The organism is Chryseobacterium luteum (genome assembly GCF_000737785.1).
Classification (GTDB): Bacteria; Bacteroidota; Bacteroidia; order Flavobacteriales; family Weeksellaceae; genus Chryseobacterium; species Chryseobacterium luteum.
The window spans coordinates 1-57,671 of sequence record NZ_JPRO01000016.1; the positions used below are offsets into that span (position 1 = coordinate 1).

Annotated in this window: 58 protein-coding genes and 1 pseudogene (1 of these 59 running past the window's edge); 46 read left to right on the top strand and 13 right to left on the bottom strand. The window is 37.6% G+C overall.

Features of this window, described 5'->3' with window-relative positions:
• From IX38_RS16130 to apaG, 3 genes and pseudogenes are all read left to right on the top strand, one after another.
• Positions 1 to 1,396, top strand: a pseudogene (locus IX38_RS16130) (2-oxoglutarate dehydrogenase E1 component); the annotation flags it as partial.
• Between the two features lie 41 nt (positions 1,397 to 1,437).
• Positions 1,438 to 2,697, top strand: coding sequence for a 2-oxoglutarate dehydrogenase complex dihydrolipoyllysine-residue succinyltransferase (odhB, locus tag IX38_RS16135; protein ID WP_034706716.1), 1,260 nt, complete (start codon positions 1,438 to 1,440; stop codon positions 2,695 to 2,697).
• 80 nt (positions 2,698 to 2,777) lie between these two features.
• The gene (gene apaG / locus IX38_RS16140) at positions 2,778 to 3,167 is read left to right on the top strand and encodes a Co2+/Mg2+ efflux protein ApaG (protein ID WP_034706718.1); all 390 of its coding nucleotides are present in this window, start codon (positions 2,778 to 2,780) and stop codon (positions 3,165 to 3,167) included.
• A gap of 65 nt (positions 3,168 to 3,232) precedes the next feature.
• Here apaG and IX38_RS16145 read toward each other — a convergent pair whose 3' ends face one another.
• From IX38_RS16145 to IX38_RS16155, 3 genes are all read right to left on the bottom strand, one after another.
• Entirely contained in the window at positions 3,233 to 3,790 is a 558-nt protein-coding gene (locus IX38_RS16145; RefSeq protein ID WP_034706720.1) for a 3'-5' exonuclease, read from the bottom strand.
• A 220-nt stretch (positions 3,791 to 4,010) separates the two neighbouring features.
• Positions 4,011 to 4,988, bottom strand: coding sequence for a glycosyltransferase family 2 protein (locus tag IX38_RS16150; protein ID WP_034706721.1), 978 nt, complete (start codon positions 4,986 to 4,988; stop codon positions 4,011 to 4,013).
• A 5-nt stretch (positions 4,989 to 4,993) separates the two neighbouring features.
• Positions 4,994 to 5,878: a lysophospholipid acyltransferase family protein gene (locus tag IX38_RS16155; RefSeq protein ID WP_034706722.1), complete on the bottom strand. Its 885-nt coding sequence runs from the start codon at positions 5,876 to 5,878 to the stop codon at positions 4,994 to 4,996.
• An 80-nt stretch (positions 5,879 to 5,958) separates the two neighbouring features.
• Here IX38_RS16155 and IX38_RS16160 point away from each other — a divergent pair, with 80 nt between their 5' ends.
• The gene (locus IX38_RS16160) at positions 5,959 to 6,531 is read left to right on the top strand and encodes a thioredoxin family protein (protein ID WP_034706723.1); all 573 of its coding nucleotides are present in this window, start codon (positions 5,959 to 5,961) and stop codon (positions 6,529 to 6,531) included.
• Between the two features lie 38 nt (positions 6,532 to 6,569).
• Here the strand turns inward: IX38_RS16160 and IX38_RS16165 are convergent, their stop codons facing one another.
• From IX38_RS16165 to IX38_RS16200, 8 genes are all read right to left on the bottom strand, one after another.
• Positions 6,570 to 7,958, bottom strand: a complete 1,389-nt coding sequence (locus tag IX38_RS16165; protein WP_228377983.1) for an aldehyde dehydrogenase — start codon at positions 7,956 to 7,958, stop codon at positions 6,570 to 6,572.
• A gap of 244 nt (positions 7,959 to 8,202) precedes the next feature.
• On the bottom strand, positions 8,203 to 8,721 hold the full coding sequence (gene rplI, locus IX38_RS16170; RefSeq protein ID WP_034706726.1) for a 50S ribosomal protein L9: 519 nt from the start codon (positions 8,719 to 8,721) through the stop codon (positions 8,203 to 8,205).
• A 166-nt stretch (positions 8,722 to 8,887) separates the two neighbouring features.
• Positions 8,888 to 9,190, bottom strand: coding sequence for a 30S ribosomal protein S18 (rpsR, locus tag IX38_RS16175; RefSeq protein ID WP_034706728.1), 303 nt, complete (start codon positions 9,188 to 9,190; stop codon positions 8,888 to 8,890).
• 31 nt (positions 9,191 to 9,221) lie between these two features.
• Positions 9,222 to 9,563 (bottom strand): 30S ribosomal protein S6, encoded by a 342-nt coding sequence (rpsF, locus tag IX38_RS16180; protein WP_034706729.1) that lies wholly within the window; start codon positions 9,561 to 9,563, stop codon positions 9,222 to 9,224.
• 237 nt (positions 9,564 to 9,800) lie between these two features.
• Entirely contained in the window at positions 9,801 to 11,153 is a 1,353-nt protein-coding gene (locus IX38_RS16185; protein ID WP_034706730.1) for a chloride channel protein, read from the bottom strand.
• A 153-nt stretch (positions 11,154 to 11,306) separates the two neighbouring features.
• The gene (locus IX38_RS16190) at positions 11,307 to 11,660 is read right to left on the bottom strand and encodes a hypothetical protein (protein WP_034706731.1); all 354 of its coding nucleotides are present in this window, start codon (positions 11,658 to 11,660) and stop codon (positions 11,307 to 11,309) included.
• A gap of 380 nt (positions 11,661 to 12,040) precedes the next feature.
• Positions 12,041 to 13,357 carry a dihydrolipoamide acetyltransferase family protein gene (locus IX38_RS16195; RefSeq protein ID WP_034706733.1) on the bottom strand — a complete coding sequence of 439 codons (1,317 nt, stop codon included), beginning with the start codon at positions 13,355 to 13,357 and terminating at the stop codon, positions 12,041 to 12,043.
• A 63-nt stretch (positions 13,358 to 13,420) separates the two neighbouring features.
• Positions 13,421 to 14,248, bottom strand: coding sequence for an SAM hydrolase/SAM-dependent halogenase family protein (locus tag IX38_RS16200; RefSeq protein ID WP_034706734.1), 828 nt, complete (start codon positions 14,246 to 14,248; stop codon positions 13,421 to 13,423).
• 139 nt (positions 14,249 to 14,387) lie between these two features.
• Here IX38_RS16200 and IX38_RS16205 point away from each other — a divergent pair, with 139 nt between their 5' ends.
• From IX38_RS16205 to IX38_RS16225, 5 genes are all read left to right on the top strand, one after another.
• Positions 14,388 to 15,344, top strand: coding sequence for a PhoH family protein (locus IX38_RS16205; RefSeq protein WP_034706736.1), 957 nt, complete (start codon positions 14,388 to 14,390; stop codon positions 15,342 to 15,344).
• Between the two features lie 177 nt (positions 15,345 to 15,521).
• Positions 15,522 to 16,184, top strand: coding sequence for a porin family protein (locus IX38_RS22050; RefSeq protein ID WP_051884827.1), 663 nt, complete (start codon positions 15,522 to 15,524; stop codon positions 16,182 to 16,184).
• Between the two features lie 147 nt (positions 16,185 to 16,331).
• Positions 16,332 to 16,829 (top strand): hypothetical protein, encoded by a 498-nt coding sequence (locus tag IX38_RS16215; protein WP_034706737.1) that lies wholly within the window; start codon positions 16,332 to 16,334, stop codon positions 16,827 to 16,829.
• A 451-nt stretch (positions 16,830 to 17,280) separates the two neighbouring features.
• A complete protein-coding gene (locus IX38_RS16220; protein WP_034706738.1) occupies positions 17,281 to 17,979 on the top strand; it encodes an outer membrane beta-barrel protein in 699 nt (232 codons plus the stop codon).
• A gap of 88 nt (positions 17,980 to 18,067) precedes the next feature.
• Positions 18,068 to 18,721, top strand: coding sequence for a porin family protein (locus tag IX38_RS16225; RefSeq protein WP_034706739.1), 654 nt, complete (start codon positions 18,068 to 18,070; stop codon positions 18,719 to 18,721).
• Between the two features lie 59 nt (positions 18,722 to 18,780).
• On the opposite strand, the gene ffh is transcribed toward IX38_RS16225, so the two are convergent.
• Entirely contained in the window at positions 18,781 to 20,142 is a 1,362-nt protein-coding gene (ffh, locus tag IX38_RS16230) for a signal recognition particle protein (protein ID WP_034706742.1), read from the bottom strand.
• 343 nt (positions 20,143 to 20,485) lie between these two features.
• On the opposite strand from ffh, the gene IX38_RS22770 reads away from it, so the two are divergent.
• From IX38_RS22770 to IX38_RS16405, 36 genes are all read left to right on the top strand, one after another.
• The gene (locus IX38_RS22770) at positions 20,486 to 20,704 is read left to right on the top strand and encodes a hypothetical protein (RefSeq protein ID WP_131368694.1); all 219 of its coding nucleotides are present in this window, start codon (positions 20,486 to 20,488) and stop codon (positions 20,702 to 20,704) included.
• A 59-nt stretch (positions 20,705 to 20,763) separates the two neighbouring features.
• Positions 20,764 to 21,864 (top strand): F0F1 ATP synthase subunit A, encoded by a 1,101-nt coding sequence (gene atpB, locus IX38_RS16240; protein ID WP_034706744.1) that lies wholly within the window; start codon positions 20,764 to 20,766, stop codon positions 21,862 to 21,864.
• Positions 21,865 to 21,911: 47 nt separating this feature from the next.
• A complete protein-coding gene (atpE, locus tag IX38_RS16245) occupies positions 21,912 to 22,106 on the top strand; it encodes an ATP synthase F0 subunit C (protein WP_002979108.1) in 195 nt (64 codons plus the stop codon).
• A gap of 86 nt (positions 22,107 to 22,192) precedes the next feature.
• A complete protein-coding gene (locus tag IX38_RS16250) occupies positions 22,193 to 22,690 on the top strand; it encodes a F0F1 ATP synthase subunit B (RefSeq protein WP_034706745.1) in 498 nt (165 codons plus the stop codon).
• 2 nt (positions 22,691 to 22,692) lie between these two features.
• Positions 22,693 to 23,232 carry an ATP synthase F1 subunit delta gene (gene atpH, locus IX38_RS16255; RefSeq protein WP_034706747.1) on the top strand — a complete coding sequence of 180 codons (540 nt, stop codon included), beginning with the start codon at positions 22,693 to 22,695 and terminating at the stop codon, positions 23,230 to 23,232.
• Positions 23,233 to 23,250: 18 nt separating this feature from the next.
• Positions 23,251 to 24,828, top strand: coding sequence for a F0F1 ATP synthase subunit alpha (gene atpA / locus IX38_RS16260; RefSeq protein ID WP_034706748.1), 1,578 nt, complete (start codon positions 23,251 to 23,253; stop codon positions 24,826 to 24,828).
• An 85-nt stretch (positions 24,829 to 24,913) separates the two neighbouring features.
• Positions 24,914 to 25,780 carry an ATP synthase F1 subunit gamma gene (gene atpG / locus IX38_RS16265; protein WP_034706749.1) on the top strand — a complete coding sequence of 289 codons (867 nt, stop codon included), beginning with the start codon at positions 24,914 to 24,916 and terminating at the stop codon, positions 25,778 to 25,780.
• Positions 25,781 to 26,060: 280 nt separating this feature from the next.
• Positions 26,061 to 27,419: a hemolysin family protein gene (locus tag IX38_RS16270; protein WP_034706751.1), complete on the top strand. Its 1,359-nt coding sequence runs from the start codon at positions 26,061 to 26,063 to the stop codon at positions 27,417 to 27,419.
• Between the two features lie 10 nt (positions 27,420 to 27,429).
• Positions 27,430 to 27,735 carry an ATP-dependent Clp protease adaptor ClpS gene (locus IX38_RS16275; RefSeq protein WP_034706753.1) on the top strand — a complete coding sequence of 102 codons (306 nt, stop codon included), beginning with the start codon at positions 27,430 to 27,432 and terminating at the stop codon, positions 27,733 to 27,735.
• A gap of 130 nt (positions 27,736 to 27,865) precedes the next feature.
• Positions 27,866 to 29,719, top strand: coding sequence for a T9SS type A sorting domain-containing protein (locus IX38_RS22055; protein ID WP_051884829.1), 1,854 nt, complete (start codon positions 27,866 to 27,868; stop codon positions 29,717 to 29,719).
• A 137-nt stretch (positions 29,720 to 29,856) separates the two neighbouring features.
• Entirely contained in the window at positions 29,857 to 30,471 is a 615-nt protein-coding gene (udk, locus tag IX38_RS16285; RefSeq protein WP_034706754.1) for a uridine kinase, read from the top strand.
• A gap of 1 nt (position 30,472) precedes the next feature.
• Entirely contained in the window at positions 30,473 to 30,829 is a 357-nt protein-coding gene (locus IX38_RS16290; RefSeq protein WP_034706755.1) for an FtsB family cell division protein, read from the top strand.
• A gap of 151 nt (positions 30,830 to 30,980) precedes the next feature.
• Positions 30,981 to 32,141 (top strand): methylmalonyl-CoA mutase family protein, encoded by a 1,161-nt coding sequence (locus IX38_RS16295; protein WP_034706757.1) that lies wholly within the window; start codon positions 30,981 to 30,983, stop codon positions 32,139 to 32,141.
• A gap of 118 nt (positions 32,142 to 32,259) precedes the next feature.
• Positions 32,260 to 32,700, top strand: coding sequence for a DinB family protein (locus tag IX38_RS16300; protein ID WP_034706759.1), 441 nt, complete (start codon positions 32,260 to 32,262; stop codon positions 32,698 to 32,700).
• 133 nt (positions 32,701 to 32,833) lie between these two features.
• Positions 32,834 to 32,902 carry a hypothetical protein gene (locus IX38_RS22425; protein ID WP_394331192.1) on the top strand — a complete coding sequence of 23 codons (69 nt, stop codon included), beginning with the start codon at positions 32,834 to 32,836 and terminating at the stop codon, positions 32,900 to 32,902.
• 98 nt (positions 32,903 to 33,000) lie between these two features.
• Entirely contained in the window at positions 33,001 to 34,152 is a 1,152-nt protein-coding gene (locus IX38_RS16305) for a class I SAM-dependent methyltransferase (protein ID WP_034706761.1), read from the top strand.
• 137 nt (positions 34,153 to 34,289) lie between these two features.
• Positions 34,290 to 34,583 (top strand): hypothetical protein, encoded by a 294-nt coding sequence (locus IX38_RS16310; RefSeq protein ID WP_034706764.1) that lies wholly within the window; start codon positions 34,290 to 34,292, stop codon positions 34,581 to 34,583.
• Positions 34,584 to 34,743: 160 nt separating this feature from the next.
• Positions 34,744 to 36,123 (top strand): dipeptidase, encoded by a 1,380-nt coding sequence (locus tag IX38_RS16315; protein WP_034706765.1) that lies wholly within the window; start codon positions 34,744 to 34,746, stop codon positions 36,121 to 36,123.
• Positions 36,124 to 36,261: 138 nt separating this feature from the next.
• Complete coding sequence (locus IX38_RS16320) at positions 36,262 to 37,179, top strand: T9SS type A sorting domain-containing protein (RefSeq protein WP_034706767.1); 918 nt, start codon at positions 36,262 to 36,264, stop codon at positions 37,177 to 37,179.
• Positions 37,180 to 37,342: 163 nt separating this feature from the next.
• On the top strand, positions 37,343 to 38,047 hold the full coding sequence (locus tag IX38_RS16325; RefSeq protein ID WP_034706769.1) for an SDR family oxidoreductase: 705 nt from the start codon (positions 37,343 to 37,345) through the stop codon (positions 38,045 to 38,047).
• A gap of 156 nt (positions 38,048 to 38,203) precedes the next feature.
• Entirely contained in the window at positions 38,204 to 38,950 is a 747-nt protein-coding gene (locus tag IX38_RS16330) for an electron transfer flavoprotein subunit beta/FixA family protein (RefSeq protein WP_034706770.1), read from the top strand.
• A 96-nt stretch (positions 38,951 to 39,046) separates the two neighbouring features.
• Positions 39,047 to 39,994, top strand: coding sequence for an electron transfer flavoprotein subunit alpha/FixB family protein (locus IX38_RS16335; RefSeq protein WP_034706772.1), 948 nt, complete (start codon positions 39,047 to 39,049; stop codon positions 39,992 to 39,994).
• A gap of 170 nt (positions 39,995 to 40,164) precedes the next feature.
• On the top strand, positions 40,165 to 40,764 hold the full coding sequence (locus IX38_RS16340) for a bifunctional nuclease family protein (RefSeq protein WP_034706773.1): 600 nt from the start codon (positions 40,165 to 40,167) through the stop codon (positions 40,762 to 40,764).
• A 22-nt stretch (positions 40,765 to 40,786) separates the two neighbouring features.
• Positions 40,787 to 42,169, top strand: coding sequence for a nucleoside permease (locus tag IX38_RS16345; protein ID WP_034706774.1), 1,383 nt, complete (start codon positions 40,787 to 40,789; stop codon positions 42,167 to 42,169).
• Between the two features lie 113 nt (positions 42,170 to 42,282).
• On the top strand, positions 42,283 to 42,837 hold the full coding sequence (locus IX38_RS16350; RefSeq protein WP_034706775.1) for an RNA polymerase sigma factor: 555 nt from the start codon (positions 42,283 to 42,285) through the stop codon (positions 42,835 to 42,837).
• Positions 42,803 to 43,510: a hypothetical protein gene (locus IX38_RS16355; protein ID WP_034706776.1), complete on the top strand. Its 708-nt coding sequence runs from the start codon at positions 42,803 to 42,805 to the stop codon at positions 43,508 to 43,510. The genes IX38_RS16350 and IX38_RS16355 overlap by 35 nt, the downstream gene beginning before the upstream one ends.
• Positions 43,511 to 43,594: 84 nt before the next feature.
• Positions 43,595 to 44,686, top strand: coding sequence for a hypothetical protein (locus IX38_RS16360; RefSeq protein WP_131368695.1), 1,092 nt, complete (start codon positions 43,595 to 43,597; stop codon positions 44,684 to 44,686).
• A gap of 149 nt (positions 44,687 to 44,835) precedes the next feature.
• A complete protein-coding gene (locus tag IX38_RS16365) occupies positions 44,836 to 45,240 on the top strand; it encodes a hypothetical protein (RefSeq protein WP_034706779.1) in 405 nt (134 codons plus the stop codon).
• On the top strand, positions 45,237 to 45,650 hold the full coding sequence (locus tag IX38_RS16370; protein ID WP_034706780.1) for a hypothetical protein: 414 nt from the start codon (positions 45,237 to 45,239) through the stop codon (positions 45,648 to 45,650). Before IX38_RS16365 ends, IX38_RS16370 begins: the two co-directional genes overlap by 4 nt.
• Positions 45,651 to 45,709: 59 nt before the next feature.
• Positions 45,710 to 46,888, top strand: coding sequence for an acetyl-CoA C-acyltransferase (locus tag IX38_RS16375; RefSeq protein WP_034706781.1), 1,179 nt, complete (start codon positions 45,710 to 45,712; stop codon positions 46,886 to 46,888).
• Positions 46,889 to 46,994: 106 nt separating this feature from the next.
• Positions 46,995 to 48,485, top strand: coding sequence for an MFS transporter (locus tag IX38_RS16380; RefSeq protein WP_034706784.1), 1,491 nt, complete (start codon positions 46,995 to 46,997; stop codon positions 48,483 to 48,485).
• Between the two features lie 302 nt (positions 48,486 to 48,787).
• Positions 48,788 to 50,953, top strand: a complete 2,166-nt coding sequence (locus IX38_RS16385) for a M12 family metallo-peptidase (protein WP_034706786.1) — start codon at positions 48,788 to 48,790, stop codon at positions 50,951 to 50,953.
• 196 nt (positions 50,954 to 51,149) lie between these two features.
• Positions 51,150 to 52,076 carry a mevalonate kinase family protein gene (locus IX38_RS16390; RefSeq protein ID WP_034706862.1) on the top strand — a complete coding sequence of 309 codons (927 nt, stop codon included), beginning with the start codon at positions 51,150 to 51,152 and terminating at the stop codon, positions 52,074 to 52,076.
• A gap of 10 nt (positions 52,077 to 52,086) precedes the next feature.
• On the top strand, positions 52,087 to 53,016 hold the full coding sequence (locus tag IX38_RS16395) for a UbiA family prenyltransferase (protein ID WP_034706787.1): 930 nt from the start codon (positions 52,087 to 52,089) through the stop codon (positions 53,014 to 53,016).
• 64 nt (positions 53,017 to 53,080) lie between these two features.
• Complete coding sequence (locus IX38_RS16400) at positions 53,081 to 54,247, top strand: proline dehydrogenase family protein (protein WP_034706788.1); 1,167 nt, start codon at positions 53,081 to 53,083, stop codon at positions 54,245 to 54,247.
• 365 nt (positions 54,248 to 54,612) lie between these two features.
• Positions 54,613 to 55,632, top strand: a complete 1,020-nt coding sequence (locus tag IX38_RS16405) for a T9SS type A sorting domain-containing protein (RefSeq protein ID WP_034706789.1) — start codon at positions 54,613 to 54,615, stop codon at positions 55,630 to 55,632.
• Positions 55,633 to 55,689: 57 nt separating this feature from the next.
• On the opposite strand, the gene IX38_RS16410 is transcribed toward IX38_RS16405, so the two are convergent.
• Positions 55,690 to 56,226 (bottom strand): helix-turn-helix transcriptional regulator, encoded by a 537-nt coding sequence (locus IX38_RS16410; protein ID WP_034706791.1) that lies wholly within the window; start codon positions 56,224 to 56,226, stop codon positions 55,690 to 55,692.
• A gap of 814 nt (positions 56,227 to 57,040) precedes the next feature.
• Here IX38_RS16410 and IX38_RS16415 point away from each other — a divergent pair.
• Positions 57,041 to 57,671, top strand: the 5' portion of a protein-coding gene (locus IX38_RS16415) for a M14 family zinc carboxypeptidase (protein WP_034706794.1). 479 nt of this gene lie beyond the right edge of the window; the window shows 631 of its 1,110 coding nt (coding positions 1-631); it begins with the start codon at positions 57,041 to 57,043; its stop codon lies off the right edge, out of view.

A 57,671-nucleotide genomic window follows, 5' to 3' on the forward strand; every position in this document is an offset into this window, starting at 1 on the left:
AATTTCAAAACACCCGAATCCGAGAGAAATTTATAAAGAAAAATTACTTAAGGACAGCATTACTTCCAACGATGTGATTGCAAAAATGGAATCAGATTTCAAAGCACTTTTAGATAAAGACTTTGATGCTTCCAAAGAGATCGAAAAAAATGCAATGGATCTTTTCATGGCAGAAGACTGGACCAATTATCCGATCGGAAAAAGAGGGGCAGTTCAGATTCCTGTAGATACAAAATATAACTTAGAGAAGCTTAAAGAACTGGCCATTAAAATGTCATCTCTTCCGGCTGATAAAAAATTCATCAATAAAATTACAAGACTGTTTGATAACCGTGTTAAGGCTATCGAAGGAAACTCATTAGACTGGGCTCTTGGAGAATGGCTTGCATACGCAACACTTCTTGTGGAAGGGCACAATGTGAGAATTTCCGGAGAAGATGTGGAAAGAGGAACATTCTCTCACAGGCATGCCGTGGTGAAAACCGAAGATACAGAAGAAGAGTATATCCCATTGAGACACGTATCAGAAAGCAGATTTGATATATTCAACTCTCACCTTTCGGAATACGGAGTTTTAGGTTTCGATTACGGATATGCAATGGCTTCTCCTAATACGCTGACGGTTTGGGAAGCCCAGTTCGGAGACTTTGTGAACGGTGCTCAGATCATCGTTGACCAGTATCTGGCTGCCGCAGAAGAAAAATGGAAGATCCAGGACGGATTGGTAATGCTGCTGCCTCACGGTTCAGAAGGCCAGGGAGCAGAACACTCTTCAGCAAGATTAGAAAGATTCTTAACGCTTTGTGCGAACGAAAATATGGTGGTAGCCAATATCACTTCACCTGCCAACTATTTCCACTTACTAAGAAGACAGCTTAAATGGTCATTCAGAAAACCGCTGATCGTAATGAGCCCTAAATCTCTCCTGAGACACCCGAAAGTGGTTTCTCCGCTGGAAGATTTCGCAAACGGTTCATTCCAGCCGATATTGGACGATCCTACGGCAGATCCTAAAAAAGTAGAAAAATTAGTATTGTGTTCAGGTAAACTGTACTTCGAATTATTGGCGAAGAAAGAAGAGCTTAACTGTGAAAATATTGCCCTGGTAAGATTGGAGCAGTTATATCCTATTCAGGCAGATGCACTGGATGCGATCTTCAGCAAATACGAGAACAGAACACATTTGGTTTGGGCTCAGGAAGAACCTGAAAACATGGGGGCGTGGTCTTATATCCTGAGAAACTTCAGAGATACAGGAATCCAGGTAGTATCTCCGGTACCAAGCGGTGCTCCAGCTCCGGGAAGCCACAAGATGTTTGAGAAAAACCAGAATGCAGTGATCAACAGAGTTTTTGACAGGGACGATGCTCCTGCAAAAAGACCTGTTACAGCGTAATTAAGAATAATACCCAATTAAAAAAATAAAAAATACTCAATATGTCAGTTTTAGAAATGAAAGTTCCTTCACCGGGAGAATCCATTACAGAAGTTGAAATTGCAACTTGGCTTGTGAAAGATGGTGATTATGTAGAAAAAGATCAGCCCATCGCAGAAGTAGACTCAGACAAAGCAACTCTTGAATTACCTGCGGAAGAAAGCGGTGTAATCACGTTAAAAGCAGAAGAGGGCGATGTAGTACAGGTTGGCCAGGTAGTTTGTTTAATTGATATGGATGCAGCAAGACCTGAAGGCGCAAGCGCTGCTCCGGCTGCTGAAGCTCCAAAACAGGAAGAAGCCCCGAAAGCTGCTGAACCGGCTAAACAGGAAGCTCCAAAACCGGCTGCACCAACTCCGGCTCCGCAAACTTATGCCACAGGAGCACCATCTCCTGCAGCTAAAAAGATCCTTGACGAAAAAGGGATCGAGGCAGGACAGGTTTCAGGAAGCGGAAGAGACGGAAGAATCACTAAAACTGATGCAGAATTAGCTGCTGTTCCTGCTTTAGGAGGAAGCCCTTCTACTGCAACAGGTGCCCGTACGACCACGACAACCAAACTTTCAGTTCTAAGAAGAAAAATCGCTTCAAGATTGGTTGCTGTAAAGAACGAAACGGCAATGTTAACGACTTTCAATGAAGTTGACATGTCTGAAATCTTCAGATTAAGAAAATTATATAAAGAAGAATTTGGACAGAAGCACGGAGTAGGATTAGGCTTTATGTCTTTCTTTACAAAAGCTGTGACAAGAGCATTGCAGATGTATCCGGATGTAAATGCATCTATTGACGGGGATTTCAAAATAAACTATGATTTCTGCGATATCTCAATTGCCGTTTCAGGTCCTAAAGGTCTGATGGTTCCGGTATTGAGAAATGCTGAAAATATGTCTTTCGCCGGAGTTGAAGCCAATATCAAAGATCTTGCTACCAAAGTAAGAGACGGGAAAATTACCGTTGATGAAATGACTGGCGGTACATTCACCATTACAAACGGCGGTACTTTCGGATCTATGATGTCTACACCAATCATCAACCCTCCACAGTCTGCTATCCTTGGAATGCACAATATCATCCAGAGACCGGTAGCGGTTGACGGGCAGGTAGTGATAAGACCAATGATGTACGTAGCTATGTCGTATGACCACAGAATTATCGACGGAAAAGAGTCTGTAGGATTCCTTGTAGCGGTAAAAGAAGGTATCGACAATCCTGTTGAAATACTGATGGGAGGTGACGAAAGAAAAGGCCTTGGATTATAAATTTTAATAAATATTATAACCTAACTTACAATCTCGCCTCAAAAAGGCGAGATTTTTGTATTTATCAAACAAATACTAAGATGATGTTCTCAAAAATGACTTCCAATATCAAAGTTTCAGTAATACCTGAATATGATAGTAAAAACAGTTATCCGTCTGAAAACCGTTATGTCTTCAAGTATAATATTACCATTGAAAACGATGGCAGTTTTCCGATCAAAGTACTTAAAAGAAAGTGGCTGATCTTCGATGTAGGTTTCGGATATACTGAGATCACAGGAGACGGTGTGATAGGATTGACACCAGAGATTCCTGTAGGCGAAAATTTCGCTTATTTCTCTAATGTAATGCTCCGTTCAGGAGTAGGGAATATGAGCGGAAAATACCTGGTTAAAAACATGGATACTCAGGAAACCTTTGAGATAGAGATCCCAAAGTTCAATCTGCTGTCTGAAGTGCTTAGTAATTAGGATTATTCTTATTAAATATATGGCTGCTTATCTCTTTTAAGATAAGTATATTTTTAAGTTTTCAGTTATAGTTTTTTGATGTACTTATTTAAAAAGGATTCATGTATTTCGTCGTTTTCAGTAATGATCAATTTCTCAAAAGCCAGTAAGGCAATTTTAGCACAGGCTTCTGCGTCGTCTCCTGCCCGGTGATGATTCAAACTGATTTGGTGATGTTCCGCCAGATGTTTCAGTCCGTATTTCGGAAGATAGTTCCATGATTTTTTAGCCAGCTGAATGCTGCAAAGATAATTAAGCTTAGGAGCAAACATGCCGTAATGTTCAAAACAGCCTCTTAGAACCCCTGCATCAAAGCTTGCATTATGGGCAATCATAAGTGTTCCATACATCATTTCTTCAGCTTCGTACCAGATTTCATCAAAAGTGGGAGCATCTTTTACATCGTCAGGAGTTATCCCATGAACCTCAATATTAAATCTGCTGAAATAAGGGAAACTGGGCGGTTTGATGAGCCATGTTTTGGTTTCTACAATTTTGGAATCCTGAACAATGCAAATACCCATTTCACATGCCGAATTTTTTTCGTGGGTGGCTGTTTCAAAATCTATTGCGCAGAAATCCATTTTTAATAAGCGATGAGTTTAGTGTTGTAATGATTGAATTGGTGTTAAGTGCAAGTTATAAATTTTTTGTGATATCAAGGCTTATGAGCCTGTGATATGTGACTTATTATTTTTTACTAGCCCGGTCTTTTAATACTTCAGAGATAGGGAATTAAAGAAGGTTTTATAAAATATATTTCCCGGATCAGATTTCGGGAATATGAATTACGAAAATCATTTCCTATCTGCCTCCTAAAAAGTGCTTAAAGATAAGCCATTTTGATTGGTAGAATCTAGTTTTCTGATGGTTCTGACGGAGCTTCCATGTTCCAGGAAGCTGGGCATAAAAGCCAAAGTGAGCTCTTAACACGGCCCAGAGGTGGGAGAAACCATTTTTTAATCCGAAATAAATTCCCGCAATTCCGTCTAAGCACAGCCTGAAAAATAGTAAGCCTATCAACTTAGGAAAAGGCAGGTTTTTCAGCATCATCGAAAGATTGTTTCTGATATTTAAATACGTCTTCTGTACACTTTGTTTGTTCAGCGTTCCACCCCCTACATGGTATACTTTTGATTTTCCCGTATAGAAGATTTTCTTCCCGGAATTAATCAGTCTCCAGCAAAGGTCAATCTCTTCCTGATGAGCAAAAAATCTTTCATCAAAACCGTTCTGGTCCCAAAAATCTTTTGAACGGATAAAAAAGCAACAGCCCGAAGCCCAGAAAATCTCTGTTTCATCATCATACTGGCCATTATCTTCTTCAAGATCATCAAATATACGTCCACGGCAGTAAGGATAGCCCAGATTGTCGATAAGACCCCCGGCTGCTCCGGCAAATTCAAACTGTTTTTTATGGTTAAAGGATAAGATCTTGGGTTGTACAGCTGAGATGGAAGGATCTTTTTCAAGTAAATCCAGGACCGGACTGATCCAGTTTTCAGTAACTTCCACATCAGAATTGAGAAGGCAGTAATATTCGTTTTTTATTTCCTTTAAACCTTCATTATAACCACCTGCAAAACCATAATTCTGATGGTTTCTGATGATTTTTACCGTAGGAAAATGAGTCTGTGTAAATTCTATAGAATCATCGGTAGAAAGGTTGTCTATTATATAAATATCTGCATCCTGGGAAAAACGGACAACACCTGGAAGAAACTTTTCCAGCCAGTTTCTACCGTTCCAGTTTAAAATGACTACTGCTAAATTTTTCGGCATCGGAATTATATTTTTTCACCATCAAAAGTTTTAATGGAACCCTGGTATTTCCATTTCCTGTGCGACCACAGATAATTGTCCGGGTGCTTATGCAAAGTGTTTTCCAGGAGTTTGTGAAATTTCCTTACCACTTCATGCTCTGTAAACTTTTCACCGTCAGGATAAATTCTGTGATAATTTACCTGATAATAGCCCCGCTTTACCTTTTTCATTTCACAGTAAATAAAAGCAAGGTCCATTCTGGTAGCCAGTTTATCATATCCTATAAAAGCAGGCGTTTTCTGATTCAAAAACTCCAATCCGTAATTAACGTGGGCAACATGCGGTGTCTGGTCTGCTACAAACATATAGCTCGATTCCCCGTCATTTTTAGACCTGAAGATATTCATGATCACCTCATTGGCCTCCAGTGCTTCATTCCCAAATTTATTCCTCACCTTTTTCATCTGGTTTTCCCAGAAATCACTGTTTACTTTTCTGTATACCGGATGGCAGTGCTTCTGCGGAATAATCCTCGCAAAGGCATTCATCCATTCCCAGTTAAAGACATGTCCGGCAAGCATAATAACATTTTTACCTTCTGCTTTGGCCTCGTGGAAGACTTCCTGGTTGATATGCTGCATTCTTACCCGTGATTCTGTTTCAGAAATGCTGAAGGATTTGATGGTTTCTACAAGGTAATCTGAAAAGTTAAGATAGAATTTCTTTCTTATGGCTCTGATCTCTTCTTCTGACTTTTCAGGAAAAGAATTCCGGAGATTCTGTGTGATTACCTTCCTGCGGTAACCCACCAGATAATTGTTCAAAAAAAACATAACGTCCGAAAAAATATACAATACCTTAAGCGGAAGTTTAGAAATAAAATATAATATTTTGATTAGGAAATTCATAAAACATGCAAATTTAGTGATAATAAAATTATGGTTCTGTTTTTGCTTGTAATAAGTATTATTTTTTTTACTTTTATGTTATGAAAAAATTGTCGATCATAGCCTTTCTGGGATTAAGTGTACTGGCTTTTTCTCAAAATACCCAAAATGTGCCGGAAGCTAGAAAGCAGGATAACGCCCTTCTGGTAAAAGCGGATCATGCAGAACTGGATGCGAAGAAAAAAGCAGGTGAGGAAAAAGCAAAGCTACCGAAGCCTTATGACCCGAAAGCTAATGCGGAAGCCGATATCAACAAACTAATGGCGCAGGCTAAAAAAGAAGGAAAAAACATTATGATCCAGGCCGGTGGAAACTGGTGTATCTGGTGTCTCCGTTTTAATAATTTCGTCCAAAATACCCATGAACTAAAGGAAACGTTAGATAAAAACTATTTGTATTATCACCTGAATTATTCTCCGGAAAACAAGAATGAAAAAGTTTTCGCTAAATATGTAGACATCAAAGAAGAGCTGGGCTATCCTTTTTTCATTGTTTTAGATAAAAACGGGAAAACAGTTCACGTCTTGAAAGACAGTTCAGTTCTCGAAGAGGGAAAAGGATACAGTAAAGAAAAAGTAAAAGAGTTCTTTAATCAATGGGTTCCTAAGTCATAAGAAACATCAACCGGGAAAAAAACTCCCGGTTTTTTTATTTACAGAAGCCTCCTGATCCAGTTTAATTTTTTTTCAGAATACGGTGGATATTTTACATTGGGCTCCCCCCAGGTTGATTTTTCCAGAATAGATTTCTGATGCGAAAAAGCTTCAAAGCCGAATTTCCCATGATAACTTCCTGTGCCGGAATTTCCAACTCCTCCGAAAGGCAGACGGTCGTTGCTTAAATGCATGATCACGTCATTGATGCATCCGCCGCCAAAAGACAGTTTCGTTGTGAAAGCTTCTTTCTCTTCAGGGTTCTGCGTAAAAAGGTAGGCAGCAAGCGGTTTTTCAAGCTCCAGGAGGGTATTAAGAACCAGATTGAAATTTGTAAAACTGATCACTGGGAGTATAGGACCGAAGATTTCCTCCTGCATTACGTCATCTTCCCAACTGATATTATTCAAAAGGGTAGGCTCTATAAACAGTTTCTTTTCATCGTAATTTCCTCCAAAATAAATTTTCTCTTTCTTAATAAGTTTCACAAGCCGCTGAAAGTTTCTTTCATTGATAATTCTTGTGTACTGTACGGAATCTGAACTGTATTTAAATTCCGTGATATACTTTCTCAGGGTTTCCAGGAACTGTTCGTGGATGGATTCTTCAACCAGCAGATAATCCGGTGCCACACAGGTTTGCCCGGCATTGAGAAATTTTCCCCATACAATCCTTTTAGCGGCCACTTCAAGATCAGCATCCTTGGTGACAATGGCAGGAGACTTTCCGCCTAATTCAAGGACTACGGGTGTTAAATGTTCTGCAGCAGCCTGGTACACGATTTTTCCCACTTTTGTGCTCCCGGTGAAGAATATTTTGTCAAATTTTAGCTTTAAAAGCTCTGTTGTTTCATCAATGCCGCCTTCGTACACATACAGGTATTCGGGAGGAAAATTTTCATTGATGATTTTTGCCATCACCTTCATCGTGTTTTCCGCAATTTCACTGGGTTTCAAAATACAGCAGTTTCCTGCAGCCAATGCGGCGATAACAGGGGAGAGTGATAACTGATAAGGATAATTCCATGCGCCAATAACCAGAATACAGCCCAAAGGCTCGGGATGAATGCTGCTTTTTCCTATCTGATTGGCTAGATTCGTCCTGACTTTTTTTGGTTTTGAAAGTGAGTTTAAATTGTTCAGATAATAATTAATATCATTCAGGATAAAGGAAATTTCCGTGGTGAAAGTATCGAATTTCGATTTGCCGAAATCTTTGTAAATGGCTTCATATAGGAGTTCTTCATGCTTAATAATGATGTCCCGGAGCTTTTCAAGGTACATTTTTCTGAACTTGATTTTTTTCGTCTGTTGTGTTTTGAAAAAATCTTTCTGATGATTTACGATTTCCTTAATTTCCATACAATCAAATTTCGGAAAGTATAGCAAATTTTCGGCCTAAATCATATCATATTTCTGACAGCAATTTTCACGGTATCATACAGCAGTAAAATGAACAGGGCGATCAAAGTCAGCCGGAAGATTAAAAATAAAATCCAGAGGACTGGACAGCCATACAGGGAATTTGCTGGAGGAAAAAGCAGGCAATAGGTAGAAAATAGTATCCAGATAAAATGTACAAAAAAACCACTTCAAATGAAGTGGTCTTGTATGGTGAGAAATCTGTAGCTTATTAAGCTTCTTCAGAAGGAGTTTCTTCTACTACTTTAGCTTTAGGAGCAGCTGGCTTAGGAGCTTCTACCGGAGCATCAGATACAACGTCAAATTCGAAATTGTATTCAACATTTCTGTGTAGTCTGATATTTGCAGTAACTTTACCAGTTCTTTTAATAGTGTTCCCTGGGATTTTGATGTATTTCTTCTCTACAGAAACTCCAGCCTTAGCAAGAGCAGCAGAAAGATCAGAATTGTTGATAGATCCGAATAACTTGTCACCAGAACCTACTTTTGCAGGAATAGTGATAGAAGTTTTCTTTAACTGATCTACTACAGCATTAGCAGCAGCGATTAATTTAGCTTCTTCTTCTTTTCTGGCTTCTAAAGTAGCCTCTAAAGCTGCTTTGTTTTTAGGAGTTGCTAAAAGTGCAATTCCCTGAGGAAGTAAGAAGTTTCTTGCATAACCAGGCTTTACGCTTACTGTATCAAACTCAAGTCCTAAGTTTTCTACGTCTTTTTTTAAGATAATATCCATTGTTGTTGTCCGTTTTTAGTTTTAGAGAAAAGAAAAAAGAAAAAAGATTAAAGACAAGATGTCTTAGAAATTATTTCTTTTCTTCAATCTAAAAATCGTTAGAATTAAATTATTTATTCAGCAACAAAAGAAGAGGCTGCCCTCTTCTTTTATTTATTTTTTTGTCTTATTTCAATAAGTCAGCTACGTAAGGTAGTAAAGAAAGGTGTCTTGCTCTTTTGATAGCAGCAGAAACTTTTCTTTGGTATTTTAAAGAAGTTCCGGTGTATCTTCTAGGTAAGATTTTACCCTGCTCGTTTACGAACTGTAATAAGAAGTCAGCATCTTTGTAGTCAACGTGCTTAATTCCGTATTTTTTGAATCTACAATATTTCTTTTCAGATTTTGTATTGATGTCAAGCGGAGTAAGGAATTTTACTTCAGATTCTCCTCCAGCTGAGGCTTGTTTAGCCATTTCGTCTATTGCCATGTCTTGTCTTTTTTAAAAATAGGGTTAATAATTAAGCTCTAGCCGCTTTGATTTTAGTTCTTCTAGTTACAGCATACTCAACAGCGTGCTTGTCAAGTTTTGTAGTCAGGTAACGGATTACTCTTTCGTCACGTTTGAATGCTAATTCTAAATCAGCAACTACAGTACCTTCACCTTTAAACTCGATTAAAGTGTAGAATCCATTCTTTTTCAATTGAATTGGATAAGCTAGTTTTTTTAATCCCCAGTTTTCTTTGGCAACGATTTCACAGTTCTTTTCTTTTAAAAGATCTTCAAATTTTTTCACTGCTTCCTCTACCTGAGCATCAGATAGAACGGGAGTTAAAATGAAAACAGTTTCGTAATTGTTCATAATGTTAAATGAATTTGTTAATTATTTCGAGGTGCAAAATTAGAAAATATATTTGTAATATACAATATTTAGAGTGAATTTGTTTCGGGGGGCGGGTTTCGAGTTTAAGATTAAAGTTCAGGGTTTTAAGTTTTTAAACCATTTCTAATTTATTCCAATAAAAGTATCTTTAAAACCCCTTAACTCGCAACTAATACTAATAACTGAAAAACCGAACCCGTATCTCGTATCACGAAACTACTCCTTCTCCCTGATCTCCGTCAGGAAATTTACTTTAATCACATCATATAAAGAATGTCTGCTCACCAGAATTGACACAATAGAAGAGACCATTCCAGCAAGCATAAGATGAAAGATCAGGGAATGTCTGTCCGTCATTTCCAGAACAATAATCGCAGAAGTAAACGGAGCTCTGGTAATTCCGGTAAGAAAAGCGACCATTCCTGCGAGGATGACTACATTGGTTTCATTGGCGCTTAAATGAATGGCCCCTGAGATCACAGATCCTATGCTGGCACCGGCAGTAAGGGCCGGAGCGAAAATTCCTCCTGCACCTCCTGATGTAAAGGATAGGGCGGGACCAAGCATTCTTAAGACCGGGACATACCATTCTTCATGCTTGTCTTTCGTAAAAAGAACCCGTTCCATAATTTCTTTTCCTGATCCAAGGATCTCACGGTTGATAAAATAAGCTATGGAAGCTATAAACAGGGCACAAAGCACGAGAAAAACTATATTGGCCTGATCTGTTTTGAGTTTTCTTTTCTTCCAGTCAGTCATCTTAAGCATCATTACCGCAAGCTGACTGGCCAGGATTCCGGCAGTTCCTGCGACAAGAATAATAGGAAACATGACCATCAAAGAGACATCGTTTGTTTTCGGGTACCCTAAATATAAATAGGATCCTGCTAAAGTCTGGGCCGTTAAACCTGCAATAATTACTGCCGTAAACAAAGCGGTTTTAAAATAATTGATATGCGTTTTAGAAAGCTCTTCTACAGCAAACACAATTCCTCCCAAAGGTGTATTAAATGCTGCTGCAAGTCCTGCTGCCGCACCAGTCATGATCATGTTTTTCTTTGAGATTTTTGGCCACCAGTGTGGAAGGTATTCGTTTACTTTCCTGAAAACGGAACCCGCGATCTGGATGGTTGGTCCTTCACGTCCCACAGCACCGCCTCCGATCACCAGAATGACCGATGAAAGGATCTTAAACACAATGATCTTTAGACTTAGAAGGCTTCTGATTTTCGTATGTTCTTTCGGATTGGCAAGCTCTACTGCTGCCATCACCTGCGGTATCCCGCTTCCTTTGGCATTCGGGGCGAATTCTTTCACCAGCCACCATGAAAGGACAAACCCGATTGGAGCAATGATGAAGATCATCCATGCGTGCCAGTTCATAATGAAATTCAGCAGATGTTCTCCCCAGGCAAATATCCGGGCATACATCACTGCAAAAAAGCCGGTGACCACAGAACCGATCCAGAAAGGAATGGCCTGCATCAGATTGTTTTTCAGCTGCTCGTTGCGGATGTTGTCAAAAGATTTTTTGAGACCCTTTCGTATAATGAAGAAAATTTTCAGCATTTGCGGACTAAGACATTTTATTGAACTGAAAAGTAAGAAAATTAGATGGCATTAAAAAATCCTGTTGGAAAAACTTCGCACTGATTTGAAGATACAGAAAGTAAAAAAGCTTCCTTGTGGGAAACTTTTATATTTTATTGGTTAGAGTAATGATTAATACTGTGGATTGAAAATAGCAATGTATGCTATACAATAAAGAATCAGTATAACAACCGAAAATATCAGATTGGCATTCCTGAGAATGTATTTTCCATTGACGTGCAGGATGAGTGCTTCAATAAGAATACAAACAAACCATACCACATGAAAAGCAAACATAATGATAAGGTAACCTAAAACGTCCCAGCCGCTCACACTAAATATCACCGCTGTAAAACCAATAGTTCCGGCTATAAATATGGCAAGGCGGATCAGAATATGCTTTAAAATATTTTGTTTATTTTCTGAAACATTTATTTTATCATCTTCTTTGATTTCGAAAAGATTTCTTAATTCCTTATCCATCATCACTGTTTTTGATATAACTTAATAAAGAATGGTAATAAGCCGATATAACCCAAGAGGTTTAATATACCAAAAAAACGGTATAAGTAAATCATATTATCAAGGTTGAAAAAGCCTATGATAATTTCGGCGAAATAAGTTGCTATAATCAGGCATAAAGAGATGATGGCAATTAAAGTTACTCTTTTCATATTTTGAGATAGGGTTGATGTTTTTATTTGAGATTATTCTGTTACATGGTTATATTTCGTCCCTGAATCAAATGTACAGATAATCTTTTAATAGAAAAAACCTTCGAAAAAATCGAAGGTTTTGTATGGTAAGATGTTTTGACAAGTTCAATATATCCTTTGAATAAGAGATCACTTATCAGTCATCATGTATTATATTTCTGTGTTCAGATCCCAGTTCTGAAGATAGTCATGAATATGCTTCAGCATCATTCCGCCTAAAGATCCGTCTACCACTCTGTGGTCATAAGAGTGAGACATGAACATCAGCTGACGGATAGCAATCACATCACCGTCTTTGGTTTCAAGAACTGCAGGTTTCTTAACGATCGCTCCAATAGCTAAAATAGCGACCTGAGGCTGAGGGATGATAGGCGTACCCATAAGGTTTCCGAAGCTTCCCACGTTAGAAATGGTATAAGTTGCTCCCTGAGTGTCTTCAGGTCTTAATTTTTTATTTCTCGCTCTGTAAGCCAGATCGTTGATTGCTTTGGCCAAACCTGAAAGTGATAACTGGTCAGCATTTTTAATAACAGGAACGATAAGGTTTCCGTCCGGTAAAGCAGTAGCCATACCGATGTTGATATTTTTCTTTTTAATGATATTTTCACCGTTGATAGAAACGTTGATCATTGGGAAATCCTGGATAGCTTTCACTACCGCTTTCACGAAAATCGGCATGAAAGTCAGTTTTTCTCCTTCACGTTTTTCAAAAATATCTTTGTGCTTGTTTCTCCATTTTACAACGTTGGTAACGTCTGTTTCGATGAAAGAAGTTACGTGCGGAGCGATATGTTTTGCTTTAACCATGTTTTCAGCAATGATCTTTCTCATTCTGTCCATAGGAATGATCTCATCACCTGCTGCTACAGGAACCGTAGAAACCGGTGCTGAAGCAGGAGCTTTTGGCGCTGCCGGAGCTGCTGTTTGTGCAGGAGCAGCTTGCTGAGCCGGTTGGTTTCCTCTGTTGGAAACGTATCCTAATATATCTTCTTTTGTAATTCTTCCTTCTAAACCGCTTCCTTTAATTGTTTTAAGCTCGGATTCAGAAATGTTTTCCTGCTGTGCAATTGATTTTACAAGTGGTGAAAGGTAAAGGTCTCCTGAGAATTCCACATTGGAAGTTGAAGTCTGTAACGGCTCTTCAATGGTTTTTAAAATTTCTGTATCCGGAGTGGCAGCCGGAGTTTTTGTTTTTACTTCTTCTGAAGCTGTATTTCCGCCTTCTCCTTCAATTTCTAAAATAGCAATGGCTTCACCAACTTTAGCAATTTCGTCCTTCTGTTTCAGGATTTTTACAATTTTCCCCGAAACCGGTGTCGGAACGTCTGAATCTACCTTATCTGTTGCAATTTCTACTACGGAATCATCCTCTTTTACATTATCACCCTCATTGAATAACCAAGTGATAATTGTCGCTTCCATAACACCTTCTCCCATGGAAGGAAGCAATAATTTGTATTCTGCCATTTTTAATTTTTAGATTTTGACAAATATATAAAAAAAATCGGTTTTTTTACGGAATATATAATCTTAGGCAAATTCAACGTAGATATTCTCGCCTACATTAAGCCCAAACAGGCTTTTGGCCCCGTTTTTTTTGCTTCCTTTATAAATGGTAAGCTCCAAAAGCTGACTGTCATTGAAAATCGCCGCCGACTGCCCGTGGAATTCCGTTTCCCTTTCCCAGTCAGAAACCACTTCTGTATGACTGGAATACACCCTTGAAAGTGTTAAATTCCTGAATTTTATAGTAAAGCCTTCATTTCCTTTGCCGCTGCTTTCAAAAAAATCTTTGCTGATATTTGAGATTATATTTCCGAAATTATCAATATAGGTTACTTCGCCAATAATCATTTTTTCAGATTCATTGAAGACAGGCTTCGGGAAAAAAAGCTCTTTGGCCGAATCTATTTTCCGCCCGATCACTTCGGGAAGCCCGCCGTTGGCCAGATGTACTGCTGCAGGCACAAAAACATCGGTGGAAGTGAAGTTGACCACATCATCGAAGCGGTTGTTTAAAGTAATTTCATATATGGCTTCCGGTTTTATATCGAAAAATACAAGACTCAAAAGTCCATTGTCGGCTGCTAAAAAATAGGAGCCGTCTGCTTTATAGAGTATATTTTTTCTTGTTCTGTGGTAAAAACTGTCTACGGAAAGGATATGGATAGTCCCTTTAGGAAAATATTTATAGGCATTCCGTACGATATACGATGTCTGTATAAGGTTGAAAGCCTGGATATCGTGGGTTATATCAATAATATTAACCTCAGGATTTAGAGACAGAATTTTGCCTTTCACAGCTGCGACTCTGTAATCTAAATTTCCGAAATCCGAAGTAAGGGTAATAATTGACATGGATTGTTGGTAGAATAAATAGTGTTTACTGCAAAGTTATTTAAAATAAAAAGAAAGCCCCAAAAGATTGTGGAAAAGAATTGACATAAATTTGAAAAAAAGCTTTAATTTTAAAATCTAAATAAAAATAAAATACTGTATGTTCGAATTAACATATGATTTGGAGAATATCGATGTAAAGACCTTTTATGGTGTTAATAACCAATATTTCAACTTATTAAAATCAAGCTTTCCCACGCTTAAGATCACAGGAAGAGACCATTCTATCTTCGCAATGGGCAACCAGGAAGCTTTAGATATATTCAGGCGAAAACTGGATGATATTGTAAAATTTATCTCTGAAAATAATTCTATCGCTTTAAAAGATGTTGAGAATGTCCTGAATATTAAGGACGAAAATGAAAAACATCTGATTTTCGACCAGGATATTATTGTAAAGGGAGTGAATGGTAAAATCATTAAAGCTAAAACGACCAATCTTAAGAAACTGGTAAAGGAAACCGAGAAAAAGGATATGGTTTTTGCCATCGGACCTGCAGGAACCGGGAAAACGTATACCAGTGTGGCACTTGCTGCAAGGGCTTTGAGAGATAAGGAAGTGAAAAGAATTGTCCTGACGAGACCTGCCGTGGAAGCAGGGGAGAGTCTTGGATTTTTGCCTGGAGACCTTAAAGAAAAGCTGGATCCGTATTTACAGCCTTTATATGATGCACTGAGAGATATGATCCCTCACGAAAAACTGGAAGGGTTTATGGAGAAAAAAGTCATTGAAGTGGCTCCGCTGGCCTTTATGAGAGGACGTACGCTGGATGACGCCTTTGTTATTCTGGATGAAGCCCAGAATACGACCCATGCCCAAATGAAAATGTTCCTGACAAGAATGGGGATGAATGCTAAATTCATCATTACCGGAGATCCTAGCCAGATTGATTTACCGCCGAAGCAACAATCCGGATTGAAGGAAGCCATGAGAATTCTGAAAGACGTTAAAGAAATCGGATTTGTACACCTTACTGAAGAAGATGTGGTAAGACATCCGGTGGTGAGAAAGATCATTTTGGCCTATAATGAGGAAGATAAAAGACTGAAAGATTAGAGTTTTATTTTAAGCTTTTAAAAGGTAATTGCTTGCAGCATAGTATTATAAATTTAAATAAATGAAAATTTTAAAGGTTTCAGTGCATTGAATCACTGCTTTGGGATAATTATTTTTAGTATTATTTGGTAATTTGAAAAAAAGGCTTAGTTTTGTGCCGAATACTAAAAATAAATCATGAAAAAATTTTTACTCGTTGCAGCAGCGGCTGTTGTAAGTGCTAATCTAAGTGCTCAGGAAACAAGATTCGGTGTTAAAGCCGGTTATTCAATGTCTACGCTTAAAGTGGATGAGCAGATGGATGATCTGAAAGCCAGAAGTACTGATCCTAGTCATACTTTTTATGTAGGAGCTTTGGTTGAACATAAAATAAGTGATAAATTCGGTCTACAGGCAGAACTATTATATTCTCCGCTTGGAGGGAAAGAAGATTATAATGTAAGTGAAGATGATGTCTATTTCAGAGAGAAATCAAAACTTACTTTCGGAACTTTATTAATTCCTGTTTCTGCTAAATATTTTATTACTGAAAATTTATCAGTTGCTGCAGGTGCCAGTTTTGGAATTATTCTTTCTGCCAAGCAAAAAACTGTTATTGATGCAGGGATAGGAATTCCTGGTTTGGAACTTAACGGTGATGATGAAACTGATATCAAGGATGACGTGAATAAGCTTAATATCGCTCCTTTCATTGGTGCTGAATATATGCTTGAAAACGGATTGTTCTTTGATGCAAGATACAATATGGGCGTTTCCAATTTAGTAAAAGAAGATAATGCAGGGAAAATGACGAACAGCTTCTTGCAGGTTGGAGTAGGTTTCAAATTCGGAGGAAACTAATTCGTATTTAAATCTGAATTTAAAAAAGCATAGCGGGGCAAAATTTTGTCCCGCTTTTTTATTATTCCCATGAATCTCTTTTGTTAATTTTGCATTAATAATGAAAATAATTACTAATTTTGTGGTATCAATCAAACTATTTAAATAATGAAAAAACTATTTTTACTAGGTGCTTTTGCGCTGCTGGGCGGTGCTTTACAGGCGCAAGAGGGTTTTAAACTAGGAGGTCACATTGGTGTGCCGGTAGGTGATGCGGGTGATGCATCTTCATTTACATTAGGAGTGGATGCCGCTTATATGTGGAATATTACCAAAGGGCTTGATCTTGGAGTTACAACAGGATATTCTCATTTCTTCGGAAAGGATAACTTTGATGATTTCGGATTTATTCCTGTAGCGGTTTCCGGAAAGTATAAATTCTCGGGAGCGCCTATCTTTGTGGGATTAGACCTAGGATACGGAATTTCTGTAAAAGATGGGGTAGACGGAGGTTTCTATGCACAGCCTAAATTTGGATACCAGATGTCTAAAGGTGAGCTTTATCTGGGCTACCAGACAATCAGCAACAGACGTGATTACGGATGGTATACGGCAAACTGGAATGTAGGTGCTGTTAATATTGGGTACAATTTCTTCCTTAAGTAAGGAAATTTTAGAAAATAAATTTTAAACTCCGGCTTTTATAGCCGGAGTTTTTTTATATTGAATGCTATTAATATCTTATGCATTGGTATTTTAATGCTTTTTTGATGAAATTAAGTAAAGAGAATGGGGGCTGTTTTATAAACAAATGTTTAATTTTAACACTAATATCTTAAAAATTAACGTTTTAGATCTGAATTCTTTGTCACAACTGCGGTTATTAGAGGATTTGGAGGAAAATGATAAATCTAAAAAACTAAATTTATTTCGTTGTTATTGAAAAATTGTAGTTTTTTTATTCTAAATATTGTGAAAAAACCAAAAGCTTACTATTAATACGCTTTAATGTCGAAAAACACCAATATTCATGAATGATATTAATCACGTTAACAAATTTTAATATTAGCGGGAGCCACTGTAAATTTGCCCTCAGAAAGTATTAAAATTTTTTAAAATGAAAAAGTTATTATTAACGGGTGCTGTTGCACTTTTCGGTTTATCTAATGCTCAAATTGCTAAAGGTACTGTATATGTATCTGGTCAGTTAGGATTTTCTCAGGAAAGCAACAACAATACGGATAAAAAAGTATCTGAAATCAATATTATTCCAACAGTTGGGTATTTTGTAAATACTAACCTTGCTGTAGGTTTAGGTGTTGGTTACAAAAACGCAAAGACAACAACTGAGGTAAATGATTCTCAAACTATTGGTAACATCACCACTACTTCAGTAGGAAAAACAAAAGATATCAACGATGCTATCGTTGTTGAGCCTTTCGTAAGAAAATACTGGACTATTGGAGAGAAGTTATATATCTTCGGACAGTTATCAGTTCCTATGGAATTTGGAAGCGGTAAAGATAAAAACGAATTAACAACAACTGTATCTTCTTCTACAGGTACTCCAGCTACAACAACTACTACTACTTCTACTAGTGTTGATAAAGCAAAATCTACTTCTATCGGTGTTGCTGTTAAGCCAGGTTTAGATTATTTCCTAAACAAAAACTGGACTATTGAAGCAACTATCGGTGAATTTGGTTATAACAACAAAAAATATGACATAGATGGTGCTAAAAGTGTTGATAACTACAATTTCGGATTGAACTTATCCACAGTAACTATCGGTGTTAAATATGTTTTTTCTAAATAATTAGAAAACATTTAAATACAAATAGAAGCCCTAAGCATATTAGGGCTTTTTTTATCTTTAAAAATAAAATTTAAGATCAATAATAATCATGAAAAAAATCTTATTGGCATCAGCTCTTGCTTTTTTTGCAGGCATGAATGCACAGACAAAATTCGGAGTAAAAGCAGGTTACGCATTATCGAATTTAACATCTAATGAAGATCTTGATGCTTTTGAAGGGGCAGACGGAGGATTGAAATCCAAATCAGGATTTTATGCAGGAGCTTTGGTGGAGCATAAATTCAATAATAAGTTTGCTTTACAAGGGGAAGTTCAATATGCCAATTTAGGGGGTAAAGTTGAAGTTTCAGCATTGGGAATCACTGTTACAGAAAAATTCAATTTCAATAGAATCGTAGTTCCTGTAGCAGCCAGATATTATGCTACTCCTGAATTAGGATTGTACGCAGGACCTTTTGTAAGCTTTAGAACAAGCACTAAGGTAAAGATAGATGTCTCTGGAGGAATTGCAGATCAGGAGATATTAAATGCGGGTGAAAATGCTTTAGAAAAAACTTTTGATGACAACCTTAAGTCTACGGAATTTGGTTTGTTTTTAGGAGCTGATTACAATGTGTACAAAGGATTATTCGTAGATGCACGTTACAGTTTCGGACTGACTAATATGATCAAAGATCCTGTAAACGATGAGAAAATGAAGATGAATTTCTTCCAGTTAGGTTTGGGATACAAATTCAAATAAAAACAAAAAACTCTCAGAATTTCTGAGAGTTTTTTTATGTCTTATCACTTTAGGCTTGATTATTTCCCCATCATTCCGCCCATGCCCGGCATATTCGGCATTTTGCTCATCATCTGCATCATCTGTTTCCCCTGAGGTCCCTGCATCATCTTCATCATTTTGCCCATCTGCTCGAACTGCTTCATCAATTGATTCACATCTTCAATTTTTCTTCCCGCACCTTTTGCAATTCTTTGCTTTCTCTGTGTATTGATGATAGAAGGTCTTCTTCTTTCGTCGGGTGTCATAGAGTAAATGATCGCTTCAATATGCTTGAAAGCATCATCGCTGATCTCCACATCTTTGATCGCTTTTCCAACCCCTGGAATCATTCCCATAAGGTCTTTCATGTTACCCATCTTCTTGATCTGGTTGATCTGCTTAAGGAAATCGTCAAACCCGAATTCGTTTTTAGCGATTTTTTTATGCAGCTTTTTAGCTTCTTCCTCGTCAAACTGTTCCTGGGCTCTTTCCACTAAGGAAACCACGTCACCCATTCCCAGGATCCTGTCTGCCATCCTTTCCGGATAGAAAAGGTCTAAAGCTTCCATTTTCTCACCTGTAGAGATGAATTTGATTGGTTTTTCAACCACGGAACGGATCGTTAAAGCAGCACCCCCTCTTGTATCACCGTCTAATTTGGTAAGAACAACACCGTCAAAGTTCAGGGCCTCGTTAAATGTCTTAGCTGTATTTACAGCATCCTGACCCGTCATGGAATCTACAACGAATAAAGTTTCCTGAGGCTTGATGAAGTAATGTACAGATTTGATCTCGTTCATCATCTGCTCGTCAATCGCAAGACGTCCTGCCGTATCGACAATCACTACATCATGACCGTTGGCTTTTGCAAAATTAATTGCATTCTCGGCAATGGTAGATGGATTGGTAGAGCCTTCCTCTGTAAATACCGGAACCCCGATCTGCCCGCCCAATATTTTAAGCTGGTCGATCGCAGCGGGACGGTAAACGTCGCAGGCAACCAATAAAGGTTTTTTAGTTCTTTTTGTTTTTAAATAATTGGCCAGTTTTCCGGAGAACGTAGTCTTACCCGAACCCTGAAGACCCGCAATAAGGATCACGGTCGGCTTTCCTGAAAGATTGATTCCTTCCTGAGAACCTCCCATAAGATCTACTAATTCGTCATGGACGATCTTCGTCATCAGCTGTCCCGGTGTAAGGGAAGTAAGAACGTTTTGCCCTAAAGCTTTATCCTGAACTCTTTTGGTAAGATCTTTTGCAACTTTATAGTTAACATCGGCATCTACCAGCGCTCTACGGATCTCCTTTACGGTTTCCGCTACGTTGATTTCTGTGATTTTCCCGCGTCCGGAAATATTATGTAGAGCCTTGTCTAATTTATCCTGTAAACTATTAAACATATGTATTGTAAATTATAGGTCTGCAAAAATAAGGAATTTTTAGCACATCCAAAGTGTTCGGACACGTAATATTATATATATACAAAAAATGATAAAAATCAATTCCTGTAAAATTCGATAGAAAAAGTCTATTTTTGTGATCAATTAAAATAAACCTTAGTATTTTATAAAGGTTGAAAATATGTTTGTAATGAAATTAAATCCTAATATCCTGGTTACGGTATTATTCTTTTTAACATTTCTGATCCACTTTTCCCTTTGGAAATTTGTTTTTCACTTAGATGAGATTATTATTGTTAAGTTTTATCTTTTTTTAAGTGTTATGTTCATGCTAATGATTACAATGATTATTTTGATAAACAGAACCGTGCCTGAATTTTTAGGACTGGCTGTGATCGGGCTGATCCTTTTAAAATTCGGTTTAATGTATCTAATCAGGAAAAAATTGAACTTTGAAGTGATTCCAGGCTATAAATTTCATTTTATTATTCCCTATTTCGTCCTGACAACACTGCTTACATACTATGCAATTAAGCTGATTAATCATGACAAAAAACAGTAAAATTATTTATTGAAACTAGAAAAAATATTATATTTTTGCACAACGAAAAAAACCTATCAATGTTTAAGAAATTCGCAGTTTTATTCTACAGTATTTTTGTATTAAACTTAGTGTCTGCACAGCACGGTGAGGCTACTACTGAGGTAGCTCCCGCTCAGGAGCTTTCAGAGAAAGACAAAACAAGTAAAGAAAACAAGGAGTTCATCGATCATCACTTGTTGGATGCTCACGACTTTACATTGATGGTAGACAAAGAAGGTCACCACATCGGTTTTCCTCTTCCTGTTATTTTTTATGATAACGGAATCCATGCTTTTATGAGCAACAGCAAAGAGGGTTTCATGCACGGTGAGCCAACTGAAATAGATGGTTCTTATTATAAACTGCACCACGAGAAAATTTTCAAAACGGATGCAGCAGGAACTTTAACACTTGGAGAAGATGGTTTTCCTACTAATGAAAGACCTCTAGATCTTTCTATTACAAAGAGTGTGCTTATTCTTTTATTAGTATCTGTCTTTATGTTGGTGTTATTTGCTGGAATGGCTAAATCTTATAAGAAATCTGTTGTTCCTACAGGAGCTGCAAGATTCTTAGAGCCGTTAATCATTTTTGTGAGAGACGAAGTAGCAATCCCGAATATCGGTCATAAATATAAAAGATTTATGGGATACTTACTAACTGTATTCTTCTTTATCTTATTCCTTAACGTATTAGGATTGATGCCTTTCGGAATCAATGTTACGGGGAATATTACAATGACATTCTTCCTTGCGATCCTTACTTATTTAATCACTACGTTCTCTGCTAATAAAGATTACTGGAAGCACATTTTCTGGATGCCGGGAGTTCCTGTACCCATGAAGCTTATCATGCTGCCAATCGAATTATTGGGAACTATCACTAAGCCTTTCGCATTGATGATCCGTCTTTTTGCCAACATGACTGCAGGACACATTGTAGTAATGAGTTTGATCGGGCTAATCTATGTGTTTAAGAATTTTGCAGCAGGTATTGCATTCCCTTTCTTAACGTTGGTAATCTATTTACTGGAAGTATTGGTAGCATTCTTACAGGCTTATATCTTTACGATGTTATCAGCTCTGTTTATCGGAATGGCAGTACAGGAGCACGAGCACGAACATCATGCTGCTCACTAATTGGAATTGTAAATTAAAGTAAAACAAATTTTTTAAAATTATATATTATGGAAATCCCTAAAATTGTAGGTGCTGGTATCGTAGTACTAGGTGTAGGTATTGGTCTTGGTAAAATCGGAGCTGCTGCTCTTGAAGCTATCGCTAGACAACCTGAGCAATCTGGAAAAATCCAAACAGCTATGCTTATCGCTGCTGCACTTGTTGAAGGTGTTGCGTTTGCTGCTCTATTCGCGGTAAACTAATTAAAATTAAACCATTACCCGTAACGGTTGGTTACAGGTAATGGTTATTTAAGAAAAAAAGTAATAATTATTTATACATTTATATAATGGAATTAATTCACCAGTTTTCATCAGGATTATTTATTATCCAGTCTGTTATTTTTCTAGCATTATTATTTTTGTTAGGCAAATTTGCCTGGAAACCTATTTTAAAATCGATCAATGACAGAGAAACTTCTATTGTTGATGCTCTTAATCAAGCTAAATTGGCAAGAAAAGAGATGGAGACTTTAAAAGAAGATAACGAAAGAATTATTCGTGAAGCTAAAATCGAAAGAGATGCTATCCTTAAAGAAGCCAGAGAAATTAAAGATAGAATCGTAGGTGAGGCTAAAGATGTTGCTAAAAATGAAGGCGATAAAATGATTGAAGCAGCTAAGCAAACCATTCAGGCTGAGAAAAATGCTGCAATGGCAGACATCAAAACTCAAATTGGTACTTTATCTGTCAACATCGCTGAATCTATCCTTAAGCAGAAGTTGGATACCAACGAAGCTCAAAACGAATTAGTTCAAAATTATTTAAACAAATCTAACCTTAACTAAGAATGCTTACATCTAAAGTAGCTAAAAGATACGCACAGGGCCTGCTTGATTTCACGAATGAAACAGGTCAGACAGCTGCTGTATTTTCTGAAATGAAAGATGTAAAGAAGATCATGTCTCAATCTGCAGACCTGAATAAATTCTTCCTTACACCTTACATTGATGCAAAAAAGAAAATAGAGGTAGCAGACCAGATCTTTAAAGATTTTTCGGTTTCTTCACAAAACCTGATCAGATTAGTCATCAGACACGGACGTGAAAACCAGCTGAAAAATATCGCTCAGGAGTTCATCAACAAAGTAGAGGATATCAACGGAGTACAGAGAATTACTCTTACTACAGCCACTCAGCTTTCTAAAGAGAACCTTGACCAGATCCTAAGATCTACCAATCTTGTAAAGGAAGGTTCAAACTTTGATCTGAACTTAAATGTGAAGCCTGAAATCTTGGGAGGTTACATTTTAAGAGTAGGTGATCAGCAGATAGATACGTCTGTAAAGACAAAACTTAATCAGGTTAAAAAAGATTTTCAATTAAATTAAAGAAAAAACAACCATACAATGGCAGAAATAAATCCGGCAGAAGTATCTGCGATCTTAAAACAGCAATTGGCCAACTTCGATACTCAATCCAACGTTGAGGAAGTAGGTACAGTTTTAACCATCGGTGATGGTATTGCTCGTGTATACGGGTTAGAAAACGTACAATACGGAGAGTTGGTGAAATTTTCTAGTGATGTAGAAGGTATTGTACTTAACCTTGAAGAAGACAACGTAGGTGTTGCTCTGCTTGGGGAAAGTAAATTAGTAAGAGAAGGAGATACAGTAAGAAGAACAAACAGAATCTCTTCTATTAAAGTAGGAGAAGGAATGTTAGGAAGAGTAGTAGATACTCTTGGTAACCCTATCGATGGTAAAGGTCCTATTACTGGGGATTTATACGAAATGCCATTGGAAAGAAAAGCTCCCGGAGTTATCTTCAGACAGCCGGTAACTGAGCCTTTACAGACAGGTATCGTGGCGATCGACTCTATGATCCCTGTAGGAAGAGGTCAGAGAGAGCTTATCATTGGTGACAGACAGACAGGTAAAACTACTGTTGCGATTGATACGATCATCAACCAGAAAGAATTCTTTGATGCAGGACAGCCTGTATATTGTATATATGTTGCGATCGGTCAGAAAGCTTCTACTGTAGCACAAATCGTTAAAACCCTTTCTGATAAAGGTGCTTTAGCGTATACAGTAATCGTTGCGGCTAATGCTTCTGACCCTGTTCCAATGCAGGTATATTCTGCAATGGCAGGTGCATCTATCGGGGAGTTCTTCAGAGACACCGGCAGACCTGCATTGATCGTTTATGATGATCTATCTAAACAAGCAGTTGCTTATCGTGAGCTTTCTCTGTTATTGAGAAGACCACCGGGCCGTGAAGCTTATCCTGGAGATGTTTTCTATCTTCACTCAAGATTATTGGAAAGAGCGGCAAAAGTGATCGCTGATGATACAATCGCTAGTCAAATGAATGATTTACCTGAGTCTTTAAGACCAATTGTAAAAGGTGGTGGTTCATTAACGGCACTTCCGATTATCGAAACTCAGGCTGGTGACGTTTCTGCGTATATTCCAACCAACGTAATCTCTATTACAGACGGACAGATCTTCCTGGAGTCTGATCTATTCAACTCAGGGGTTCGTCCAGCGATCAACGTAGGTATCTCTGTATCCAGAGTAGGAGGTAACGCTCAGATCAAGTCCATGAAAAAAGTATCTGGTACTCTTAAATTAGACCAGGCTCAATATAAAGAACTTGAAGCGTTTGCTAAATTCGGTTCTGACCTTGATGCTTCTACTTTAGCTGTAATTTCTAAAGGAGAAAGAAACGTAGAACTTCTTAAGCAGCCGGTAAATTCTCCGCTTCCTGTAGATAGCCAGGTTGCTATGATCTATGCAGGTACTGAGAACTTAATGAGAAACGTTCCTATCAAAAAGGTAAAAGAATTCCAATTAGAATATATTGAATTCTTAAGATCTAAGCACCCTGATACAATGGCGGCAATTAAAGCCGGTAAAATTGATAACGATATTACCAACGTCCTTAAGCAGGCAGCTAACGATTTAGCTTCTAAATATAACTAAAAATTAGTTGATGGTTGTTGGTTGATAGTTGACAGAATTTTCTAAAACTAGCAACCAACAACCGACAACCAACAACTAACCCAATATGGCAAACTTAAAAGAAATACGAGGCAGAATTACGTCAATTTCATCTACGATGCAGATTACGCGTGCTATGAAAATGGTTTCCGCTGCGAAGCTTAAAAAAGCGCAGGATGCAATCGTAATGTTAAGACCTTATTCTGAAAAACTGCAGGAAATCATCCAGAATGTAAATTCTAGTTCAGATCCTGATCAGGTTTCTATTTATGCTCAAAAAAGAGAGGTTAAAAGAGTACTTTTCATCGCTGTAACTTCAAACAGAGGTTTGGCTGGTGCCTTCAACTCTAATGTTGTAAAAGAACTGAACATTCAGTTTCAGAATAAATCTCAGTATGAGGTTGAAGTTCTTACCATTGGTAAAAAAGCTTACGATTCTGTAAGAAGAACCCGTGCAGTATATTCCAATGAAAGTGCCGTTTTTGACAACTTAAACTTTGATACGGTATCCAATGTTACTGAAGGGGTAATGAACAGCTTTAAAGAGGGCAAATTTGACGAGGTTTATTTGATCTACAACAAATTTGTTAACGCTGCTACCCAGGAAGTAACTGCCGAACAGCTTCTTCCGATTTCTATGGCCGAAAATGCTGAAGAAACTCAGGTAGAAACAGATTATATCTTTGAACCGAACAGAAATGAAATTCTTGACAATTTGATTCCTAAAGCGATCAAAACTCAGGTTTTCAAAGCAGTTTTAGATTCAGTAGCATCTGAGCACGGAGCTAGAATGACAGCTATGCACAAAGCTACAGACAACGCACAGGAACTGAAAAATGATCTTGTGATCTTCTACAACAAAGCCAGACAGGCTGCCATTACAAACGAAATCTTAGAGATCGTTTCAGGAGCAGAAGCTTTGAAAAATTCATAGAGAATTATTTAAATATCATAGAAAGCATCGACATTATCGGTGCTTTTTTTGTGTTTAAACGTCTGGGAGAAAAATAGGGAAGACCGAAGTTCCTGTCCGGATTTTAAATATTATTATAGGCAAATTGATACTATTTTAGTTGTTCTTTAACCTGTAAAAACTCCTATCTTCCCGCTTCAATCTTCCATTTCCGAAAATTAGATTCCCAAAATACCTTATCCCCAACTCAGGTTATTTTTATTTTATCTATCTTTGTCAATTAAAATTATACAACTTCTAAATGGACTCGGATATAGTCAGGCTTTTGTTAGCCTTATTTCTTGTTTTACTAAATGGCTTTTTCGTAGCCGCAGAATTTTCAATTGTTAAGGTTCGTTATTCACAAATCCAGCTAAAAGCAGCCGAAGGTAACTCTATGGCAAAACAGGCGGAGCATATTATCAAGCATCTTGATGAATATTTGTCTGCCACACAGCTCGGTATTACACTGGCATCTCTTGCGCTAGGTTGGGTAGGTGAAAGCGCTTTACATCACGTGGTTGAAAGTATTTTCCACTCTTTGAATATAGAACTTGCCCAGACAACCATTACCACAATATCGGTGGTGACAAGTTTTGTATTAATTACAGTGATGCATATTGTATTTGGTGAGCTTATCCCGAAATCCATTGCCATCAGAAAATCGGAAGCGACTACAATGGCTACAGCAGTTCCATTGAGAGTTTTTTATACCATCTTTAAACCGTTCATCTGGTTGATGAACCTGATGTCTAATACTTTTTTAAGATTAGTAAAGATACATCCGGCTTCCGAACAGGAAATTCACTCCACTGAAGAGCTACAGCTTCTGGTAAAGCAGAGTGCCGACAGCGGTGAGATTGAAGAAGAGAACTATGAAATCATCAAAAATGCATTTGACTTTACAGATCATTCCGCCAAGCAGATCATGGTTCCAAGGCAGAACATCACGTCTATTGATTTTGAAGAAGATATCAATGAAATTATCAACATGATCATGGACAGCGGTTATTCTCGTATTCCTGTGTACCTTGATTCCATAGATAATGTGATCGGGATTTTCTATACCAAAGAAATTATCAGGGAATTTGTCAAAAGAAAGGGAGACCTTAATCATGAGGATCTTAAAGACCTTATGCGTGATGCATTTTTCGTGGTAGGAAGCAAAAAGATTTCGGACCTGCTGAAGATTTTCCAGCAGAAAAAACAGCACCTTGCCATCGTTATTGATGAATTTGGAGGTACTGAAGGTATTATTACCCTGGAAGATATCCTGGAAGAACTTGTAGGGGAAATACAGGATGAAGAGGATGATGAAGATAAGCTGGTAGATAAAATAGGAGATAACATTTATTGGGTTCAGGCTACGCAGCCGCTGGATGAGATCAATGAGCACCTTCCTAAAAAGCTGTCTCTTTCTGAGGAAAGCGAATACAATTCACTGGCAGGATTCATTCTGCATGAACTGGAAGATATTCCGGAAGAAAACGATGAATTTGATTTGGAAAACTATCATTTCAAGATTCTGAAAATGAATAATAAGAGCGTAGAGCTTGTAGAGTTAGTGTACAAAGGTCCGAATATACTCAATGATCTGGCCGATAAAATAGGGGAAGTTTAAAAAAATAGAAATGATTTTTTATAACAGCATAAAAGATTACGAAGATCCAAAACGCCAGTATGAAGAAGAAGTACTGGTTATGGATGATACAGACGAAGTATATAAACTGGTTCTCCATAATGATGACATGCACACATTCGATTATGTGATAGACTGTCTGGTTGAGATCTGTAAGCATACTCTGGAGCAGGCAGAGCAATGTACCATACTGGTTCATTACAAAGGCAAATGCACGGTAAAAACAGGTTCTATGGATCTTCTCAAACCCATGCATACGAAACTGCTTTCAAGACAGTTAACAAGCGAAATAGTATAAAAAGAACTCTGCCATTTGGCGGAGTTTTTAATTGAAATATAATTTATTTCAAGAAATACACGTTTATTGATAAGAAAACCGATAAAATTTATTTATATTAGCAATAGGACATCCAATTAAAATATAAATAATGAAACAAAAATTTACTTCTTTGGCTCTATGTGGCATATTATGCTGCTCAGCATTAAATGCTCAGGAGTCATCTCTTGAAATTCCGGCTAAAAACTGGATCAGAGAAAACTCAGGAAATTTAAAAATTGCCGATTATACTTCCCTGAAATTAAGCTTTGTAAAAAAAGGAAATTCGGGAGAAACACTTCGTTTTCAGCAGATGATAAAAGAAGTTCCTGTTTTTGAATCTGAAATTATCGTTCACTTCAACAAATCCGGTACTATTTCTTACACTTCATCAGAGAATCTAAAAAATAATGTAAAGGATATCAATGTAACTGCCTCTTTTCCGGCATCTGAAGCTTTAAAAAAAGCTCATATTGCTTCAAAATCAAGTGGTGAAATCATCTATGAAGAAAATAAGCTGTTTGTTTATATTACAGATGCGGGCGATACAAAGTTGGTGTACAGGGTATTGATCAATTCCCACGACAATCCCGGAAGCTGGGAAACTGTTGTTGACGCACAGAATGGTGAAATTATCAGTGTAAAAGATATTTCAGTATACCATCACAGCAGGGATGAAAATCCCGGAATTAAAAAAAATAAAAAAGACCAGGGATTAAAGAAAACAACTTTAGAAACCGGGTCTGCCTATATTTTTCAGCCGGATCCGCTTTCCAAAATGCAGGTCGCTTATGGAGGACAGTATGTTGATGGCAGTGATGCTACCAATGCAAGCCTGGATGCCGCAAGAACTTTGGTGACTATTCCTGAATTGGAATTATCTGCGGGAGTTTACAAACTAAAGGGAACTTATGTTGAAATTAAAGAATTGGAATCTCCAAGTACAGGACTTTTTACTCAGGCATCCAATCAGTTTCTTTTTAACAGAAATGAGCAGGGATTTGAGGCTGTGAATGCGTACTGGCATCTTGATAACAACTTACGCTATATCAATCTTACCCTTGGAATTCAATGTGTTCCTTCACAATATAATGGAGTTTTGCGATTTGATCCCCATGGACTGAGCGGATCTGATAATTCACATTATATACCTTCAAACGATACTTTGGCTTTCGGGGAAGGAGGTGTAGATGATGCAGAAGATGCAGATGTTATTATCCATGAATTAGGACACGGAATCCATGATTGGCTTACAAACGGCAGTTCATCTCAGACCCAAGGCTTAGGTGAGGGTTCGGGAGATTATTGGGCACAGTCTTACAGCAGAAGTTTAAATCAATGGCCTTCCTCTGCACCGGCTTACAATTGGATGTTCAGCTGGGATGGTCACAACCCTTTCTGGGCAGGAAGAACTACCAATTATGCGGCTACTTATCCATCAGGACTTGTTGGCGTAATTCATACCGATGGGCAAATTTGGGCTTCTGCGCTGATGAGAATTTATGCTCAGATCGGAAAAGAAAAGACAGACAGAGCGTTCCTTGAAGGTCTGGCTTTAACAGGATCAAACACCAATCAGCAGACAGCAGCAATTGCTGTAAGACAGGCTGCAATAGATATGCTTGGGCAGTTTGGATTTACCTGTAATGATATCAATACCATTACACAGGAATTTACCGATACAGGATATGTCCTGCCGGAGTACAGCTGTGCACTGAGCACCAAAGAAACAGTTAAAGAAAATCTTATTTCCGTTTATCCGAACCCGGTATCTGACATACTTATCGTTTTATTAAAAGGAAACAAAGAAGAAAAAGCCGAAATTTATAATATGGAAGGCAGGAAAGTATTGGAAACTACGATAGGGAAAAGCAATAACAGAATTGATGTTTCAAACCTTCCGTCCGGGAATTATATCCTGTCCGTAAAAGGAGTTGAATTATCTGCGAAATTCATCAAAAAATAAAAAACTTAAATAAAATCTTTCAAAATCCGGTGTCCATGCACCGGATTTTTTTGTTAAAACCAAATTCTGCAGGGATTGTTTTATTTGCATTCATCTAAAATAGTATATTTGTACCAACTATAAAGAAACAAAAAAGAATGCTTGTAATAGGAATTGCCGGAGGTACAGGATCCGGCAAAACTACAGTTGTTGACAAAATAATTCAGCAGCTTGATATTGAAGGAATGAATATCCTTTCCCAGGATAATTATTATCACGACAACCACAATCTTACACTGACTGAGAGAGAGGCGCTCAATTATGACCATCCAAAGTCTATAGATTTCGATTTAATGATAAAACATGTGAAAGCTTTAAAAAACAATGAGCCTATAGAACAGCCCATTTACAGCTTTGTAACCCATTCCCGAACTGGCGACCACGTCACTGTAGAGCCTAAAAATGTATTGGTAGTAGAAGGTATTCTGGTGCTTACGAATAAAGAGCTGCTGAAAGAATTTGATTTAAAGGTATTCGTTCATGCAGATTCAGACGAAAGACTGATCAGGAGGATCAGGCGGGATACCCAGGAAAGGGGAAGAGACCTGAACGAAGTTCTTCACCGTTATCAGACCACACTGAAGCCAATGCATCAGGAATTCATAGAACCATCGAAGAATGAGGCCGATCTGATCATTCCGAATATGAGACAGAATTCCGTGGCGATTGATTTTTTAACTACTGTTATTAAAAATTCGTTGAGAAAACATTAAAATGGAAGACAACAAACTTATTAAAGACATTCAGCCGAAATCTGAAACACTCAAAATTATCCAGAAATATGTTCTGAATAAATACACCATTACGATCTGTATGTTTCTGGTCTGGATGATTTTCTTTGATAAAACCTCTTTCCTTGTTATTAATGAACTGAACGGCGAGATCAGCCGGTATGAAGACCAGCTGGAGTTTTATAAAAAAGAGTACGAAAAAAACGATACTTTTTACAAAAAGCTGATGAATAATAAATCGGAAAAAGAAAAATACGCAAGAGAAAATTATTTCATGAAAAAACCGGATGAAGAGATCTTCATTTTGGTAGTAGACAGCACAAATAGCGCCAAAAAGTAAGAGATTTGAATAGTCAATTTTCATGATTCACCATTGACCTGCGAAGCAAACTCACCATTCACAAAAAATAAACGTAATAGTGAATTGAAAGAGTCAACTCACCATTGACCTGCAAAGCAAAATTCACCATTGACCCCATAATAAACAGCCAATGTCAGCAGATATACTTCCAAACTGGGAAAATTTAGTAAAAAAACAGCTTAAAACAGAAGACATTTATTCCATCTTAAAGAAAGAAAATCTTGAAGGAATTCATGTGAAACCTTTTTACAGTGAAGTTCAGAAACCATTGGCAAACCTGCCGAAAGTTGAAGAAAATACCCATCTCGTAGCCAGATATCATGAAAGCCTGGAAGAAGATGTATTTGCCTTTATCTTAGACCACAACGTAGAAAACCTTGAACAGAAAGCAATTTTTGTCAATAATAAAGACCTTGCCGGGCATATCAGTCCAAAAGAAGAAGATCAGTATTTTTCGCTGATTGATGTTTTTGATGAAAATCAAGGCATTATCGACGATCAGTTAGCTAAAGAACTTTTGTCGAAAGACTTCAGAAGGAACATCTGTGTTGATATTTCGCTTCATCAGAACGCAGGAGCTGCAATTGACCAGCAGCTGGGAATTGCACTGGCAAAAACAAAGGAGCTGGCAGAAGTCTATGGACCTGAAATTTTGAATAAACTGATTTTCAGGATAGCCGTCGGAGGAAATTATTTCTTTGAAACGGCGAAGCTGAGAGCCTTTAAAATCATTTTTAATCAGCTTTCCAAAGAGTATGGTTTCAATGAAACACCGTATATTTTTGCAGAAACATCTTTAAGGAATAAGGCCGTTGCAGACAACGAAAATAACCTTATCCGTTCAACACTTGAGCTGGCTTCTGCCATGATTGCAGGGGCAGATGCGGTTTTCAGTAATAATTATCTTGTGAACAGAAGTACTGATAATTCTGAAGAAATCTCCTTCAAGCAGCAGATCGTTCTGGCCTATGAAAGCATCATTAATGTATTTGAGGATGCATCAAACGGAAGTTACTATGTGGAAGATATTACACGCCAGATTGCAGAAAAATCATGGGCTCTGTTCATTGAAATGGAAGAGGCGGGCGGATATCTTGAGCTTTTGAAGCAGGGAATTGTACAGAAAAAGATCTATGACCACGCTGTTGAAGAACAGAAATGGGTGGAAGAAGGAAAAATAAAGCTGATTGGAGTCAATTTATACCCCAAATCAGACGTTAAAAGATCAATCGACGATCTATATAGCGAAAAAGAAATTAAAGCCGTACGTTGGGCTGAAATGTTTGAGTAAAATCTTTTTCCTGCAAATTATTCATAATTGAAAAATCTCTGTATTCTTTGCTGAATGGAACGCCTTTGTGAACTCTGCGTTAAGATTAAGCATTATAAAAACAACGGATAATTAAAAAATGAAAGAAAAACTAATTGATTTATTCGAATACACCTATCACTTCAACAACGAAATGATAAAAATTATTTCTGAAAATATTTTAAAACCAGACGATAAAACAATCAGCTTAATCAATCATACTTTAAACGCTCAGCAAATCTGGAATTCAAGGATTTTAAATGAAAAATCTTTTGAAGTCTGGCAAATCAATCCTTTCGGAAATTTAAATGAAATCAATCATCAGAATTATCTGAAAAGTGTTCAAATCGTTGAAAATTCTGACTTAGATCAGAAACTGACATACCAAAACTCAAGAGGAGCAAAATTTGAAAACAGTATTTTTGAAATGCTTTTCCACGCCATTAATCATTCCACTTATCATCGTGGACAAATCAATGCTCAACTGAAGCAAAATGGAATTGAGCCTGTATTGACGGATTATATTTTTTATAAAAGATAAATTCAAAGTGTTTGAGAACTTTTTAGTTCCAACAGATTTTGTAGCTTTATTATAGACATTGTAATTGATTCAAGCTTATCACAGATAGTATTGTAGAGCATAAAGGATTATAGAAATCAAATCTATTTCTGAAATTAATAATGTTCATCATAAACAGTTATTAACATATCTAAAATTTGCAGGTTTGAAATTGGAAATATGAGTCAACTTTAATACAGATTAGATTGATAAGAATATAATTAGAAAAATAAACGGAATTATAAATTAATAATTTTCAAATCTGTGGTATCTGAGAAATCCGTGGGAAATACAAAAATAAAAGACAAAGAAATCCAAAACTACATTGATGCAAATCTACATGCTGATTTGCACGCATTGCTGTTAAAAAAATCCCCATTCCCAGCAGTTTCCATGCAGGAAATCGTGCAGCAGATCAAGGGGAAACAAACTGCTCACAAAAAATTCCCGTTCCTGCTGAAAGAAGGCATTATTTTCCCGCCACAGCTTAATTTAGAACAGTCCTCTTCGGAGGTCACAGCACTCTACAAATCACAGATTCTTAAAGGCAAAACATTTATTGATCTTACCAGCGGTTTTGGAATCGATGCCTATTATCTGTCCCAAAATTTTGAAGAAGTTACTTTGGTGGAGCAAAATTCCGGATTACTGAAGATTGTAGAGCATAACTGGACAATTTTAAACCGGAAAGCCACATTTATCCATCAGAACCTGGAGGACTTTTTAAAAATCAATAAAGAACATTTCGATGTCATTTACTTAGATCCTGCAAGAAGAGATCAAAATAAAAATAAAGTTTTTCTGCTCGAAGATCTTTCGCCGGATATCCTTCAGATCAAAGAAAAGCTGCTTATGACGGCAGATGAGGTGGTTATAAAACTGTCGCCATTAATCGATTTGAAATATCTGATATCGGTCCTGCCGGATATTTTCAGGATAGAAATCATAGCCGTAAAAAATGAGGTTAAGGAAGCGGTGATTTTTCTGTCAAATGAGGAGAGAGAAGAGATTACGGTTAATTGTATCAATCTGGAAAGTGGGGAATCTGCCTTTACCTTTACATTTGGAGAAGAAGAAAGTGCCCAGGCAGAATATTCCGAACCTGGAAAATTCATTTACATTCCCAATAACAGTATTTTAAAAGCAGGAGTTTTTAATCTGATTTCAGAAAGATTCGGGCTTAAAAAACTTCATCCCAATACCCATCTTTATACTTCAGATCAAAAGGTAACAGATTTTCCAGGTAGAGTTTTAGAAATGGAAACCGTTGAATCTAAACAGATTAAAAAGAAAGAGCAGTTCAATATCATTTCAAAGAATTATCCCCTGAAGCCCGAAGATATCAAAAAGAAATATGGCATAAAAGACGGTGGTGAGAACTATCTTATTTTTACACAATCCAAAAAAGGTAAAATTATTTTAAAATCAGTATAAAAATGTTGCCGAAAAAAGCAGGATTTCTTACTTTTGGACAATCAAAAATTTAAGCATGAAATCGCTTGCTGTTAAAATAATCATAACCGGCTCAAATAATGCGATTCCATATGACATTTAAAAAATAAATTTTACATATGAAAAAATTAATTATATGTTTAGCTGTTGCAACGGTAGCCGTAAGCTGTAAAAAAATCCAGGCAGGAGGAAACAAAAATACGCTGAAACTGGAAGAAGGAGTAGAAAGATATTCTGACGACGCTCAGGGTGGAGGTGAGGCACACGGCCATGAAGCTGCTGCAGGACACAAAGAAGCGGCTCCTGCTGAAAAGCATAACGCTGAAGCTCCTAAAACAGACAGTACTGCTGCTGCGGGACACAAAGAAGCGACTCCTGCTGAATCTAACAAAGCTCCAAAAGCTGAACACTAATTACTAGTACACGATATAAGAAATGTCCTGCCGAGATGCAGGACATTTTTTGTGCAAAAGCGTGCAGGCTGCTGACTAATAACAGTTCTTCGGAAAATTATCTGTTTTTGTTTGCCGTTGCAGGCCAATTTTTTTATTTTTAACGAAACAAATTTTTAAAATGCAAGAGACATTAAATTACATTAACGAAAACAAACAGCGTTTCGTGGATGAATTATTTGAGTTACTCAGAATTCCTTCTATTTCTGCAGATCCGGCTTATAAAAATGATGTATTGAAATGTGCGGACGTATGTGCAGAACATCTTAAAAATGCAGGGGCAGATCATGTAGAAGTATGTGAAACAAAAGGTTATCCGATCGTTTTTGGAGAGAAAATTTTAGATAAAAACCTTCCTACCGTACTGGTATACGGACATTACGATGTACAGCCCGCAGATCCGCTGGAATTATGGAAAAAACCACCTTTCGAACCTTATATTGAAAAAACAGAACTTCACCCTGAAGGAGCCATCTTCGCAAGAGGTTCAGCAGACGATAAAGGACAGTTTTTCATGCATGTGAAAGCTTTTGAAGCCATGATGAAGACCAATACACTTCCTTGTAACGTAAAATTTATCTTGGAAGGTGAAGAGGAGGTAGGATCTGTAAGCTTGGGAGATTTCGTTAATGAAAATAAAGAAAAGCTGGCTTGCGACTGTATTCTGATCTCCGATACTCATATTTACAGCAATGAACAGCCTACGGTAACCACAGGTTTAAGAGGGCTAAGCTATGTAGAAGTTGAAGTAGAAGGGCCGAACAGAGACCTTCATTCAGGACTTTACGGAGGAGCGGTTCCGAACCCGATTCACGTACTTTCAAGAATGATTGCTCAACTGATTGATGAAGACGGACATATTACCATCGACGGATTCTATGACAATGTAGAAACCGTATCAGACGCTGAAAGAGCAGATATGAACAAGCTGAAGGATAATCCTGAGGAGTTCAAGAAATCTATCGGACTGAGCGGAGTGGAAGGCGAAAAAGGCTATACAACCCTTGAAAGAACCTCTATTCGTCCTACTTTGGATTGTAACGGTATTTGGGGAGGATACACGGGAGAAGGCGCTAAAACAGTAATTCCTTCCAAAGCTTCCGCTAAAATCTCAATGCGTCTGGTTCCTTATCAGACTCCTGAAGAAATCACGGAAAAATTCACAAAATATTTTGAAAAGATTGCCCCTGAGAACGTTAAAGTAAAAGTGACACCTCACCATGGAGGAATGCCATACGTTTTACCAAGTGATACCAAAGAGTTCTTAGCGGCTAAACAGGCTATGGAAACCGCGTTCGGTAAAGAAGTTCTTCCATACAGAAGCGGCGGGAGTATCCCGATCACGGCAATGTTTGAAAAAGTATTGGGAGCCAAGTCAGTATTGATGGGCTTTGGACTGGATTCAGATGCAATTCACTCACCTAATGAACATTACGGGCTGTTTAATTTTTACAAAGGGATTGAAAGTATTCCATTGTTTTTTGAGAATTATTCAAAATAATTAACATTCTGTAAAAATATTATGTAAAGCGTTCCAACATCGGAGCGCTTTATGCTTTTTTATGACAATATCCCTATCAAATGATATTTTTTTTATTAATCTATGTGTTTATTTTTAGTTCAGCCTAAAAATAATACTATGAGAAAAATTTATCCCATCGCATGCTGCTTGTTGTCAGCATTTTCCTTTGCGCAACAGATCATTTCCTTTGAAAACTCAGACGGATTTCATACCGGGAATATCCACGGGCAGGGAACCTGGATCAGTACACCAACCGGCGATATGCCTCCCAATGTGCTTAACCAGACCATCAGTACCGATAACGCAACAGAAGGAATCAATTCCCTGAAGATTGTAAAAGAAAATACATACGGAACCCAATCTATTCCCATCATCGGAGCATTCCATAACCTTCCCGTGATGCTTTCCCATACCGGTTTTACCGTTTCTTTTGACATCAATATGTCGCAGCACAATGGATCTGTTTTCAGCTTTCAGGGAGTAAGCAGCACTGATGAAAAATACATTTTCAGGCTTGATTTTGATAATACCGGGTCAATTAACGTCCTGAAAACAATTTCAGGAATGCCGGTAATGCAGCCGGCTTCGGGAACCTGGACGCCCAATTTATGGTACAGGATCACAGTTATTGGCACAGCCACGGATATTAAATATTATCTGAACGGAATTTTGATCTATGCCGGTACCGCAGCAGAATCAATGGATATTAACCAGCTTCGGTTTGTACATAATAATGCAGCAGGAACCGCCTATATTGATTATATTAAGGTATACAGCGAAGCACTGTTATCCGCTGTAGACAGTACTTTAAATAGAAATGTAATAACGGTATATCCTAATCCTGTTTCAGATTTTATTACAATAAGTTCTCCTGATAAAATAAAAAGTATGGAAATTTATGACGTAACCGGAAAGAAAGTGCAGGCAAGGCTAGAAAATGATAAAATAGATGTTCATAATCTCCCTCCTGGCAACTATCTGATCAGTATTAAAACTGAAAACGGTAATTTCTCAGAAAAATTTATTAAAAAATAAGTTAAATTTTGCGCGAAATTGGTTTCATTTTCTGCTTCTTAATAATTTCAGTTAAAAATCTTTGCTATGAATAGGTATAGAAAAAATAACTGATAAATCTTAGCCCATATAAACGCTCCAATTGGGGCGTTTTTGTTATTTTAGAGCATTAAAATTTTAAAATATGTCAGATCATAAAGTAGCTTATATAACCGGAGGAACCAAAGGGATTGGTTTCGGAATAGCGAAAGTATTGTTGGAAAACGGTATTTCAGTGGCATTTTCGGGACGTAAAAGGGATGATGTGGAGAAAGCTGAGCGGGAACTTAAACAATATTCAGAGAACGTTCTCGGGATCGTATCAGATGTAAGAAGCCTTGAAAGCGAAGAAGAAGCCGTAAAATACACCGTTGAAAAATTCGGAAGGCTGGATTTTGTCATTGCCAATGCAGGGCTTGGAATATTCAAACCTGTAGATGAATTGACTGCCGAAGAATGGAATGATATGATAGACACCAATCTTACAGGCGTTTTCTATACCTTAAAAGCTTCTGTAGAAGAACTAAAAAAGACGGAAGGATATTATATTACTGTCTCAAGTCTTGCAGGGGCCAACTTCTTTGAAAACGGAACAGGCTACAATGCTTCAAAATTCGGAGTCGTAGGATTTACCCAGGCAGCGATGATCGACCTCAGAAAGCACAACATCAAATCTACCGTTATTATGCCGGGATCGGTAGCCACAAACTTCAACGGAAACGTTCCTTCAGAAAAAGACAGCTGGAAGATCCAGCCCGAAGATATGGGGAATCTGGTCCTTGATATTTTAAAAATGAATCCCCGCGTTCTGCCCAGCAAGATAGAGTTTAGGGCAACAAAACCAGCCTGATAAATGCATTTAATGTATTGAATAGTAAAAAAATAAGTATTATGCATGCATAATACTTATTTTTTAATTATATTAGCAAAGTAAAATATAACAAAATCTCAACATAAAAGATGAAGGATCTTTTATGCACAAAAGGGAAAAAATAAAATAGTACACATGAAAATATTAGTTTGTATCAGTAGTGTTCCGGATACTACTTCCAAGATTAACTTTACGGCAGACAAATCTGCTTTCGACAAAAATGGAATTCAGTGGGTAATCAATCCTTTAGATGAATTTGCGTTGACAAAAGCAGTTAAACTTCAGGAATCTCAGGGTGCAACTGTAACAGTGATCAACGTAGGGGATGCTGCTACAGAACCGGTGATCAGAAAGGCATTAGCTATTGGTGCCAATGATGCGGTGAGAGTAAACCTGGATCCTAAAGACAGCTATTCTACGGCAAAAGAAATTGCTGCTGTAGCTCAGAACGGAGGATATGACCTTATCCTTTGCGGAAAAGAATCCATCGATTACAACGGAGGTTCTGTACCGGGAATGGTGGCTCAGTTGCTGAACCAGCCTTTCGTGAATGCATCTGTAGGTTTAGAGGTAAACGGAAGCGAAGCTACTGCTGTAAGAGAAATTGAAGGCGGAAAAGAAACTATATCAGTAAAATTACCAGCCGTGATCGCAGGGCAAAAAGGATTGGTAGACGAAAAAGATCTTATCATCCCGAATATGAGAGGAATCATGTCCGCAAGAACGAAGCCTTTACAGGTGGTGGAAGCTACTTCTTCCGAAGTGAAAGTTCAGGGAGTGTCTTATGACAGCGTGCCTCCTAGAGCGGCTGTGAAAATGGTTTCTCCTGACAATCTGGATGAATTAGTAAGATTACTTCACGAAGAAGCTAAAGTCATCTAAAATTTAAAAGCCGGAATTTAGAGTAGGGAACCATTGTGAACCTGGTCTGATTCCAATCTTTTAATCCTTAAATTTTTAATCTTAAATTTTGAAAAAATGGCAGTATTCGTATACGCAGAAAATATAAACGGAGTTTACAAAAAAGCAGCTTTTGAAGCAGTTTCTTATGCTAAAGCAGTTGCAGACCAGGCGGGAGATACCGTTACGGCAATCTCTGTAAACCCTACAGATTCTTCAGATCTATTGTACAAATATGGAGCATCAAACGTTATCAATATCAAAGACGAAGGTCTTAAGAACTTCTCAGCAAAAGCATTTGCTCAGGCTGTAAATGAAGTGGCAGACGGAAACACGATCGTTTTCCCTCACACTACCGATGCTTCTTCTGTCGCTCCAATGCTTGCGGTAATGAAGAACTATTCTTTAATTACCAATGTTTTGGAAGCCCCTGAAAGCCTTTCTCCGTTCCAGGTGAAAAGAAGAGCATTTTCAGGAAAAGGATTTATGCATGCAAAAGCTGAAGGAAACGGAGTAATCATTACAGTTTCACAGAACGCTTTTGGAGTGAAGGAAAATGCAGTATCAGGTGCAGAAGAAGTTAAAAACTTATCAGTGGCTAATGAAGATACCAAAGTGATCTCTCACGAGCAGAGTTCAGGGAAATTAGACCTTAAAGAAGCTGAAATTGTTGTTTCTGCAGGAAGAGGGATGAAAGGTCCTGAAAACTGGGGAATGATCGAAGATCTGGCTAATGTTCTTGGAGCTGCTACAGCTTGTTCCAAGCCTGTTTCTGATATCGGTTGGAGACCTCACACAGAGCACGTAGGACAGACGGGTAAAGCAATTTCACCTAATCTTTATATCGCAGTAGGTATTTCCGGAGCTATCCAGCATTTAGCCGGGGTAAACTCTTCTAAAACTATCGTAGTGATCAATAATGACGCTGAAGCACCATTCTTCAAGTCTGCGGATTACGGAGTAGTGGGAGATGCATTCCAGATCATTCCTGCACTAACTGAGAAAATTAAAGCAATAAAAGGATAAAAAAGTTAATAGTGAATTTTGCTCCGAAAGTCAATAATGAATTTTAAAATTGACACGAAGTAATTCACCATTTACAATTCACATAAAAAATAAAAGTTCGGTCCTTTCCGGGCTTTTATTTTTGCGTAAAAACTGAAATCACAATAAAAAATTAATCTATATTTGTAGCTATGGATTATAAGCAGCTAATTATTCGCGGAATATCGTACAGCCAGACACAATCAGGGGCTTACGCTTTGTTATTGGAACATGAAGAATCACATATAAAATTACCTGTTGTTATAGGAAATTTCGAGGCTCAGTCTATTTCGCTGGGACTGGAAAAAGACATCCATCCGCCCCGTCCGCTTACCCACGATTTATTCACAAAATTTATAGTTTCTACCCATTATGAATTGATCTCAGTGATCATTTATCAGATCGTAGACGGCGTATTTTTCTCCAATATTAATTTCAAAAACAAGGCTAACGAAGAAGAGCTGATCCTGGATGCAAGAACTTCTGATGCAGTAGCAATGGCCGTAAGATTTGATGCCCCTATTTTTACCACTCAGCAGGTTCTTAATGAAGCCGGAATTCTTCTTGAGCTGGAAGATGTTTCAAAAGAAGAACAGCCATTCTCCGAAACCGTACAGTCTGAAGATAATTTAAAAGCCGTATCTATGGAAGAGCTTCAGAAACTGCTTGATGAAGCCGTAAAAGAAGAAGATTTTGATACCGCTCTGGAAATTCAGGAAGAAATTAAAAGGAGGAAGAGGAAAATTGATTAAAAGAGACACTTTATACTAAATTATGAATTTAAAATTACGACTTACCATCCTCAGTTTTCTCCAGTTTTTCGTCTGGGGAGCCTGGCTGATTACGATGGCTAATTTTTGGTTCGGTACAAAACACTGGGACGGAACCCAGTTTGGAGCCGTTTTCGGAACTATGGGAATAGCTTCTATTTTTATGCCGACCATCACCGGGATCATTGCCGACCGCTGGGTAAATGCAGAAAGAATTTTCTCGGTTCTACAAATTCTTTATGGGGTTACACTTTTCATCTTACCACACAGTACAGATCCTAATTCTTTCTTTTCGATAATGCTGGTTGCCATGTGCTTTTATATGCCAACCATTGCATTGGCCAACTCTATTTCATATACTGTTCTTAAAAACAGTGATTTGGATGTCGTGAAAGACTTTCCGCCAATTCGTGTTTGGGGAACTATAGGATTTATTGTTGCGATGTGGATTACCAATCTTACAGGTAATAAAGCGACAGAAGGACAATTTTATATTGGAGGGGTAGCGGCAATTATATTAGGGATTTATGCACTGTCATTACCAAAATGTCCACCGCAAAAACTGATTGATAAAAGTGCACCTTTAATGGAACAGCTTGGTTTAAATGCCTTTAAGCTTTTCGGAAGCTATAAAATGGCTTTATTCTTTGTGTTTTCCATGCTTTTAGGGGCGGCATTACAATTAACAAATGCTTATGGAGATGTTTTCCTAAGTGAATTTGCTCATTTTCCAAAATACGCCGATTCTTTTGTAGTACAGAGATCTACGATTATCATGTCTATCTCTCAGGTTTCTGAGACGTTGTTTATTCTGGCAATTCCTTTCTTTTTAAAGAGGTTCGGAATCAAAAAAGTAATGTTGATGTCGATGTTCGCCTGGGTTTTAAGATTCGGGTTCTTTGCCTATGGAGTGCCAGACGGATATGGTTTGTCACTGATTATCCTTTCTTGCATCGTATATGGGATGGCTTTTGATTTTTTCAATATCTCGGGCTCTCTTTTCGTGGAAACCACTACCGATAAAAAGATCCGTTCCTCTGCACAAGGTCTGTTTATGATGATGACAAATGGTTTTGGAGCCGTTTTTGGAAGTTATATTGCAGGCTGGGCAATTGATAAATTCTTTACCCATAGATTTACCACAGTTTCAGATCTTTCTGCTTATCTGCAAACAACACCTGATAATCCTACTTTTTTAGAAATTCTTAAAAACGGATTTAATTCAGCTGTAAATCCTGACGGAACATTATCCTCTATTGTAATGGTGAAAGACTGGCAGAATATCTGGCTTTCCTTTGCTGCTTATGCTTTGGTTCTGGCCATTTTATTTGCCATATTATTCAGGCACAAACATAATCCGGAAGATGTTTCCACAGTAAAACATTAATTTATCCGGCTGATTATTAAAATATTAAATTGCACTTTTGAAAAAAGGTGCAATTTTTTTATTTTCGGGCAACCTTTTACAACAAATTCCGTCTTATAGATAGAAACAGATACATGGAGAATCTCGAAAAGAATTTTTTACTGGCAAAAAAACAGGACCGGATGGCGCAGAAAGCCCTCTATGAAATGTTTTCGGCGAAAATGCTGGCCATATCAAATTCCTATACGAATAACCTTCATGATGCGGAAGATATTCTCATCAGCGCGTTTATGAAATGCTTCACCAGGCTGGATGAATGCAGAGACTGGAAAAGCTTTCCTTTTTGGCTGAGGAAAATTATCGTCAACGATTCCATCAGCTTTGTCAGGAAGAACAGAAATATTCTGTATGCCGATATAGAAATTGCAGACGATTATTCTGATGAATATCCGGATGAAGGGATGAAGGAACTCAATATTGAGGAAATATTTTCACAGATGCCGGCAGGATACAGGCTGGTCTTCAACTTATACGTCTTTGAAGAAAAAAAGCATCAGGAAATTGCAGAAATTCTGAATATTTCAGAAGGAACAAGCAAAAGTCAGCTGAGCAAAGCAAAAAAATGGCTCGCAGAATTTTTAAAAGCAGAAGAAAATGGAAAAAAAAATACTGAAACAGTTAAAATCTGATTACGAAAGGCTCGAAATAAGCCCCTCCGAGGATCTTTGGGACAGATTGGATCAGAAACTGGACGCAATACCTGAAATAGCGTTAAAACGGCCTTTTCAATGGTGGAAATATGCTGCTGTTGTACTGCTGATGATTTCTGTCGGGACTGTTATTTATTACAGTAAGTATCAATCAGGGTTTGATTATAAAAAAACAGATTATATTGTTAAAAAAACACTTGGAAAAGAAGCTCACCCGGTAAATTCCGATCTTCAGCCTCCATCTGTCATTTCAAATGATGAACCTGCAGGGGAACCCAAAATAGTCAATGAAAATCACGGAAAAAATAACCCTGACCAAGTGGTGCTTCCTCAGGAAGAAAAAAAACGACCCGTTACTCAGGTTGCAGAACATAAAGAACAGCTGGATACATTCAATCAATCTGGAAATACCATCATTAATCAGGGAAGTATTGAGGATAAAGGCCTGCCAAATTCTCCGGTAATTGCAGAAGTTAAAAAATCAAACTATATCAACCCCGATGAGCTTCTTTTGGGGAGGGAGCTTGATAAAGCCCGGGAAAAAGTCAATAAAGAGGATCGCAAATTGGGAGCTTTCAAATTTGATAAAATTGTTCCCAATGTAGGTAACGTAACCGTTTTAGGAGTAACCGTTTATCTGGAATCCAAATAAATCTTAAACTTTTTTATAAAATCAAGATACTGCTCTGAATGATGAACAGGGCTAAAATAATGTCTAAAAATTAAAAAAATAAATATGAAAACAAAACTAATCTTCATGGCTGCTGTAATGGCTTTTACATATGGTATTGCCCAGGAAAGGCAGGATATGAATCCACAGATTAAAATCTATTCAAAAAAAATAGACAGCATTGTGGTTTCGGAAAAATTCAAAATGAATGCAGAGCTGGATCAGGTTGATGAAGATTTTAAAGAAAAGAAAATCACATCAGAAGAAAAGCAGAAACAGCGCTCTGAAATTGCTTCGAAATACCAGCAAACCATCAATGAAAAAATAGATGCCCGGCAAAACGAACTGCAGTCTGCTACAAAAGAAATGGTTAAAAATGCTGTTTTTATGGACCGCGACAGTGTAAAGAAAAATGAGATGTGGCTGGGGCTTGATGGTCTGAACATGAAACTGGGACAGAAGAGAGGAAAAACTCCAAAGAATTCCTTACAGACCGTGGAATTATCCGGCAGTATAATGGGAACCGGGCTGACTGCTAAAAATGAGCCTTTTAATTTTTACGATAAAAATTCTGATACCAGAAATACCATCATCAATTCTTCACAGATGGCATTGAGATATGAAGGCCAGGTAGGAGGCTTTAAGAGTCCCGTGTTTTACCGAATTGGCTTAGGCGTTAGATTCGATCAATATGTTCCCAAATACGGCAAGGTTTTCAAGCAGGACAACAACAGCCTGTTTGTAGATGATTTTGACCGCGGAAATTTAAAAAAAACCCAATTCAACAATACCTATATATACGTACCTGTAGACCTAAGATTGGTCCTGAACCCAAAATATACGGAGTATGAAGGAGCTCAGTATCTCGATAACAGAAAAAAACAATTAAGTCTGGTGCTGGGAGCGTATGGCGGCGTGAAAGTGGGAAGTGTGAACTATATAAAATATTCGAACGAAAATTCCAGAAGAATCGTAGAAAGAGAAAGAATTATGCATGGGGTGAACGATTTTATCGTTGGCGGAAAGTTCGGAATCAGTTATGGAGGCCTTAAGGTATTTGTTCAGAAAGATTTTACTCCCATATTCAATGACAGTGCCTTGCTGAAGAATAAATACGGAGTGCAGATCGGTATGGAATTCGTGAATGTCATTTTCTGATTAAATAATAAAATGCAGCATTTTTTTAATATAATATAATTTTAATTCATTTTTATTGATGCTAACGAATGTTTGTACACCAATCATCCGTTTTTAAAACACACTGTTTAAAAGTGTGTTTTTTTTTGTATTTTGGCACTTTAGTAAATATGAAAAATATTCAGTTATTAGGATTAATATTGGTAGTGGTAGGGAGTTTCCTGCCTCTTGTTCATGTTCCCCTTATTGGAAACTGGAACTACTGGAAACTGGATCACTATCTGGCTGCTGCATGCTGGGTTTTTGCTGCATGTGCAGTTTTTGGTATTGTCAATGGCAATGGGAAAATGGTAAGGCTTTTCGGGATACTTTTGATTCTGTTATTTGCCTTCACGCTTGTTGCCGTTAAAATGCAGTCTCTGGAATATTTCAGCTTTCTGCCGTTCAAATCCTGGAGAGAGGCTTTTGCAGGAGTTGTAAAACTGAAATGGGGCTGGGTGGTAGAATTTTTAGGAGCCTTCCTCATGGTTCTTGCCGGGGGCAGTAAAAAAGTAAATAAAAACACACAGATATGAAACGTTTAAAAACGGTATCAGCAGCTTTACTGGTGCTGGTATGTTCACAGGCGAAATCTCAACAGACAGCTTTTGAAAAGCCGGATCAGCCGGCCAAATGTAAAAACATAAGAGACGGGAAATTCCTGAGGGCCAACTACCCGGAAGGAATATGGTATATGACCATTAAAGAAAATGTTCAGACCGAATATTTCAACAATGGGAAAGACTATATAAAATCCACACTTGTTTTCGTGGACGACTGTAATTATAAAGCCATTGTTCTGGAGAAATCCGACAAAAATGATCCCGTTCAGGTAGGCGATGTCTTTAATAATAAAATTGTGGAAACCCAGGATAATGTACTCAAGGTACAGTCCAAAATTGATAACAGCCAGTTTGAGGTTATTTACATAAAAGCAAAAAAATAAAATCGTATAATGAGGCTGAAAGGCTGCATTTGTTTATAAAAAAGTAAAATATCATACACATGAAAGAAGTATTCATCGTTTCCGCGGTAAGAACCCCTATAGGGAGTTTTATGGGAAGCCTTTCAACGGTTCCTGCTACAAAGCTGGGATCTGCTGCTGTAAAGGGAGCATTAAATAAAATCGGTCTTAATCCTAAAAATGTTCAGGAGATCTATATGGGAAATGTGCTGCAGGCAGGAGAAGGCCAGGCACCGGCCCGTCAGGCGGCACTGGGTGCAGGTCTGTCTATCGAGACGCCTTCCACTACAGTAAACAAGGTATGTGCTTCAGGAATGAAAGCCGTAACTATGGCAGCACAGGCTATTAAAGCAGGTGATGCTGAAGTAATCGTTGCCGGAGGTATGGAAAATATGTCCTTAGTTCCGCATTACTATAATGCAAGAGTTGCCACCAAGCTGGGCGATATCAAAATGCAGGACGGTATGGTACTGGACGGTCTTACAGACGTATACAACAAAGTGCATATGGGCGTATGTGCAGAGAAATGTGCTGTAGATTACGGTATTACAAGAGAAGACCAGGATAATTTTGCCATAGAATCTTACAAAAGAGCTGCAAAAGCTTGGAGCGAAGGGAAATTTGCAGAAGAAGTGGTTCCTGTTGAGATTCCTCAAAGAAAAGGAGATCCTGTAATTTTTGCTGAAGATGAAGAATATAAAGCGGTTAACTTTGACAGAATTGCAACACTTCCTACCGTATTCAAGAAAGAGGAAGGAACGGTAACCGCTGCCAATGCATCTACACTAAATGACGGTGCTTCCGCTTTGATCCTTGTTTCTAAAGAAAAAATGGAAGAACTGGGACTGAAGCCGTTGGCAAGAATCGTTTCTTATGCTGATGCAGCCCAGGAACCTGAAAACTTTACGACAGCTCCTTCAAAAGCTTTACCGATTGCCCTTAAAAAGGCAGGTTTGGAGCTTTCGGATATCGATTTCTTTGAATTCAACGAAGCATTCTCCGTGGTAGGTCTTGCCAATAATAAGATCCTGGGACTGGATGCATCCAAAGTAAATGTAAACGGGGGCGCAGTAGCCATCGGACATCCGCTGGGAAGTTCAGGATCCAGAATCATTGTTACGCTGATCAATGTATTGAAGCAGAATAACGCAAAATATGGTGCTGCAGCTATCTGTAACGGTGGTGGCGGAGCTTCTGCTATCGTGATTGAAAATATGTAATATTCTCTCGAAGAATATTTTACCATTAAGGAATCGATAATTTTTCTAAATTCTGATCGATTTCTTAATGGTTTTTCTATTTTTGTGCTACTAATATTTATTTGAAATGTCTGAAATTGAGAATCAACAGCCTCCAAACATAAAGAATAATCCAAGGATTATGAAAGCCTGGGCTGTATACGACTGGGCGAATTCTGTTTACTCATTGGTTATTACCTCCACTATTTTCCCTATTTACTATTCCATACTCACTACTGCTTATGAGAAAAAACAGTACATAGCGGAAACAAAATCATGGATTGATGTTCCGGTGAGGCATATGATAAAGATCTTCGGGAATGAATACCAGCCGGATGCGGTCTACGGTTACTCACTTACCATATCATTTTTTATCGTAGTGTTATTGTCTCCATTCCTGTCTTCGCTGGCAGATACCATTGGGAACAAGAAATCATTTTTGCAGTTTTTCTGCTATCTTGGAGCTACCTCATGTATGGGACTTGCTATGTTTACGGGGATGCATAACGTGTTTTTAGGGCTTCTTTTCAGTATTACGGCCAGTGTCGGGTTCTGGGGAAGTCTGGTGTTTTATAACTCCTTCCTGCCGGATATTGCGACCCGTGACAAACAGGATGCACTTTCCGCAAAAGGATATGTCTATGGCTATCTGGGTTCTGTAGTCCTTGTGGTGATCTGTCTGGTACTTATTCAGGTTTTTGCAAAAGGAGCGGCGCAACAGCTTTTATTTACGAGGATAAGTTTCCTGTTGACCGGTGCATGGTGGTTCGGATTTTCCCAGTATACGTTTAAGCATCTTCCTCAGTTTGGAGACGTTAAAGAAAAGCTGCCTAAAGATCTTGTCCTTCTAAACTATAAGAATATCTTTAAAAAACATGAGGAACAGGGAGGTTTCTTTGAAGTTCTTAAAGATAATATGAGCTTTTATAAAGACATAGCCAAAGAAAGTTTTCATGAGCTTTTCAAAGTAGGCGGAGTGCTGTTTAAAGATAAAAACCTGAAATTCTTCCTTTCCAGCTTCTTCTTTTATAGTGTAGGGATGCAGACCATTTTCCTGATGGCTACCTTATTTGGAAAAAGTGAAATCAACCTGGCTCAGGACAAGCTGATAGGAACTCTTTTGGTTATTCAGATCGAAGCAATTATCGGGGCGGTTATATTCTCCAGGCTATCGAGAAAAATAGGAAATAAGAATGTGATCTCTATTGCCATTGTATTGTGGATCGTTGCCTGTCTTTGGGCATATTTCCTGAACAAGGAAAATCCTACAGTAGAATATCAGTTCTATGGTGTAGCAGCAGTAGTAGGATTGGTTATGGGCGGGCTTCAGGCTATGTCCAGATCTACTTATTCAAAGCTTCTTCCGGAAGATTCTATGGAAAACACCACCTATTTCAGCTTCTATGATGTATTGGAAAAAATAGCCATCATTATCGGAACGTTTATCTTTGCGACACTGATTGAACATTTTAATAATATGCGTATCGCAGCACTTTCTATGACTTTATTTTTCGCAACAGGACTTATTCTGATCCGGTTTTTAAAAGTCAATATGTTGAAAGACAGAGATACCTTATAAAAAGGACTGTTTTTAACAAAATAAAAAAAGATATCTCGGTTTGAGGTATCTTTTTTTGTGCAGTAAAATTGCAAAAACAGGCAAACCCAACATTTCGACAATAGAAGTGGGGAATAGTGTTGTAAAAAACAGGATAAGGTAACGGATTTTAAATTCAGCTTCTTTTTTATTGTCTCAATTTAAGAAATATAGGTTTAAGTTTTTATTTATAGAGGTTCAGAATAAAAATTTATCTTAAAATGTTAATTATTTATCACTGTAATTTGATTTTTTTTGTTTATTTGTAAATCTAATTTAGTGAAATGATAAGAAAGATCCTAGTGTTATGCCTGCTGCAATGCTTTGTCCTTGGTTTTACCCAGAAACTGAGACCTGTTGCACAAAAAATTTCAGAATATCATGCAGAGAAAAATACTTTTCAGAAGTATAATCTGTTTGAAGTCAATAATGCACCACAAAAATTCTCCGAATACAAAAGAGCAGCCACTGATATTACGGTCATGAACATAAAATCCGCTGAGCTGAAAAGGCTGATTGATGAAAGACCGGAATACCTCGAAATAAGCTTTCCTTTCGAAGGTAACAGGCAGATTACTGTAGAACTGTATAAAAATCAGATTTTTACAAACAGTTTTAAAGTGGTTACCAACAAAGGAGAAATAGTAAAATATACTCCGGGTGCCTACTATATCGGAATTGTAAAAGGTGATAATACTTCCATTGCAGCTTTCAGTTTCTTTAATGATGATGTGGTGGGAGTAGCTTCTACTTCTGAGCTTGGAAATGTGGTATTGGGAAAAGCAAAAAATGCTGAAGATTTTGTAAGCTATTCAGAATCTAAACTCACCGGAGCCAATCCTTTCGTCTGTGGCGTAGATGAGCTGAAAGAAAATCAGGCAAAAAAAGTCTCATTTGATCCTTCTGTGAGCAAAAAAGCGATGACTGAGAACTGTGTGAGAATTTATTACGAGGTATGCTTTAAGCCTTATCAGAATAATAATTCCAACACAACTACCACTACCAATTGGCTTACTGCTGTTCATAACAATATTGCCGCGCTCTATACCAATGACGACATTAAAGTGGCATTAAATGAAATCTACATCTGGACAACACAGGATCCTTATACCGGAAATCCAAACACCAATCTGGGAAATTTTAGAAACAACAGGCAGACCTTCAACGGAGACCTTGCCCACCTGATCAACGCTCCGGCTACAACAAGCGTTGCTTATGTGAACTCTTTATGCGGAACCTATAAACATGCCTATTCAGGTATTTCACAGACCTATTCCAATGTTCCTGTATATTCATGGACCATTCAGGCTATGACACACGAAATGGGACATAGCCTAGGATCTCCTCACACACATGCCTGTGCCTGGAACGGAAATAATACAGCAATTGACGGCTGTGGACCTCAGGCCGGCTACAGCGAAGGATGTACAGGCCCGATTCCTTCCACAACGGTTAAAGGATCAATTATGAGCTACTGTCACCTTGTTTCCGGAGTAGGAATCAGTTTCAGTAACGGGTTTGGTCCGCAGCCTGCTGCTTTGATCAGGAATACGGTTGATTCAAAGCCATGTCTTGGGACCAACTGTACTACCGCATGTGCATCTACCATTACACAGATGAATGTTTTAAATGTTACCCAGAGTTCAGCTAACGCAGCCTTTACCGATGCTGTTTCCACATCCTGGAAATATAAACTGACCAAAATGGATGAAACTCCTGTAGCATCAGGAATTATAAGTGCACAGACAATTAATTTCAGCAGCCTTCAGCCTGCGACCTATTATAAATTATCGGTAGGAACAACCTGTTCCGGATCCGGGGCTTATCAAAGAACCCAGGTATTCCTTACGGATGCGTCCTGGTGCGACGGTGCTCTGTTTACAGATACAGGTGGCCAGAATGCAGGATACGGAAACGATGAAACAATCGTTAAAACATTTTATCCCGCTTCCGGAGCACTTACCATGACTTTTACAGACTTTGACCTGGAAGAGGACTATGATTTTATGTATATCTATAATGGACCTTCTACGACATCTCCTTTGTTTGCAAACGGGGATAATCTTACGGGAAGCACAGCGCCCGGTCCGTTTACTTCCACACATTCTTCGGGAGCTATTACGGTAAAATTCGTATCAGATCCCGGTGTTACGGAAAACGGCTGGAAAGCGTCTTTCTCCTGCAATGTCTTAGGCATTGATGAGGTAAATAAAAATGATAACCTGATAAGCATTTACCCAAATCCTGCTAAAAATATGATTGTCATTTCATCCAAGGATGCCCTAAGATCTTATAAAATCTATGATGAGGCAGGAAGACTGGTAATGTCAGCTTCTTCATTAAAAGGAAACAGGCAGGAAATCAATGTTTCAGCTATCCTGACAGGAAATTATATTGTAACGGTAGAAACAGAAAAGCAGACTGTAAATAAAAAGTTAATCAAAAACTAATCATATTTACGTCAATTAATCATAAAAGCCTGGTTATTTCAGGCTTTTTGCTGTATACAGATACAACAGTTTCCGCTTTTTGGAGTGGTCAAAATCTGGAAAAAAAACTTTCTGCTCAAATAAATTGGAATTCGGCTTATGTTTTGCTTATATTCAGCGGAATAATTTTAACTTTGCAAAAAGATTTATTGTCAAAATGACGAACCCTCTATTTTATGCCAAAATAATTCTCTTTGGAGAATACGGGATGATTGAAGACTCTCAGGGGCTTGTAGTACCTTACAGTTTCTATAAGGGAGCTCTGAAATTCTCAGATTTGAGTTCTGAATTTGAACTTAAATCCAACAGACATCTGCAGCAATACTCTGATTTCCTTGCAACGCTTGACCTTTCCGATGATTTTAAATTGGATATCGAAAGCTTCAAAAATGATATTGAATCCGGACTTTTCTTCGATTCCAATATTCCGCAGGGATATGGAGTGGGAAGCTCAGGGGCTTTGGTGGCGGCTATTTTTGAAAAATATACGCTGAGTAAGCTGGATCCTGAACAAATCTCAAAAGATAATCTGAAAAGATTAAAAACCGTCTTCGGTGAAATGGAAAGCTATTTCCATGGGAAAAGTTCGGGTATGGATCCTCTGATCTGCTACATGAACCTTCCGATCCTTATTGAGAATAAAGAAAACCTTGACAGGGTTTCTATTCCTGAGGGCGAGAAGGGTAAAGGAGCTATTTTTCTTATCGACAGCGGTATCACCGGAGAAACCGGCCCTATGATCCAGATTTTCTTTGAAAAAATGAAAACGGAAGGTTTCCGTAAAACATTAAAAGAAGAATTCATCCGTTACAACAACGCATGCATTGATTCTTTCCTTAAAAAAGATATGAATCCTTTCTTCAGAAACCTGAAAAAACTTTCCCATTGGGCTTATGAACATTTCCGCCCGATGATCCCTGAAAGTATTTTTAATATCTGGAAAAAAGGACTGGACTCCAATGCCTATTATCTGAAGCTTTGCGGAAGCGGCGGCGGCGGATATATTCTGGGCTTCACTAAAGATTATGCGAAAGCAGAAAAAATGCTTGAAGGCTTCCAAAAAGAAGTGATTTACAGATTTTAAACAGACTGGAATGAATTCTGAAAAAGAAACTTTCCAGTCTAAAAACTATGTCTCTAAATCTATATTTTACAGATTTTCACAATTCGTGGGCTTTCTGATCGGTGCCAGATTCTTCGTTGCTTTACTGCTGACGTTTGCCCTTTATGTATCTACTTTTTTCCTGTTCAATCAGGATGAAACCTTTAGTAAATTTGTCTTTGATTTTAAAGTACATGGTATTATTTTCTGTACCGTGATAACCATCCTGGCCGGAGGAATCATCAACCAGTTTTATGATCTGGAAAAAGACCATATTGTAAAACCTTTCCGTACCAGAATCCAGAGCTTTATCAAGCAGAAATATTTTCTGTATGCTTACCTTGCTCTTACCGCAATCTCTCTTGGGGTCGCATGGATGATCTCTCATAAGGTTTTTGCTTTTTTTCTTGTATACCAGTTTTTTATGTGGTTTTACAGCCATAAATTAAGCAGATTGCTGATCATTAACAATCTTACTTTTGTAAGCCTTACGCTGTATCCTTTTTTCGGAATGATGGTGTACTACGAAACCTTTTCCAAAAAGGTACTGCTGATGGCAGTTTTTCTCTTTATGATCCTTTTGTGTATCGATATTGTGAAAGATATGCTAACGAAAAGCGTTGACAGGGCATTCGGGTATACAACAATTCCGAACTATTTTAAAAGCAGAAATACCAGGATTATTATTATTTCCTTACTGATTATCACAATAGCTGTTTCCATGAAACTGATCATTAAAACAGGTATATCAGGCTTTATGGCCTATTACTTTACCGGAGGCATGTTTGTAATGATCTTCTGTATTTACCTTTTACTTCAATCTACCAGAAGAAGTAAATTCTTCACACTCAATATATTAAGATTCTGGGTTTTTATAGGAATTATCGCAATGCTTCTGAACGGAATTGAAAGCAAATTGTAGAAAAATTTCTTTAAATAAACTGAGGTTATTGCTACCTTTGCAAAACTAAATTTAATAAAAAGGAATGCCCATTTTTAACGATACTAAAGTTGCATTTGCAGACAAGTCTGATGCACAACTGAGAAAGGCGTACTGGATGTTTAAAATGATTGAACAGCCTGCTCTTACCAGCCTTGGAACTTCTGTCCTTAATTTTACGGTACACAACAATTTTCCTTTCGTGACCGGGATTGTAAAAAGCACTCTGTTTGAGCAGTTCTGTGGTGGCGAAACACGTGAAGAAAGTATGAAAGCGGTAAAACAGCTTTTCAAAAGAGGAGTGGGAAGTATTTTCGATTACTCTATTGAGGGCAAGGAAGATGAGGAAACCTTTGATGCGGTATGCAAAGAGATCAAAGAGATCATCAGATTCTCTGTTGGAAATCCGGCTATTCCTTTTATTGTGTTTAAGCCGACTGCTTTTGGAAGAATTGATCTGTATGAGGCGGTAGGAAAAGGTTCTGAGCTTACTTCAAGCCAGAAAGAAGAATGGCAAAGGGTCGTAAGAAGATTTGATGAAGTATGCAGCCTTTGCCATGAAAATGATAAAAAAGTAATGGTAGATGCGGAAGAAACCTGGATGCAGGATTCTGCAGACCAGCTTTGTGAGGAAATGATGGAGAAATACAACCGGGAAAAACCGATCGTCTGGAATACCATCCAGATGTACAGAACCGGAAGGCTGGAGTATATGGAAGCCCATCTTCAGAGAGCCAGAGAAAAAAATTACTTCATCGGGTACAAGATCGTCCGCGGGGCCTATATGGAGAAGGAAAGAGCAAGGGCGGCGGAAAAAGGATATCCGGATCCTATTCAGCCGGATAAAGAAGCTTCTGATAAGAATTATAATGCAGGAATTGATTTTGTAATGAATCATTTGGATATAGTATCTGCATTCTTCGGTACCCATAATGAGATCTCATCTGAATTGGTTATGGATAAAATGAAAGCCAAATCTCTTGAAAACGGCAATCCGCATGTCTATTTTGGGCAGCTTTACGGAATGAGCGACAATATTACATTCTATCTTTCGGATAAAGGATATAATGTGGCTAAATATCTTCCATACGGACCAGTAAAGGACGTTGTGCCTTATCTTACAAGAAGAGCCAGGGAAAACACTTCTGTAGCCGGGCAGACCGGAAGAGAATTGGGGCTCATCAGGAAAGAACTGGAAAGAAGAAAAAAATAGTAATATCATATAAAAAGATATACTTAAGACCTGCAGAAATACTGCAGGTCTTTTATTTTGATAATACATCTGTTTAAACTTATATCTTATAGTGTAAGTTGGCCAGTCGGAAAGGCGCAAATATTTTATCTGCGATAAAACTTCTAAACATTTATTTTATAGTTTTTGCTGAAAATATTTGATTTTCCTATGCCTGAAAACATCCATACGTTTAAAACTTTGCAGCTTTCCAACAAAGAAGTTTAAACAAATTAAATGGTATAATATTCACGTATAAGCCATATATGATTTAAAAATTTAATTTTTTATAGTTTTTAGTGATCATTATTCGTTATATTTGAATGAACCATTAAAAAAACTAATACATGAAAACAGCATTACTCATTGCTGCCTTTATGGCAGCTAACTTTGTTACAGCGCAAACCTACGCCAATGGAGGTTTAAGTACCGGGGCTACTTCTAAAGGTGGTCTTGCGGCACCAGCCGGATACACATGGTCTGAACTTCAGAACAACACAGGAAATACTACAGAGTCTAATACCAGCATTGGCTTAGGAGGAACATTCAGTTCGGCTACAACAAGTTATTTTCTTGCCGATGATTTTACGGTCCCGGCCGGATCCAGCTGGCAGATCACGACCATAGATTTTTTTGCCTATCAGACAAATTATTCAGGAACTACAGCTCCTTTTAATACAGTGAGGGTTAATATATTCAGTTCAGATCCATCTGTTGCAGGCGCCGTAAGTGTATATGGAGATGATACAACAAACAGGTTCAGTGCAGGTGTGGATGCTAATATGTACAGAACCGGAAACAGTCTGGTACCAGCACCTACACCCCCTGCAACCAATAGAAAGATATGGAAAGTTACAGCCAGTACCCCTAAAACTTTGAGTGCGGGTACGTATTGGGTAAAATATCAGTTGCAAAATGTAGTGACTGCCAATGCGGGCTTCTTACCTGCAGTTACCATCGTAGGAAACAGGGGGCTTCCCTCTTTTAATGCGAAGCAGTTTGACGCTATCGGGGGAACCTGGGCCCCTGTAGTAGATGCCGGAAATCCTGCAACAGCTCCGGATTATCCTTTGGATATGCCATTTGTAATTACCTTTACTTCTACAACATTGGGCACACAGGAAACGATGCAGTATGATAACAGAATTCAGGTTTATCCTAATCCTGTAAAAGACAATTTCAGAATTAATAATCCTGAAAAGCTTAAAATAAGTACTGTAGAAATTATGGACGCATCCGGAAAACTGGTCCGTACTTTAAAGGGTTCCGAAGAGTACAATGTTTCAGATCTTCCAAAGGGAAATTATATTCTGAAAATAAAGAGTGAAGGCGGGCTTGCAAAAATTACAAAACTAATAAAGCAATAGCTTTAGTTTTCTTCTTCAAATATTTTTTATCCTGGCCATTTTCTTTGGCCAGGTTTTTTATGGCTCAAAACTTTCAAATTTTCCGTTTTCATAAAACAGAACAATCCTTTTTATTTTATTTGATTGATTTCCAATGACTTGATTAATAGCCTGGTTATTGATATTTTCTAATCGCTGAGAATCTGATATATTTTCCTGAGTCTTATATGGGGGTGGTACAAACGATTCTCGCGGGCTTTCTTTGAATGACTCAATTTCCTCTTCAGCTCCGAAATCTTCATCATCTTTCATCATGGTAAACAGATCGGGCAGCGGAGTAGGTTTTCCTTTCTCATCTTCCTTCTTTTCCTCTAAAACAGATGTTACTTCCGGTAATTCGGATTTCAGCATTTCACCTTCGCCCGTAACCAGCCAGTCCCAAAGAATTTCAGGGAAGCTCGACTTTATCTTTATAATAAATTCCAGAGACGGTTTGTTTCTTCCGGAAGTAATGTGCGAAATAGATGAACGCTGTACATCAATCTCGTCTGCAAACTCGGAAGGGCTGAGATTTGAATATTCTATAACTTTGGAAATTCTCTCGTTTAAACTCATAAAATAAGCTTTCAGTTGTTTTACAAATGTAAATAATAAAATTCACATGAACAAGTTACAAAAGTAAATGATATAAATATTTATTAATATACATATGTAAACTAGTATAACATATTGATAAATAACAATTTATGTAATCTACTTTACGATAAAATTCAATTAAATAATGTAAATTATATTTTAATGGTATAATTTATAACAAATGAATATCACTAAACATCTTTTCTTCATAAGTATTATTAAAATAAATCACCCAGATAAATATATTATAAAGCATTGTTTATTAATATATTAACCCATGGCATATATAGATACTATTCTTAAGATGAAAAGTGTTTATTATATCGTATACAATTGTAATATTGCATATAAATAGCTATAAAACAATTCTTTATGGTAAAAACATATAATAGATATTTTCTTTAAGACTATAAATCCTGTAAATAGAGTAAAATATATTTTTTATACTTTTAAATCCCTGTGAAATTCAGCAATAAATGCAAAATATATAAATTTACATTTGTATACATATGTAAGCAGTATAGTTTTCCACATTAATTATGTTTAACTATATTATACCTATTCTTAAATAAACAGTAATTTTTCCACTTAAAGTAAGGTTATAAATATAATTGATATAAATCCTATAAAACACTGATTTAATGTGTTTTAAATTTTTTGTTTTATATATTATGCAATTAACAATTTTATCCACAGACAAAATGACAGTCGCTATTGTTTAGTGTAATTACAAATGTTAACTGTTTATTTCTGTCTAAAAATCATTAAATTTGACTCTTGTAAATTATCTATAATGAACTTTGAACAAATGTATTCTCCTAACCCTGATTTCCCAAACCGTTATATTTCCCCGGAAAAATTATTTTCTTATTTACAGGACACTCTCAGCGATTACATTCATGAGATTGGAAGATCGTATTTAGATAAACCCGTTTATCAGTTAAGCATAGGAACAGGAGCTATTCATGTTCTTGCCTGGTCGCAGATGCACGGCAATGAGTCCAATGCCACCCACGCGATGCTTGATCTCCTGGAGACTTTAGATAAGGCTCCGGAAATAAAAGAAGATTTTTTCAGCAAGATCACACTGGATTTTATTTTTATGCTGAATCCTGACGGTTCAGAAAGATGGACAAGAATGAATGCTGCCGATATTGACCTGAACAGGGATTTTCACAACGAGTCAAGCAAAGAGATTAAACTCCTTAAAAAAGCTGCTGCTTCAAAAAAATACGACTATGCATTAAATCTGCACGAACAGAGAACTATTTTTACTACAGACGGGATACATCCGGCAACACTTTCCTTTTTGGCTCCCTCCGAAAATATAGAACGTACCGTAACGGATAACAGGAAAAAATGCATGGCTGTAATTGGAAAAGTTTATGAACACTTGAATGAATTAATTCCAAACCAGATCGGCA

What these genes read in the sequence shown, in the direction of transcription:
- IX38_RS16270 (WP_034706751.1), top strand. Translation starts at nt 26,061, where the DNA reads ATGGACTCGGATATAGTCAGGCTTTTGTTAGCCTTATTTCTTGTTTTA.
- IX38_RS16350 (WP_034706775.1), top strand. Translation starts at nt 42,283, where the DNA reads ATGGAGAATCTCGAAAAGAATTTTTTACTGGCAAAAAAACAGGACCGG.
- IX38_RS16410 (WP_034706791.1), bottom strand. Translation starts at nt 56,226, where the DNA reads ATGAGTTTAAACGAGAGAATTTCCAAAGTTATAGAATATTCAAATCTC.
- IX38_RS16395 (WP_034706787.1), top strand. Translation starts at nt 52,087, where the DNA reads ATGAATTCTGAAAAAGAAACTTTCCAGTCTAAAAACTATGTCTCTAAA.
- IX38_RS16205 (WP_034706736.1), top strand. Translation starts at nt 14,388, where the DNA reads ATGTTCGAATTAACATATGATTTGGAGAATATCGATGTAAAGACCTTT.
- IX38_RS16385 (WP_034706786.1), top strand. Translation starts at nt 48,788, where the DNA reads ATGATAAGAAAGATCCTAGTGTTATGCCTGCTGCAATGCTTTGTCCTT.
- IX38_RS16225 (WP_034706739.1), top strand. Translation starts at nt 18,068, where the DNA reads ATGAAAAAAATCTTATTGGCATCAGCTCTTGCTTTTTTTGCAGGCATG.
- IX38_RS16355 (WP_034706776.1), top strand. Translation starts at nt 42,803, where the DNA reads ATGGAAAAAAAAATACTGAAACAGTTAAAATCTGATTACGAAAGGCTC.
- IX38_RS16275 (WP_034706753.1), top strand. Translation starts at nt 27,430, where the DNA reads ATGATTTTTTATAACAGCATAAAAGATTACGAAGATCCAAAACGCCAG.
- rpsF (WP_034706729.1), bottom strand. Translation starts at nt 9,563, where the DNA reads ATGAACAATTACGAAACTGTTTTCATTTTAACTCCCGTTCTATCTGAT.
- IX38_RS16340 (WP_034706773.1), top strand. Translation starts at nt 40,165, where the DNA reads ATGGATTATAAGCAGCTAATTATTCGCGGAATATCGTACAGCCAGACA.
- rplI (WP_034706726.1), bottom strand. Translation starts at nt 8,721, where the DNA reads ATGGATATTATCTTAAAAAAAGACGTAGAAAACTTAGGACTTGAGTTT.
- IX38_RS16215 (WP_034706737.1), top strand. Translation starts at nt 16,332, where the DNA reads ATGAAAAAACTATTTTTACTAGGTGCTTTTGCGCTGCTGGGCGGTGCT.
- IX38_RS16380 (WP_034706784.1), top strand. Translation starts at nt 46,995, where the DNA reads ATGTCTGAAATTGAGAATCAACAGCCTCCAAACATAAAGAATAATCCA.
- atpE (WP_002979108.1), top strand. Translation starts at nt 21,912, where the DNA reads ATGGAAATCCCTAAAATTGTAGGTGCTGGTATCGTAGTACTAGGTGTA.
- atpG (WP_034706749.1), top strand. Translation starts at nt 24,914, where the DNA reads ATGGCAAACTTAAAAGAAATACGAGGCAGAATTACGTCAATTTCATCT.
- IX38_RS16300 (WP_034706759.1), top strand. Translation starts at nt 32,260, where the DNA reads ATGAAAGAAAAACTAATTGATTTATTCGAATACACCTATCACTTCAAC.
- IX38_RS16200 (WP_034706734.1), bottom strand. Translation starts at nt 14,248, where the DNA reads ATGTCAATTATTACCCTTACTTCGGATTTCGGAAATTTAGATTACAGA.
- IX38_RS16145 (WP_034706720.1), bottom strand. Translation starts at nt 3,790, where the DNA reads ATGGATTTCTGCGCAATAGATTTTGAAACAGCCACCCACGAAAAAAAT.
- atpA (WP_034706748.1), top strand. Translation starts at nt 23,251, where the DNA reads ATGGCAGAAATAAATCCGGCAGAAGTATCTGCGATCTTAAAACAGCAA.
- IX38_RS16320 (WP_034706767.1), top strand. Translation starts at nt 36,262, where the DNA reads ATGAGAAAAATTTATCCCATCGCATGCTGCTTGTTGTCAGCATTTTCC.
- rpsR (WP_034706728.1), bottom strand. Translation starts at nt 9,190, where the DNA reads ATGGCAATAGACGAAATGGCTAAACAAGCCTCAGCTGGAGGAGAATCT.
- IX38_RS16220 (WP_034706738.1), top strand. Translation starts at nt 17,281, where the DNA reads ATGAAAAAGTTATTATTAACGGGTGCTGTTGCACTTTTCGGTTTATCT.
- IX38_RS16195 (WP_034706733.1), bottom strand. Translation starts at nt 13,357, where the DNA reads ATGGCAGAATACAAATTATTGCTTCCTTCCATGGGAGAAGGTGTTATG.
- IX38_RS16325 (WP_034706769.1), top strand. Translation starts at nt 37,343, where the DNA reads ATGTCAGATCATAAAGTAGCTTATATAACCGGAGGAACCAAAGGGATT.
- IX38_RS16365 (WP_034706779.1), top strand. Translation starts at nt 44,836, where the DNA reads ATGAAAAATATTCAGTTATTAGGATTAATATTGGTAGTGGTAGGGAGT.
- IX38_RS16310 (WP_034706764.1), top strand. Translation starts at nt 34,290, where the DNA reads ATGAAAAAATTAATTATATGTTTAGCTGTTGCAACGGTAGCCGTAAGC.
- IX38_RS16160 (WP_034706723.1), top strand. Translation starts at nt 5,959, where the DNA reads ATGAAAAAATTGTCGATCATAGCCTTTCTGGGATTAAGTGTACTGGCT.
- IX38_RS16400 (WP_034706788.1), top strand. Translation starts at nt 53,081, where the DNA reads ATGCCCATTTTTAACGATACTAAAGTTGCATTTGCAGACAAGTCTGAT.
- atpB (WP_034706744.1), top strand. Translation starts at nt 20,764, where the DNA reads ATGTTTAAGAAATTCGCAGTTTTATTCTACAGTATTTTTGTATTAAAC.
- udk (WP_034706754.1), top strand. Translation starts at nt 29,857, where the DNA reads ATGCTTGTAATAGGAATTGCCGGAGGTACAGGATCCGGCAAAACTACA.
- IX38_RS16370 (WP_034706780.1), top strand. Translation starts at nt 45,237, where the DNA reads ATGAAACGTTTAAAAACGGTATCAGCAGCTTTACTGGTGCTGGTATGT.
- IX38_RS16295 (WP_034706757.1), top strand. Translation starts at nt 30,981, where the DNA reads ATGTCAGCAGATATACTTCCAAACTGGGAAAATTTAGTAAAAAAACAG.
- IX38_RS16335 (WP_034706772.1), top strand. Translation starts at nt 39,047, where the DNA reads ATGGCAGTATTCGTATACGCAGAAAATATAAACGGAGTTTACAAAAAA.
- IX38_RS16405 (WP_034706789.1), top strand. Translation starts at nt 54,613, where the DNA reads ATGAAAACAGCATTACTCATTGCTGCCTTTATGGCAGCTAACTTTGTT.
- IX38_RS16185 (WP_034706730.1), bottom strand. Translation starts at nt 11,153, where the DNA reads ATGCTGAAAATTTTCTTCATTATACGAAAGGGTCTCAAAAAATCTTTT.
- IX38_RS22050 (WP_051884827.1), top strand. Translation starts at nt 15,522, where the DNA reads ATGAAAAAATTTTTACTCGTTGCAGCAGCGGCTGTTGTAAGTGCTAAT.
- IX38_RS16250 (WP_034706745.1), top strand. Translation starts at nt 22,193, where the DNA reads ATGGAATTAATTCACCAGTTTTCATCAGGATTATTTATTATCCAGTCT.
- IX38_RS16190 (WP_034706731.1), bottom strand. Translation starts at nt 11,660, where the DNA reads ATGATGGATAAGGAATTAAGAAATCTTTTCGAAATCAAAGAAGATGAT.
- atpH (WP_034706747.1), top strand. Translation starts at nt 22,693, where the DNA reads ATGCTTACATCTAAAGTAGCTAAAAGATACGCACAGGGCCTGCTTGAT.
- IX38_RS22055 (WP_051884829.1), top strand. Translation starts at nt 27,866, where the DNA reads ATGAAACAAAAATTTACTTCTTTGGCTCTATGTGGCATATTATGCTGC.
- ffh (WP_034706742.1), bottom strand. Translation starts at nt 20,142, where the DNA reads ATGTTTAATAGTTTACAGGATAAATTAGACAAGGCTCTACATAATATT.
- IX38_RS16375 (WP_034706781.1), top strand. Translation starts at nt 45,710, where the DNA reads ATGAAAGAAGTATTCATCGTTTCCGCGGTAAGAACCCCTATAGGGAGT.
- IX38_RS22770 (WP_131368694.1), top strand. Translation starts at nt 20,486, where the DNA reads ATGATTATTTTGATAAACAGAACCGTGCCTGAATTTTTAGGACTGGCT.
- odhB (WP_034706716.1), top strand. Translation starts at nt 1,438, where the DNA reads ATGTCAGTTTTAGAAATGAAAGTTCCTTCACCGGGAGAATCCATTACA.
- IX38_RS16150 (WP_034706721.1), bottom strand. Translation starts at nt 4,988, where the DNA reads ATGCCGAAAAATTTAGCAGTAGTCATTTTAAACTGGAACGGTAGAAAC.
- IX38_RS16290 (WP_034706755.1), top strand. Translation starts at nt 30,473, where the DNA reads ATGGAAGACAACAAACTTATTAAAGACATTCAGCCGAAATCTGAAACA.
- apaG (WP_034706718.1), top strand. Translation starts at nt 2,778, where the DNA reads ATGATGTTCTCAAAAATGACTTCCAATATCAAAGTTTCAGTAATACCT.
- IX38_RS16330 (WP_034706770.1), top strand. Translation starts at nt 38,204, where the DNA reads ATGAAAATATTAGTTTGTATCAGTAGTGTTCCGGATACTACTTCCAAG.
- IX38_RS16345 (WP_034706774.1), top strand. Translation starts at nt 40,787, where the DNA reads ATGAATTTAAAATTACGACTTACCATCCTCAGTTTTCTCCAGTTTTTC.
- IX38_RS16155 (WP_034706722.1), bottom strand. Translation starts at nt 5,878, where the DNA reads ATGAATTTCCTAATCAAAATATTATATTTTATTTCTAAACTTCCGCTT.
- IX38_RS16390 (WP_034706862.1), top strand. Translation starts at nt 51,150, where the DNA reads ATGACGAACCCTCTATTTTATGCCAAAATAATTCTCTTTGGAGAATAC.
- IX38_RS16360 (WP_131368695.1), top strand. Translation starts at nt 43,595, where the DNA reads ATGAAAACAAAACTAATCTTCATGGCTGCTGTAATGGCTTTTACATAT.
- IX38_RS16315 (WP_034706765.1), top strand. Translation starts at nt 34,744, where the DNA reads ATGCAAGAGACATTAAATTACATTAACGAAAACAAACAGCGTTTCGTG.